53 protein-coding genes (2 of these 53 running past the window's edge) are annotated in these 56651 nt (G+C 70.6%); 34 read left to right on the plus strand and 19 right to left on the minus strand.

The window, feature by feature from the left end:
- Together F4553_RS36755 and F4553_RS36760 are read right to left on the minus strand one after the other, a co-directional pair.
- On the minus strand, positions 1-444 hold the 5' portion of the coding sequence (locus F4553_RS36755; RefSeq protein ID WP_312875532.1) for a GNAT family N-acetyltransferase. 126 nt of this gene lie to the left of the window's left edge; only the first 444 of its 570 coding nucleotides appear in the window; it begins with the start codon at positions 442-444; the stop codon falls past the left edge of the window.
- Between the two features lie 26 nt (positions 445-470).
- On the minus strand, positions 471-1697 hold the full coding sequence (locus F4553_RS36760) for a helix-turn-helix domain-containing protein (RefSeq protein ID WP_281395578.1): 1227 nt from the start codon (positions 1695-1697) through the stop codon (positions 471-473).
- A gap of 671 nt (positions 1698-2368) precedes the next feature.
- Here F4553_RS36760 and F4553_RS36765 point away from each other — a divergent pair.
- Entirely contained in the window at positions 2369-2650 is a 282-nt protein-coding gene (locus F4553_RS36765; protein WP_184845764.1) for a hypothetical protein, read from the plus strand.
- Between the two features lie 63 nt (positions 2651-2713).
- On the opposite strand, the gene F4553_RS36770 is transcribed toward F4553_RS36765, so the two are convergent.
- The 3 genes from F4553_RS36770 to F4553_RS42695 all read right to left on the minus strand — a co-directional run bounded on the left by F4553_RS36770 (position 2714) and on the right by F4553_RS42695 (position 5540).
- Positions 2714-3196 (minus strand): hypothetical protein, encoded by a 483-nt coding sequence (locus tag F4553_RS36770; protein WP_221470624.1) that lies wholly within the window; start codon positions 3194-3196, stop codon positions 2714-2716.
- A gap of 96 nt (positions 3197-3292) precedes the next feature.
- Positions 3293-3784 (minus strand): hypothetical protein, encoded by a 492-nt coding sequence (locus F4553_RS36775; protein WP_184845766.1) that lies wholly within the window; start codon positions 3782-3784, stop codon positions 3293-3295.
- Positions 3785-4079: 295 nt separating this feature from the next.
- Positions 4080-5540: a GGDEF domain-containing protein gene (locus tag F4553_RS42695; RefSeq protein WP_184845768.1), complete on the minus strand. Its 1461-nt coding sequence runs from the start codon at positions 5538-5540 to the stop codon at positions 4080-4082.
- Positions 5541-5730: 190 nt separating this feature from the next.
- Between F4553_RS42695 and F4553_RS36785 the strand changes: the two genes are divergently transcribed.
- Positions 5731-6849, plus strand: coding sequence for a glycoside hydrolase family 183 protein (locus F4553_RS36785; RefSeq protein WP_184845771.1), 1119 nt, complete (start codon positions 5731-5733; stop codon positions 6847-6849).
- Between the two features lie 173 nt (positions 6850-7022).
- Positions 7023-8969 carry a sensor domain-containing diguanylate cyclase gene (locus F4553_RS36790; RefSeq protein WP_184845782.1) on the plus strand — a complete coding sequence of 649 codons (1947 nt, stop codon included), beginning with the start codon at positions 7023-7025 and terminating at the stop codon, positions 8967-8969.
- Positions 8970-9103: 134 nt separating this feature from the next.
- Here the strand turns inward: F4553_RS36790 and F4553_RS36795 are convergent, their stop codons facing one another.
- The 3 genes from F4553_RS36795 to F4553_RS36805 all read right to left on the minus strand — a co-directional run bounded on the left by F4553_RS36795 (position 9104) and on the right by F4553_RS36805 (position 12485).
- Positions 9104-9634 carry a hypothetical protein gene (locus tag F4553_RS36795; RefSeq protein WP_184845785.1) on the minus strand — a complete coding sequence of 177 codons (531 nt, stop codon included), beginning with the start codon at positions 9632-9634 and terminating at the stop codon, positions 9104-9106.
- A gap of 68 nt (positions 9635-9702) precedes the next feature.
- A complete protein-coding gene (locus tag F4553_RS41525; RefSeq protein ID WP_246467585.1) occupies positions 9703-11190 on the minus strand; it encodes a hypothetical protein in 1488 nt (495 codons plus the stop codon).
- A gap of 269 nt (positions 11191-11459) precedes the next feature.
- The gene (locus F4553_RS36805; protein WP_184845787.1) at positions 11460-12485 is read right to left on the minus strand and encodes a LacI family DNA-binding transcriptional regulator; all 1026 of its coding nucleotides are present in this window, start codon (positions 12483-12485) and stop codon (positions 11460-11462) included.
- A gap of 203 nt (positions 12486-12688) precedes the next feature.
- Between F4553_RS36805 and F4553_RS36810 the strand changes: the two genes are divergently transcribed.
- The 6 genes from F4553_RS36810 (at position 12689) to F4553_RS36835 (ending at position 23748) form a co-directional block, all read left to right on the plus strand.
- On the plus strand, positions 12689-14599 hold the full coding sequence (locus F4553_RS36810) for a glycoside hydrolase family 127 protein (protein ID WP_184845789.1): 1911 nt from the start codon (positions 12689-12691) through the stop codon (positions 14597-14599).
- Positions 14600-14696: 97 nt separating this feature from the next.
- A complete protein-coding gene (locus F4553_RS36815; RefSeq protein WP_184845791.1) occupies positions 14697-15983 on the plus strand; it encodes an ABC transporter substrate-binding protein in 1287 nt (428 codons plus the stop codon).
- A 59-nt stretch (positions 15984-16042) separates the two neighbouring features.
- Positions 16043-16999: a carbohydrate ABC transporter permease gene (locus F4553_RS36820; protein ID WP_184845793.1), complete on the plus strand. Its 957-nt coding sequence runs from the start codon at positions 16043-16045 to the stop codon at positions 16997-16999.
- Between the two features lie 8 nt (positions 17000-17007).
- Entirely contained in the window at positions 17008-17817 is an 810-nt protein-coding gene (locus F4553_RS36825) for a carbohydrate ABC transporter permease (protein WP_184845795.1), read from the plus strand.
- Positions 17818-17896: 79 nt separating this feature from the next.
- Positions 17897-20380, plus strand: coding sequence for a glycoside hydrolase family 127 protein (locus F4553_RS36830; RefSeq protein ID WP_184845797.1), 2484 nt, complete (start codon positions 17897-17899; stop codon positions 20378-20380).
- Between the two features lie 77 nt (positions 20381-20457).
- Positions 20458-23748 (plus strand): discoidin domain-containing protein, encoded by a 3291-nt coding sequence (locus F4553_RS36835; RefSeq protein WP_184845799.1) that lies wholly within the window; start codon positions 20458-20460, stop codon positions 23746-23748.
- 69 nt (positions 23749-23817) lie between these two features.
- Here F4553_RS36835 and F4553_RS36840 read toward each other — a convergent pair whose 3' ends face one another.
- Both F4553_RS36840 and F4553_RS36845 read right to left on the minus strand, forming a co-directional pair.
- A complete protein-coding gene (locus F4553_RS36840) occupies positions 23818-24507 on the minus strand; it encodes a class I SAM-dependent methyltransferase (RefSeq protein WP_221470626.1) in 690 nt (229 codons plus the stop codon).
- Between the two features lie 213 nt (positions 24508-24720).
- Positions 24721-25941, minus strand: a complete 1221-nt coding sequence (locus F4553_RS36845) for a CynX/NimT family MFS transporter (RefSeq protein WP_376776361.1) — start codon at positions 25939-25941, stop codon at positions 24721-24723.
- An 89-nt stretch (positions 25942-26030) separates the two neighbouring features.
- On the opposite strand from F4553_RS36845, the gene F4553_RS36850 reads away from it, so the two are divergent.
- Positions 26031-26714 (plus strand): FadR/GntR family transcriptional regulator, encoded by a 684-nt coding sequence (locus F4553_RS36850; protein ID WP_184845806.1) that lies wholly within the window; start codon positions 26031-26033, stop codon positions 26712-26714.
- A gap of 81 nt (positions 26715-26795) precedes the next feature.
- Entirely contained in the window at positions 26796-27569 is a 774-nt protein-coding gene (locus tag F4553_RS36855; protein ID WP_246467589.1) for a hypothetical protein, read from the plus strand.
- Between the two features lie 45 nt (positions 27570-27614).
- Here the strand turns inward: F4553_RS36855 and F4553_RS36860 are convergent, their stop codons facing one another.
- The 3 genes from F4553_RS36860 to F4553_RS36870 all read right to left on the minus strand — a co-directional run bounded on the left by F4553_RS36860 (position 27615) and on the right by F4553_RS36870 (position 30107).
- Complete coding sequence (locus F4553_RS36860; protein WP_184845808.1) at positions 27615-28034, minus strand: ankyrin repeat domain-containing protein; 420 nt, start codon at positions 28032-28034, stop codon at positions 27615-27617.
- A 314-nt stretch (positions 28035-28348) separates the two neighbouring features.
- A complete protein-coding gene (locus F4553_RS36865) occupies positions 28349-29281 on the minus strand; it encodes a class I SAM-dependent methyltransferase (RefSeq protein WP_184845810.1) in 933 nt (310 codons plus the stop codon).
- 46 nt (positions 29282-29327) lie between these two features.
- On the minus strand, positions 29328-30107 hold the full coding sequence (locus F4553_RS36870) for a hypothetical protein (RefSeq protein ID WP_184845812.1): 780 nt from the start codon (positions 30105-30107) through the stop codon (positions 29328-29330).
- Positions 30108-30239: 132 nt separating this feature from the next.
- Between F4553_RS36870 and F4553_RS36875 the strand changes: the two genes are divergently transcribed.
- A complete protein-coding gene (locus F4553_RS36875; RefSeq protein WP_184845814.1) occupies positions 30240-30761 on the plus strand; it encodes a hypothetical protein in 522 nt (173 codons plus the stop codon).
- Positions 30748-31395 carry a class F sortase gene (locus F4553_RS36880; RefSeq protein WP_184845816.1) on the plus strand — a complete coding sequence of 216 codons (648 nt, stop codon included), beginning with the start codon at positions 30748-30750 and terminating at the stop codon, positions 31393-31395. The genes F4553_RS36875 and F4553_RS36880 overlap by 14 nt, the downstream gene beginning before the upstream one ends.
- A 101-nt stretch (positions 31396-31496) precedes the next feature.
- Here the strand turns inward: F4553_RS36880 and F4553_RS36885 are convergent, their stop codons facing one another.
- Both F4553_RS36885 and F4553_RS36890 read right to left on the minus strand, forming a co-directional pair.
- Positions 31497-32639: a hypothetical protein gene (locus tag F4553_RS36885; RefSeq protein ID WP_184845818.1), complete on the minus strand. Its 1143-nt coding sequence runs from the start codon at positions 32637-32639 to the stop codon at positions 31497-31499.
- Positions 32636-33184, minus strand: coding sequence for an RNA 2'-phosphotransferase (locus F4553_RS36890; protein WP_184845820.1), 549 nt, complete (start codon positions 33182-33184; stop codon positions 32636-32638). Before F4553_RS36890 ends, F4553_RS36885 begins: the two co-directional genes overlap by 4 nt.
- Positions 33185-33321: 137 nt before the next feature.
- Between F4553_RS36890 and F4553_RS36895 the strand changes: the two genes are divergently transcribed.
- The 12 genes from F4553_RS36895 to F4553_RS36950 all read left to right on the plus strand — a co-directional run bounded on the left by F4553_RS36895 (position 33322) and on the right by F4553_RS36950 (position 41372).
- Positions 33322-33981, plus strand: coding sequence for an HNH endonuclease family protein (locus tag F4553_RS36895; protein WP_184845822.1), 660 nt, complete (start codon positions 33322-33324; stop codon positions 33979-33981).
- 189 nt (positions 33982-34170) lie between these two features.
- Positions 34171-34596 (plus strand): hypothetical protein, encoded by a 426-nt coding sequence (locus F4553_RS36900; protein WP_184845824.1) that lies wholly within the window; start codon positions 34171-34173, stop codon positions 34594-34596.
- A gap of 76 nt (positions 34597-34672) precedes the next feature.
- Positions 34673-35254 carry a cardiolipin synthase ClsA gene (gene clsA / locus F4553_RS36905; protein WP_312875533.1) on the plus strand — a complete coding sequence of 194 codons (582 nt, stop codon included), beginning with the start codon at positions 34673-34675 and terminating at the stop codon, positions 35252-35254.
- Positions 35251-36135, plus strand: a complete 885-nt coding sequence (locus tag F4553_RS36910; RefSeq protein ID WP_184845826.1) for a DUF881 domain-containing protein — start codon at positions 35251-35253, stop codon at positions 36133-36135. The genes clsA and F4553_RS36910 overlap by 4 nt, the downstream gene beginning before the upstream one ends.
- Positions 36132-36464, plus strand: a complete 333-nt coding sequence (locus tag F4553_RS36915) for a small basic family protein (RefSeq protein ID WP_184845828.1) — start codon at positions 36132-36134, stop codon at positions 36462-36464. Before F4553_RS36910 ends, F4553_RS36915 begins: the two co-directional genes overlap by 4 nt.
- Positions 36465-36482: 18 nt before the next feature.
- Positions 36483-37367 (plus strand): DUF881 domain-containing protein, encoded by an 885-nt coding sequence (locus F4553_RS36920; protein ID WP_312875534.1) that lies wholly within the window; start codon positions 36483-36485, stop codon positions 37365-37367.
- A 66-nt stretch (positions 37368-37433) separates the two neighbouring features.
- Positions 37434-37811, plus strand: a complete 378-nt coding sequence (gene gcvH, locus F4553_RS36925; protein ID WP_184845829.1) for a glycine cleavage system protein GcvH — start codon at positions 37434-37436, stop codon at positions 37809-37811.
- Positions 37812-37980: 169 nt separating this feature from the next.
- A complete protein-coding gene (gene odhI / locus F4553_RS36930) occupies positions 37981-38421 on the plus strand; it encodes an oxoglutarate dehydrogenase inhibitor Odhl (protein WP_184845831.1) in 441 nt (146 codons plus the stop codon).
- Positions 38422-38486: 65 nt separating this feature from the next.
- Positions 38487-39188 carry a transcriptional regulator FtsR gene (ftsR, locus tag F4553_RS36935; RefSeq protein ID WP_184845833.1) on the plus strand — a complete coding sequence of 234 codons (702 nt, stop codon included), beginning with the start codon at positions 38487-38489 and terminating at the stop codon, positions 39186-39188.
- Positions 39189-39271: 83 nt separating this feature from the next.
- Positions 39272-39733 (plus strand): bifunctional nuclease family protein, encoded by a 462-nt coding sequence (locus F4553_RS36940; protein WP_184845835.1) that lies wholly within the window; start codon positions 39272-39274, stop codon positions 39731-39733.
- Between the two features lie 228 nt (positions 39734-39961).
- Complete coding sequence (locus F4553_RS36945; protein WP_184847409.1) at positions 39962-40552, plus strand: MerR family transcriptional regulator; 591 nt, start codon at positions 39962-39964, stop codon at positions 40550-40552.
- A gap of 154 nt (positions 40553-40706) precedes the next feature.
- Positions 40707-41372 (plus strand): SanA/YdcF family protein, encoded by a 666-nt coding sequence (locus tag F4553_RS36950; RefSeq protein ID WP_312875535.1) that lies wholly within the window; start codon positions 40707-40709, stop codon positions 41370-41372.
- On the opposite strand, the gene F4553_RS36955 is transcribed toward F4553_RS36950, so the two are convergent.
- Positions 41369-42373, minus strand: a complete 1005-nt coding sequence (locus F4553_RS36955; RefSeq protein WP_184845837.1) for a helix-turn-helix transcriptional regulator — start codon at positions 42371-42373, stop codon at positions 41369-41371. The genes F4553_RS36950 and F4553_RS36955 overlap by 4 nt on opposite strands.
- Before the next feature lie 236 nt (positions 42374-42609).
- On the opposite strand from F4553_RS36955, the gene F4553_RS36960 reads away from it, so the two are divergent.
- The 5 genes from F4553_RS36960 to F4553_RS36980 all read left to right on the plus strand — a co-directional run bounded on the left by F4553_RS36960 (position 42610) and on the right by F4553_RS36980 (position 47002).
- On the plus strand, positions 42610-42759 hold the full coding sequence (locus tag F4553_RS36960; RefSeq protein WP_184845839.1) for a hypothetical protein: 150 nt from the start codon (positions 42610-42612) through the stop codon (positions 42757-42759).
- A 1-nt stretch (position 42760) separates the two neighbouring features.
- Complete coding sequence (locus F4553_RS36965; protein ID WP_184845841.1) at positions 42761-43585, plus strand: class I SAM-dependent methyltransferase; 825 nt, start codon at positions 42761-42763, stop codon at positions 43583-43585.
- 77 nt (positions 43586-43662) lie between these two features.
- Positions 43663-44079, plus strand: coding sequence for a Fur family transcriptional regulator (locus F4553_RS36970; RefSeq protein ID WP_246467975.1), 417 nt, complete (start codon positions 43663-43665; stop codon positions 44077-44079).
- Between the two features lie 35 nt (positions 44080-44114).
- Entirely contained in the window at positions 44115-44507 is a 393-nt protein-coding gene (locus tag F4553_RS36975) for a hypothetical protein (RefSeq protein WP_184845845.1), read from the plus strand.
- A complete protein-coding gene (locus F4553_RS36980; RefSeq protein WP_184845846.1) occupies positions 44507-47002 on the plus strand; it encodes a DUF4132 domain-containing protein in 2496 nt (831 codons plus the stop codon). Before F4553_RS36975 ends, F4553_RS36980 begins: the two co-directional genes overlap by 1 nt.
- Here the strand turns inward: F4553_RS36980 and F4553_RS36985 are convergent.
- A complete protein-coding gene (locus tag F4553_RS36985) occupies positions 46989-48302 on the minus strand; it encodes a hypothetical protein (RefSeq protein ID WP_184845848.1) in 1314 nt (437 codons plus the stop codon). The two genes, F4553_RS36980 and F4553_RS36985, sit on opposite strands and share 14 nt — an antisense overlap.
- Positions 48299-49549, minus strand: a complete 1251-nt coding sequence (locus F4553_RS36990; RefSeq protein ID WP_184845850.1) for a TldD/PmbA family protein — start codon at positions 49547-49549, stop codon at positions 48299-48301. The genes F4553_RS36985 and F4553_RS36990 overlap by 4 nt, the downstream gene beginning before the upstream one ends.
- Positions 49550-49660: 111 nt before the next feature.
- Here F4553_RS36990 and F4553_RS36995 point away from each other — a divergent pair, with 111 nt between their 5' ends.
- Positions 49661-52036 carry an ATP-grasp domain-containing protein gene (locus tag F4553_RS36995; RefSeq protein WP_184845852.1) on the plus strand — a complete coding sequence of 792 codons (2376 nt, stop codon included), beginning with the start codon at positions 49661-49663 and terminating at the stop codon, positions 52034-52036.
- Positions 52037-52403: 367 nt separating this feature from the next.
- Here the strand turns inward: F4553_RS36995 and F4553_RS37000 are convergent, their stop codons facing one another.
- Positions 52404-52769, minus strand: a complete 366-nt coding sequence (locus tag F4553_RS37000) for an ArsR/SmtB family transcription factor (RefSeq protein WP_184845854.1) — start codon at positions 52767-52769, stop codon at positions 52404-52406.
- Between the two features lie 284 nt (positions 52770-53053).
- Here F4553_RS37000 and F4553_RS37005 point away from each other — a divergent pair, with 284 nt between their 5' ends.
- The 3 genes in view from F4553_RS37005 to F4553_RS37015 are tightly spaced (each overlapping or abutting the next) and all read left to right on the plus strand, a layout consistent with a single transcriptional unit that may run on beyond the window.
- The gene (locus F4553_RS37005) at positions 53054-54511 is read left to right on the plus strand and encodes a hypothetical protein (protein WP_184845856.1); all 1458 of its coding nucleotides are present in this window, start codon (positions 53054-53056) and stop codon (positions 54509-54511) included.
- The gene (locus F4553_RS37010; RefSeq protein WP_184845859.1) at positions 54498-56024 is read left to right on the plus strand and encodes a serine/threonine-protein kinase; all 1527 of its coding nucleotides are present in this window, start codon (positions 54498-54500) and stop codon (positions 56022-56024) included. The genes F4553_RS37005 and F4553_RS37010 overlap by 14 nt, the downstream gene beginning before the upstream one ends.
- On the plus strand, positions 56021-56651 hold the 5' portion of the coding sequence (locus tag F4553_RS37015; RefSeq protein WP_221470628.1) for a hypothetical protein. It continues 83 nt past the right edge of the window; only the first 631 of its 714 coding nucleotides appear in the window; the start codon lies at positions 56021-56023; the stop codon falls past the right edge of the window. The genes F4553_RS37010 and F4553_RS37015 overlap by 4 nt, the downstream gene beginning before the upstream one ends.

The following is a 56651-nucleotide window of genomic DNA, read 5'->3' on the forward strand; positions in this document are numbered from 1 at the left end:
GTTGTCGGCCTCCACCAGGAGGGTGGCACGTTCCTCAGTTCGATCAATGAGTAACGCATCGTGTAACTGCCTACCGATGCCTTGTCTGCGCCATGGTTCGCGAATCATGATCTCCGCGACGGCTACGGTTCTGCTGCCGGTCTCGGTCAGGAGAGTGGGATCAATCTCGTCGAGGAAACCGCGCCACCAGCGAGATGTCTCAGGAAGGGTGTAACCCAAGGCATAGCCGGTGATTTCGGAGTCCAGATGAGCTATGACGATCCTGAAGCCGGTTCGTGTGGCGTACGCCGTGAGCCGTTCCCAGTATCGAGGCAGCCCGGAGAACGGGTCATCGAGTTCGTCTGCGTAGACCTCGGCGTAGATGTCGAGCAACGGTTCGCGCAGCTCCTCCAGCTCTGAAGCGCCGTGGGTGGTGATGTGTAGGGCGTCGTTGGGGGTGGTCACGTAGAGCTCCTTAGTTCCTGTTCGTGCTAAGCCCTGACCGCGTGCCGTGCAAGGAACTCCGCTGCTGCGTGTTCACGCCTATGCGGCCTGAGCTGCGCAGCGGTGAGATCAAGCTCGCGACTCAGCCGCCAACTTGTGACGGTGCTGCCCATGTCGTCCAGAGCCTTCTGAGCTGCGTCGGCGGCCTGCTCTACGTCGCGCGTAGCGCCGAGGTGAGCGCGGGCGATGCGCGCGCGGTAGATCGCGCGAGTGCGGGTGTACCCGTCTCCATATCCGGCTATCGCGCGTGCGAGCAGATCGACGGCTCGCCGGTTATCCCCGAGATCCAGCGCGCACGTGCCCTCCATCCCGTCAAGCTCAGCGGGGGACACGAACAACGTCCAGGCGTCCGGCTCCCGCTCGGACTCGGCGTCGAAGATGTTCCGGGCGGCTGCCATGGCACGGTCGGAGTCGGCGGGCTCGCCCGCGAGCGCACCTGCTCGCGCGAGTCTGAGCTGAATGAGGATGCGCAACCGCGTGTAGCGGTCAGTGGCAGATGCCGCACGGTCGGCTGCTTCCGCCCACCGCCGAGCCTGGTGCGGATTGCCGGCCATGTTGGCCTGCAAGGCCAGGTCGGATAAGGCGTGATACTCGACCTCCGGATCATCTGCCTGACGCGCGATGCCGAGCGCCTCATGAAGGCAAGCGCGAGCGACATCAAGGTGCCCTGCGTCGGCGGCGAGCCAGCCGGCACACATCTGCATCCTGCTGACAGCTTCCATGAGGCGGTCACCGACCGTGCTGCTGTAGCTCATGTGATCGAGCCAGCCGTATGCCTCCTGCGCATATCCGATGGCAGCCTGCCAGAGACTCTCGCTCCCGTGCAGGTAGTCCATGGCGTAGAGCCGGTCCGCGCGTTGCGTGAGCCGCTCGACGTCGCTGATGCCGAGTCGGGTCCCCGGGGTGATGCCGGGGATCAGGCTGACGAGTGCTGAGCCTGCAGCGCCGGCAACCAACGTCCGTCGTTTCATGTTCTGGGACGCTACCTTCGTTTGCCGAGCCGCCGCTTCTCGTTTCATGATCGTGACAAGCTCGCCATTGGCATTGAGAGCCATGTCGATGGCTCGAATCATCGCCTCGGACGGCCGAGCCTTGCCATTCTCGATCTTGCTTAGCTGCCCGTAGTCCGCCGGTACAACTGTTCCTAGCTGCCGTAACGACATCGCTCGGTCCGTTCGAACGCGCCGAAGTGCCTCGCCAAGAGTCTCACTCATTCTGGCAATCCCGTCCGTCGTGAATGGTGTTGGGAACCCGATCGGGCCAACTGCCAACACTCCATGGATCTGTCGTGCGTCCTGCACGCTGAGTAATGGGACGGGCGGGGGATTGAGATGGCCTCTCTCCCGCTCGTTTCCAAGCCTACGAGGACGAGTAGAGGAGATCAATGACTGTCACCGTGTCGACTGTCGAATCCGTCGATTTGAAGGATCCGCCTGTTCCCCCACCTGCTGGCTGCTCCAACGTGACCATGTGGCGCCGGGCGCGGCGGGCGTACGAGCGGCACCTGCCAACCCAGGCTGGCGCCTGCCCCACATGTCCGCCGTGGCTGACGTGTACCGGCTTGGAACTCGCTCGTGCTGGCATGGCGACCGCGCTGGGTGCGGAGGTCTTGGGTTCAGCGTACTGGCGCAAGTACGAAGCAATGCACTACGCGGAGTCTTGGAGGATCGCGTGAATCGCGGCAAGTGGGCGAGTCTGTTCGGCACGAGTCGTGTCGGCCTCAACGAGGCAGCGGACGACCCGGCGCAGGCAGTCGGCAGTGATCACAACGTCAAGCTCTGGAGCGCAAGCAAAGAGGTCTCGTGGAACACGAGGACGACCACGCTGGTGATCATCGCGAGCGGACTTCGCAGAGGAAGATCTCGACCGAACAATGGGAAATCCGATGACCGATAATCTGACCAAGCCGCCCTTCGATCTGGCGAGTCCGCCGGAGGATCCGCCTGAGGCGTGCGTGGATCCGGTGATGTGGGCGACCGCCCGTGAGCTGCTCGCCGAGCACGAACCCGTCGACGGCTACTGCGAATCCTGCGAGACAACGGAATTCCCGTGCGCCGGTCGCAGCCTCGCCGACCAGGGACTCCAGACATCCTGCGGGGTACGGGCTCCGATGTGGGACTTCTGGACCCACCTGATGCAGGTCAAGGCGGAGCACGCCGAGCACTGACCGCAAAGTGCGGTCGGCGCTGCTTCCAGAGCTGCGCCGACCGCGCGGGGCCTCGCCTGACCTTCATGTGATCGAAGGCAGCAGCAGCGACAGGGTCAATACCCACAGCAGAATGGTCGATGTCAAGATGAACGCGATGATGTAGGTCTCGTGCCAGCGGATGAAATTCCGACGGTTCGGGGGCTTCCGGAACCCCGGATAGACCGCCTCATCGGTCAGCTCGCACTCTTCGCGGCGATAGTCCAGCCAGCTCAGCATCCCCACGAAGATGAGCATCGAACAGAACAGACCCACGAGTGTGAGCAGGCTGAGCAGGCCGATGATGCTCGCCTTCGCTGTGGCTGCCGTCAGCCCCCAGGACGTACGGCTGGCGAAGACGAGCAGCGCGCCGCCGCCGAGCGCAGTCGCCAGAGTCTGGTAGACGGTCAGGTATCGGTGGACATTCTCATTCACCGAGTTCAATTGCTGGAGAATGTAGCGATAGCGTTCGAGCTCGTACTCGCCGCTTCTCGCGGATGTCGACCGTTCCAGGGGCGGATGATTCACATGTCTCCGATCCAATGCCCATGCTGTGCGTATTGGATGATCGAGTGTGGACACTACCGCTTGACGTCCGGCGACGGGTGTGCCGACCACGCGGGATCAGCTGCTGGGCAGGCGGACCGACCCCTCAGGCCAGAGCACCGTCACCGGAAGACCGCGCTGCCGGGCCTGCTCGACGGCGGCACCCGTGCCGCCCCGGTCGGCGGACGGCTGCCCGTCCCACACCGCGATCATCAGGTCGCACGACGAGAGCAGCACCTCGTTGGCGGCCTCGTAGGCCGCCCTGCCCGCCCGGCGGTAAGGCATGGTCCGCACCCGGGATGCCCTGCTGACCAGCGAATCGAACTGAACCGCGTGCTCCGGCTTCACCTTGCGCTCGCGGTAGTCGGCGGACGGCAGGACCACCTCCAGCGCACCGCCCAGCTCCAGCACGATCTCGGCGAAGATCGAGTCGGCCCCGCCCGCGACGCAGCTCACGCCCACAAAATCACTTCCGGTGTACGCCATGAGCACCTCCCTGATCGCGGCCCTGACCAGCACGACCGTCTCCGGCGCCAGGCGTATGTGTCCGGTGATGCCGATGCGTGCCAAAACCTCTCCCAAGTCACGAAGTCAACGCCCGGAGACCGGAGCCGCGCCCATGATCCTCCGACCCTCTCATGATCGTGCTTGTTCCCGGAAGTAGTCCCCTCCGACGGTGTCGGTAGGGCTTGTTTCCGGGAAGAAGCACGATCAAGCACGTTGGTAGGGGCGGTTTCCGGGAATGTGCGCGATCACCGCCGCCCGCGCCGCGCCAGCCCGCGCCGCGCCCGCCCGCGCCTGAACCCGCGCTTAGGACCAACTCTTGAAGAGTTGCGGCGATCTTGGCTTGCGGCGGTCTTGGCGGTCAGGCGGACGCTCGACGGGGGCGGTCGGGGGTGGGGGCCTTCTCGGCGTACATGGCGGCGTCTGCCTGCTCTATCAGGTCTTCTGCCGTGAGCTCGGGGAGGTCGACCGGGCTGGTGACGATGCTGCCGATGCTGGCGCTGATCGTGACCTCGCCGGACGCGTGGCAGAACGGCGGCCGCAGGGCCTCGGTGATGCGGCGGCGTACCCCGGCGACATCGGCCGGCCCGGCGTCGCGGACGAGCATGACGAACTCGTCACCGCCCATCCGGCCCACGATGTCGTTCTGGCGCAGGGAGGAGCGCAGCCGCTCGGCGACGTCGGTGAGGAGGCGGTCGCCGACGGTGTGGCCGTACTCGTCGTTGACCCGCTTGAACGCGTCGAGGTCGCAGAAGACGAGCACGAATCCGTGCTGGCCGCGCAGCTCGGCGGAGAGGAGTTCGCTGAAGCCGCGCCGGTTGAGCACGCCGGTGAGCGGATCGTGCTGGGCGAGGTGGCGCAGCGCGGCCTGGGAGCGGTCCAGCTGCTTGCCGAGCAGGCCGATCCGGACGATCACCAGCCCGACCATGAGGACCGAGAAGAAGATCAGGAACACGCCGTCGACGGGGCGGTGCTGGATGAGCCGGACGCCCGCGACCAGCGGGGCCGCGAGCAGCGTGAACGCCATGAAGGTCAGCCGGCCGGGACCGAGCCGGTCCGGGCGCTCCGCACCGATGCGGGCCAGCTCCACGAGGCCGGCGGAGTCGATGCTCGCGAGCCCCAGCGTGGCGTAGGTGACGAGGAACAGCATCGCCCCGGCCGTCCCGGCGCCGCTGTCCGGCCAGCCGCCGGTGAGCACGGATCCGGCGAGGTTGCAGGCGACCGCGACGAGCAGCAGCCGCAGCACGGGATTGGCGGCCGGGTCGGTGTCGATCAGCCGCAGCAGTGCCCCGGCCGTCCCGGCGAGGACCATCACGACGACGGCCAGCGACGCCGCCTCGGCGCCGTCGCGGCCGATCGACTGCAGCTGCGGCAGCAGCACCATGTTCCACAGCAGCCCGCCCACGACCATCGCGGCGAGCGCCGCGTCGATCAGGCCGCCGATGTCGTTGCGCCCGCGGCGCATGACGACCGCGATCGCCGCGCTCAGCACCATCAGGCTCGCGACGGCGGAGGCCACGTTCAGGGCGACATCCACGACGGGTACGCGGGCAGCCGGCACCGCGAGCACCGTGGTCGTGATCGCGGCGAGCGTCATCGCGGCGACCAGCAGCCGCCATGGACTCCGCAGCCCCGCGGGGATGCCGCGCAGGGCCGCGGCCACCGGGAGGACCACCATCCAGGAGACCCCGACGAACAACCACTGGCGGACGGCGGACGGCAGAAACGGGTAGACCGCGAGGGAGGTGATCGTGACAGCGATGATCAATCCGGCGGCCAGGAGGCGCGGCCGCCGGATTCCCCGCACTTCCGGAGTCACCACATACCTACTTTAATCGGCACCATACGCATAAAAGGCCATGGGGTTGACGGCTGTGACCGAGCAGGCAGAACTGCGGTGAAGGAAACCTTCAGCTACGACATGATCGAGGGAATCTATTGACAATTGCCGGGCCGGGCAGCTTCACTACTCGCCAAGGGCTGACAGTCATCGATATGAGAGGCCGACCCCCATGACACTCAATCGCCGCTCCCTGCTGGGGCGGATCGCGGTCACCGGGGTGGCCGCGGCGGTCGTGCCCACGCTGGCCCTGCCCGGCTCCGCCCAGGCGGCCACCTGGAAGAAGCGCCTCACCGGTGCCGACCTCGACACCAACAGCCGCTGGCGGGTGGCGGGCACGGATCTGGGCATCCCGTACGTCCTGGAGAACGGGTCCATCGGCTACCTCTTCGGGGACACCTTCAACACGCCGTGGCCCGAGGGACCGCCGCTGCCCAACGACTGGCGCTCGCCGGTGATGCTGCGCTCCGCCGTCCACCCCGGCGCCGCCGGCGGGGTGGTCTTCGACAGCGCGGCCCGGGTCGCCGGGAACGGGCGGGCACCCGAACTCATGCACAACGGCCACAACGGGATCGGCATCGACGGGCTGTGGGAGGTGACCGTCATCCCGAACGACGGGATCAGCTTCCCGGAGACCGGACGCCAGCTCATCTCCTACATGAGCATCGAGAACTGGAACTCCGGCGGCCCCAACGGTCCGCAGTGGAAGTCCCGGTACGCCGGACTCGCCTACTCCGACAACGGCAACGACTTCACGCGTACCCCCCTGAAGTGGTGGAACAACGGCGGCAACAGCGACCCCTTCCAGATGTGGACGATGCAGCGCGAGGGCGACTGGGTCTATGTCTTCTCGGTGCGATCGGGGCGCCAGGACGGTCCGATGATGCTGCGCCGGGTCCGCTGGGACCGGCTCTTCGACCAGGCCGCCTATGAGGGCTGGGGCTGGAACGGCAGCAACTGGGGCTGGGGCCGCCCGTGCACGCCGATCCTGACCGGCCGCTTCGGCGAGCCGTCGGTGCGGCGGCTCAGCGACGGCACCTGGGTGATGGCCTACCTCAACTGCGTCACCGGCTGCATCGTCACCCGCACCGCCACCGGCCCGGACCGGGTCTGGACCGCCGAGAAGGTCCAGGTCACGCCGTGGCAGGAGCCGGCGCTCTACGGCGGCTTCATCCACCCCTGGTCCAGCAGCGCCGCCAACGGGCTGCACCTGATGGTCTCCAAGTGGACCCGGAACCCGGACGGCCGGAGCACCGCCTATCACGTCAGCCAGTTCGTCGGCTCCGCCTAACCCCGGCATCAGGCTCTCGCCTACCTGCGTGACGCTCCCGGGTGAGCCGGGATCTCCCGTGAATCCGGATGAGATGCACCAAGAGCCGCGTATTGTTGGCGGGCAGCGGCCTACGTGCTGCGGTGAGCGCGGGCCGTGAAGTGTCGACGGCCACCGGGTGGCGGAGGCGACCGATGGCCGTGACGTGGCGGGGTCACGTGGCCAGGATCGCGACCGACCGGCTGGTCATCGCGCTGGCACTGGGCGCGGCGCTGTCGATCGGGCTGATCGGCGCCGCCGAGGCCGCGACCGGAGCCTCGATCTCCTGGGCCGTGCAGGTCGCGCTCGACGTGGTCTTCGTCCTCCTGGCCCGGCAGGTCGCCGAGCGCTCGACCGGCGCGCCACCGGTGCGGCGGTTCTGGCGGTTGACCGCGATCGGCGGCACGCTCTTCACCGTCGGCGACCTGATCCAACTCCGGGTGTCCTGGGGCGATGCCGACGCCAGCGCCGCGGGCGGCGTCGCGCAAACGATCATGGTGGGCGCCGGTGCCGGCTGTGTCGCCTGGGCGCTGCTCACCTACCCGCTCCAGGTCCAGGGCAGAGAACAGCTGCGGGTACGCCTCGACGCCGCCACGGTGATGTGCGGTGTCGCGGTGCTGACCTGGTCGGCGACCGTCCGGGAGGCCTTCCTGCCCGTCACCTCGCCCGAGCTCGCCAGCACCGTGCTCGGCGCCTGCCTCATGCTCGCGTCGGCGTTCGCCGTGGTGCGCCTGATCCTCAGCGGCTCGGCCCCGTTCACCCTCGCGGCCGGGCTCACCGGCGGCCTCGGCGCCCTGCTGGTCGGCATCGGCACCGCGCTGAACACCGCCGTCGCCGAGGCGACCGAGATCAGGGCGCTGCTGGTGGCGCGCCTGCTGCCGAGCTTCCTCATCGCCGTCGCCCCGCGCATCCAGCTGCTTCAGATGCGTACCGGGGCGGCGGAGCAGCACCGCCGTCGGCCCGCCGCCTACAGCTGGCTGCCCTACGCGGCGATCGCCGGCACCGACCTGCTGCTCGTCGTCCAGCTGTTCCGCGAAGGGCTCACCGTACGCAGCGGTGGCACCCTGCTCGGCGTCGTGGCGACGACCGCGCTGGTGATCGCGCGCCAGCACGTGGCGTTCACCGACAACGCGCAGCTGCTCGCCGACGTCGACCGCAGCATGCTGGAGCTGCGCCACCAGGAGGAGCGGTTCCAGTCCCTGGTCCAGCACTCCTCGGACATCACCATGCTCATCGACCGTGCGGGCCGGGTCGTCTACGCCAGCCCGGCGCTGGAGCGTCAGCTCGGCATCGACCCCCGGCACGCCGTCGGGCGATCGGCGCTGGAGGTGCTGCGGCCCGAGGACCTGCAGGCGGCCAGGGACACCTTCCGCGATCTCGCGCGCGGCCTCACCGGCAACATGGCGCTCCAGCTGGAGGTCCAGCCCGCCGACGGCCCGCCGCGCTGGCTGGAACTGGTCATCACCAACCTCCTCGACGACGCCAGCGTGGCGGCGATCGTGGTCAACGGCCGCGACGTCACCGAGTCGCGGCAGCTCCAGGACCGGCTGCGCCACGAGGCCACCCACGACTACCTCACCGGCCTCGCCAACCGCGCGCTGCTCGACGCCCGGATGCGCGACACGCTGCGGCACGACGACACGGGCGGTCGGCTCGCCGTCCTGATCATCGATCTCGATCGGTTCAAGGCGGTCAACGACCGGCTCGGGCACCACGTCGGCGACCAGCTGCTCGTCATCGTCGGCGACCGGCTGCGCGAGTGCGTACGGGTGCGCGACACCGTGGCCCGGCTCGGCGGGGACGAGTTCGCGATCCTGCTGACCGACACCTCGACCGCCGGCGCCCAGGCGACCGCGACCCGGATCCTGGCGGCGCTCGCCACCCCGGTCCGGGTCGGCGACCACGAGCTGGAGGTCCGGGCCAGCATCGGCATCGCCGTCACCTGCACGCCCGAGCAGTCCGATGCCGGGCAGCCCGCCGACCGCTCGACCGACCAGGTCGACGAGCTGCTGCGCGCCGCCGACGCCGCCATGTACCAGGCCAAGAGCAACCCGTCGGGCACCCGGATGCACGTCAGCGATCACTGCCGACCGTCCACATAAGAGCCGGTCCGCCGGCCGTGTCACGGTTTGCAGCAAAGCGTGGCCTCATTGCGTGAAATGACCACGCTTTGCTGCAAACCGTGACACGGGATAGCACCAGCTCTTGGAGAGTTGCGGTGATGGGGGGTGGCGGATCATCGGCGGCGGCGGGACCGGGTGGTGACTGCCAGGGCGGTGATTGCCAGGGCGGCGAGGACCGTGGCGGTGGCGAGGACGGTCAGGGGGACCGCCGGGCCTGATGCCGCAACCGGGGGCGCCGCGGCGGGCGGGGGTGCGCAGTCGTGGGTCTGCGCGGGGGCGGCGGGGCCGACGGCGAGGGTGGCGGTGCAGAAGCCGACCCCGGGAGCGGCGATGTCGACCGTCACGCTCCACCGGCCCGACGGGAGGGTCGCGGCGTAGGCGAGGGTGGCCGGGTCGTGGGGGAGGGCACGCAGCGGGGCCACCGGAACGGCGTCGCCGGTGCCGCTCGTGGCACTCATCGTGGCGATCGAGGGTGCGTCGATCGGATGGCCGTCGTCCCAGGTCACGGTCACCCAGACGGAGCCGTGGCCGTCGTGGTGCAGCGTGGGGCGTACCCCCTGGTGGGCGTGCGCGGGCGGCGCGAGGGTGAGGACGGCGCAGGCGATCAGCGCGAGGGCGGCGAGCAGCCGGGGCAGGGCGGGCATGGCGGACTCCCGAGACGGGGCGGGGTGGGCAGCCGGGCCCGGTGGGAGCGGGCCCGGCTGCCGCCGGATCAGCTGGTGACCTTGACCTCGAGCAGGCCGACGGAGCCGGCACCGCTGGTGAGGGCGATCCGCAGCCTCGTGGTGCTGAGGCTGGTGAAGGTGACCCGGTTGTACTGGTTGGCCGCGATCGGGTAGCCGCTCGCACCGGTGACGGCGACGTATGCGCTGCCGTTCCAGGCCTGCAGCGTCCAGGACGCGGGCAACCGCACCCCGTTGGCGTCGTCGAAGAAGTAGACGTCGGCGACGCGGACGGTCTGCGCCGACGACCAGGTCAGCTCCGCCCACTGCTGCCCGGTGTTGGGCCAGGTTCCCCAGCGGCGGTTGACCGTGTCGTTGGAGGACGGCGGATCGATGCCGTCGTTGATGGCGGCGACGCTCTCCCACGACGAGGTGTAGGAAGCACTGGGCGTCGCGGTGAGGGCGAGGTTCGGCGACGGCGGGGTGGTGCCGCCGCCCTTGATCAGGAAGAGGTTGTCGGCGACGTTGTAGTAGGTCGCGAGGTAGCTCCCCGCCGGTGGATTGGTGTGGTAATAGTCGTCGTGGTTGCAGTCCAGCCGCTGGTCGAAGGACTGGCTGGGGCAGTTGTACTTCAGGACGACATCGGGTCCGTCCTTGTAGCACATGACGTCGTACTCGTCGACGCAGTGCGCGGCGCCCGAGGCGTTGGGCGCGTTGTTGTTGACCGCGCCCAGCGTGTGGCCGAGCTCGTGCGCGGCGACACCCGCGGTCCAGCAGCCGTTGTCCGCCCGCGCCCACTCGGGGCCGGTGTTGGAGCGGTTGTCGGCCGCCTTGCGGGTGTCACCGGCGAAGCCGCCGATGCCGCAGAAGACGTTGGCGTCGACGAACTGGAGGTACTTGCGGTCCGTGCGGTTGTAACCGGCCGCCTTGACCGCGTTGAGCAGCGGCGCCCAGTCGTTGGCGGTGAGCGCCGAGTCCGCGATCTGCACGTTGCGGACCACCGGACGGCAGGCACCCGCCACGGTCTCGGTGACGTAGCGGACGTGGCGCTCGCCGCCGGTGGCCTTGGCGCTCTCGTTGAAGATGACGTCCACGGCCTCGGCGAGCTGCCGGAACGTCTCCAGGTACTGCGCATAGCGGTTGGTGGTGCCGTGGATGTAGAGCACCTCGACGCGCTTGCCGGTGGTGCCGTCGCCCTCGCAGACGGGCAGCGCCGGGGCGGCCGCCGTCGTGCCGCTTCGCGTCGGCACGGCGGCGATCGAGCGCTTGACCGAGAGTCCGGCCGGTGGCGCGTCCGGCCCGTGGGTGCACATCGCGGGGGAGACGCCGGTGACGCGGAAGAGCCCGGCGCAGGGTCCGGTCCGCTCGACGGCGAGTCCGGTGTAGACCATGCCGTTGGCGGCGTCGTCCGCGGGCAGGGTGCGGATGGATGCCCGCCGGTCGGCGGCGGCCGCGGTCGTGGGAACGCCGACGACTAGGGCGATCAGGGTGGCCGCGGCGATGAGCCATCGTCGGCGGCCGTGATGGGAGGGGGTCATGTGTGTCGTGTCCTTTCGGCGAGCGCGCCGGGCGGCGCGCGTCCGTGGGTGAGCTACGACGGACAGGGATCACGGCAGCAGGCATCGACTCTCGCCGCCGTGGAGATGCCGGGTGGGGGTGGCCCGGAGGATGATCGATCAGTGCCTATCTCAAACGCTTTCGGTACATTGGGCCAGACGCCCCACGAAGTGTCAAGGGCACTTCTACAGGTACGCAGGCAGAAGCGCTCGATGCCGCATGGCATCGAGCGCCGAAAGATTTTCGGTGGTCAGGACCGGGGCAGCGGCCCGGTCGACTCGCGGACGACGAGGCGGCACGGCTGGCGGATGACACCGCTGGGCCGCTGGCCGTCGAGCGCGGCGAAGAGCTGCTGCACCGCGGTCGCGCCGAGCCGCTCCATGTTGAGATCCACGGTGGTGAGCGGGATCCGGCAGTCGGCGGCGAAGACCTCCCAGTTGTCATAGCCGACGATCGCGACATCCTGGGGGATGCGCCGCCCGAGGTCGAGCAGCGCCTCGACGACACCGGTGGCGATCTGGTCGTTGCCGCAGAAGATCGCGTCGACGGTCGGGTCGGCGGTCAGCAGCGTCCGCGCGGCGTGCCGCCCCCAGTGCTGGGACCACTCGCCGAACAGCGGCCGGTCCCCGGCGAGGGTGAGCCCGGCCTCGGCGAGCACCCCGGCGAGCCCGGTGGCCCGGTCGCGGGCGGCCCGGTAGCTCTGCGGCCCGGTGATGTGGCCGATGCGGCGGCGGTTGAGCGAGACGAGGTGCTCCCCGGCGAGCCGCCCGCCGCCCTCGTCGTCGGCGAGGACGGAGAGGTCGGCCGGGTCGGTGGACTCGCCGTAGACGTAGACGACCGGGACGGGGATGTCCTGGGTGAGCGACGGGCGCTGGTCGTTGCTGTCGCCGATGACGATGAAGCCGTCGACCTGGCGGGCGATCATGGTGCGGATGTAGTGCTGGCGCCGGATCGCGTCGCCGCGGGCGTCGCAGAGCAGCACGGACATCTGCTCGTTGCCGAGCGAATTCTCCACACCGAGCAGGATCGGGATGCTGAACCGGCCGCCGAGCTCGTCGGTGAGCAGGCCGATGGTGCGGGTGCGCCCGGAGATGAGCCCCTTGGCCAGCACGTTGGGCTGGAAGGAGAGCTCCGCGGCGGCCTGCAGCACCCGTTGGCGGGTAGCGGGTGCGACCTGGTCCCGGGCGTTGAGCGCCTTGGACGCGGTGGCGACCGAGACGCCGGCGAGCCCGGCGACGTCGGTGAGGGTGACCGCTGATGATCTGCGCCTGCCCACGGAAATCCTTTCGAATGTTTCTGCTGCTCCGAAATGATTGCGGAGCGGTCCGAGCGTATCGCGGCAGCAGAGTTCTTGAAATACCTGGTGAGTTACCGATCTGTAACACGATCGAACCCTTGCCGAAAACCTTTTCGTAATTCATCGTGTATTCCACGCTGGTAGTGACCCAGCTCACCCGTACCTTGGCGCCGGAGGAACGAATGCTAGTCCACACGCACCCCGCAGACCTGACCGGCGGCCGACCCGTCGTGCCGTCTCGGACCGCGCTCCGCCCGCTGGGCCTGGCCGAGGCGAGGATCACCGGTGGGTTCTGGGCGTCGCGGCAGCAGGTCAACGGCGCGGTCACCCTGGACCACCACCGGTCCTGGCTGGACAAGCTCGGCTGGACCGGCAATTTCGATCCCGCCACCGGCTCGACCGGCTCGCCCGAGCGGCGCGGGCGGGAGTTCACCGACTCCGAGGTCTACAAGCTCCTCGAGGCGATGGCCTGGGAGGTGGGCCGCACCGGCGACGCCGACCGGGACCGGGAGGTCGTCGAGCTGACCGCGCTCATCGCGCGGGGCCAGTCGCCCGACGGCTACCTCAACACCGCCTTCGGCCGGCCGGGCCAGCGTCCCCGCTACAGCGACCTGGCGTCGGGCCACGAGCTCTACTGCACCGGGCACCTGCTGCAGGCCGCCGTCGCCCGGGCCCGCACCAGCGGGCCCGACCAGCTCCTCGACGTGGCCCGCCGCGCCGCCGACCACGTCTGCGACACCTTCGGCGAGGGCGGGCACACCGGCCTGTGTGGACACCCGGAGATCGAGACGGCCCTCGTCGAGCTGGCCCGGGTCACCGGCGAGCAGCGCTACCTCGACCAGGCCGCCCTCTTCGTGGCGCGCCGGGGGCACCGGTCGCTGCCGCCGCACCACTTCGGCTGGTCCTACTACAGCGACGACATCCCGGTCCGCGACGCCACGGTGCTGCGCGGCCACGTCGTCCGCTCCCTCTACCTCGCCTGCGGCGCGGTCGACGTGGCGGTCGAGACCGGCGACGCGGAGCTGCTCGGCGCGGTCGTCGCGCAGTTCGACCAGACGCTGGCCCGGCGCACCTACCTGACCGGCGGGATGGGGTCGCGCCACACCGACGAGGCGTTCGGCGACGACTTCATGCTGCCGGCCGACCGCGCCTACTCCGAGACCTGCGCCGGGATCGCCGCGATCATGCTCGCCTGGCGGCTGCTGCTCGCCACCGGGGAGATCCGCTACAGCGACATCATCGAGCGCATCCTCTACAACGTGCTCGCCGCATCGATCAGCGACGACGGCCGGTCGTTCTTCTACGCGCACACGCTGCACCAGCGCACCCGGACCGAGCTGCTGCCGCCCGACCAGGAGCAGCTCGGCTTCGGCGGCGGGCCGCGGGCGCCGTGGTTCGAGGTCTCCTGCTGCCTGGCGAACATCGCCCGGACGCTGTCGACACTCGCGACCTACCTCGCCACGGCGGACGGCGACGGGGTGCAGATCCACCAGTACGCCGACGCGGTGATCCGCACACCGCTGGACGGGGGCCGGGCGGTCGGCCTGCGGATGCGCACCTCCTACCCCGATGACGGCGCGGTCGGCATCGTGGTCACCGAGACCGCGCCCGGGCCGTGGAGCATCACGCTGCGCGTACCGGAGTGGGCGACGGAGGCGACGCTCGTCGACGGGGGCGAGCGTCGCCCGGTGACGGGCCGCACCGCCGTCGTCCGCCGGGAGTTCGCCGTCGGCGACGAACTGCGGCTGGAGCTGCCGATGCGCCCGCGCTGGACGTCGCCGGACCCCCGGATCGACGCCGTCCGCGGCTGCGTGGCGGTCGAGCGGGGCCCGCTGGTGCTCTGTGCGGAGTCGCCCGACCAACCCACCGACGACCTCGACCGGCTGCGGATCGACACCTCCGCCGCGCCCGTCGATGCAAGCGGCACGGTGACCGTCCTCGGTCACTTCGCCGAGCCCGACGACGCGGGCTGGCCCTACGGCCGGACCGTGCCCGAGGAGGAGCCCGCATCGCACCCCGTTGTCCTGGTGCCTTACCACAGCTGGGCCCGGCGCGGGCCGTCCACCATGCGGGTCTGGTTGCCCACCTCGTGACCAGGCCGGAGTCCGGAGATCCCACGTCTTCGGATGATCACCACAACACCCATTCCCCTTGTATTTTCTCCAGGAAGTTCCTGACAAAGGAGTCGGAGTGAAACGTAATCTCGCAGGCCGGACGACGAGTCTGCTGGCCGCGGCGCTGCTCGTCGCGGGGCTTTCGGCGTGTGCCGACGACAAGGCTGCGGACGCCACCAGCGTGGCCGGGGTCGACGACGGCGCCACCCTGACGCTGTGGACCCGGGCGGCGACGGAGTCGGTCACCAAGGCCTACGCCGAGGCTTACAACAAGACGCACAAGAACCAGGTGCAGGTCACGGCCTATCCGGGTGAGGAGTACCCGGCGAAGCTGGCGTCCGCCGCCGGCGCGAAGGCGCTGCCGGACCTCTTCGCGTCCGATGTGGTCTTCTCCGCGCAGTTCGCCTCCGAAGGGCTCTGGCAGGACCTCACCGCTCGCTTCGACGCCTCCGGTTTCAAGGGCAAGGTCGCCCCGGCCCACGTCGCGGCCGGCACCTGGGAGGGCAAGACCTACGCCCTGCCGCACACCATCGACATGTCGGTGATGCTCTACAACAAGGACCTCTACACCAGGGCGGGTCTGGACCCGGAGAAGGGTCCGACGTCGCTGACCGAGTACGCCGAGCACGCCCGCAAGATCGACGCGCTGGGCGGCGACATCAACGGCACCTACTTCGGCGGCAACTGCGGCGGCTGCGTCGAGTTCACCTTCTGGCCCTCGGTCTGGGCCGCCGGTGGCAACGTCATCGATGACAAGGGTCGCAATGCGAAGGTCGACTCCAAGGAGATGGCCGACGTCTTCGCCCTCTACCGCAAGCTCTACGACGATGGCGTCGCCGCGCCGGGCTCGAAGGACGAGGCGGGTCCGACCTGGCTCGGCGCCCTGCAGAACGGCAAGATCGGCATCGCGCCCGGCCCGTCGGTCTGGCTCGGGATCATCGAGAAGGCCGGTGTGAAGATGGGCGTCGCCCCGATCACCGGGCTCACCGGCGGCGAGTCGACCTTCGTCGGCGGCGACGCGATCGGCATCAGCGCCACCACGGCCAAGGGCAACCAGGCCTGGGACTTCATCAAGTGGACGATGTCCGACGAGGCCCAGATCGAGATCATCGCCAAGAACACCGGCGTGCCGTTCCGCACCGACCTCGCCGAGAACAAGTACTCCTCGGCCGACCCCCGGATCGTCATGATCAACAAGTTGATGGCGAAGGGCAAGACCCCCTATGCCCGCAACTTCAACGCCTCCTTCAACGACCCGCAGAGCCCCTGGCTGGCGACGGTGCGCGGTGCCCTCTTCGGTGACGCCGGCAAGGCGCTGACCGACGGCAACATTGCCATCAGCAAGTCACTGCAACAGAGCTGACCAGCGGTGGCCCGGCGTCCCCTCACCGCCGGGCCACCACCGCAGACCGGAGAAATCACATGCCCGTGACGGCCGCCTCCCCCCGGCGCGACCTGCACAGCGACACCGCCGCACCACCGGCGCCGACACCCCGGCGCCGTCGGGCCGCCCGCCGCCGCGCCCTGCTCGGCGCGCTCTACGCCACGCCCAACACGGTGATGGTGGGGCTGTTCTTCCTGGTGCCGCTGGGCCTGGTCATCTGGATGTCGCTGAACCGGTGGCCGCTGCTCGGCGCACCCACCGTCAACGTGCCGGAGAACTTCACCGGTGCTGCCGACAACGCGCTGCTCGGCGGGGCGATCTGGTTCACGCTGAAGTACACGCTGATCATGACGGTCGCGCTCTTCGTGCTCTCGTTCGGGCTCGCGCTGCTGGTGCAGCAGCGGCGGCGGGGGACCGGGTTCCTGCGGACCGCCTTCTTCATGCCGATGGCCGTCGGTTTCGCCAGCGCCTCGCTGCTCTTCCTGGGACTGCTCAGCGACGAGATCGGCCCGGTCAACGACCTGCTCGCCAAGGTCGGCCTGATCGACGGCTACGTCTCCTGGACCAGCGGCAGCGCCGACTCCGCGCTCGGCTCGGCGATCGTGCTGGTGCTGTGGCGCTTCGCCGGATTCAACATGCTCATCCTGCTCACCGGCCTGCAGGCGATCCCGCTGGAGCTCTACGAGGCGGCGCGGATCGACGGCGCCACCCGGGTGCAGGCCTTCCGCTCGATCACGCTGCCGCTGATGCGCCCCACGATCGCGCTGGTCCTGACGATGATGACGACCGGCTCGCTGCTCGCCTTCGACCAGTTCTGGATCCTCACCCGGGGCGGCCCCGACAACTCGACCACCTCCCTGGTGATGGTGATCTACCGCGAGGCGTTCATCCGCTTCGACCTCGGGTCGGCGGCCGCGATCTCCGTGGCGCTGCTCGGCGTCCTGGTCGTCTTCAACGTCATCCAGCTCGGCGTACTGCGCCGGCGGTCCCAGTGAGAGGCACCATGTCCAGCATCAGCTCCGCGTCACGGTGGGGCCGCCACGTCACCGGCGCCGCGCTCGCGATCCTCTTCCTGTCGCCGCTGCTGTGGAGCGGCTGGGCGTCGCTGCGCACCGACACCGGCTTCGGCCTGGAGAACTACGACCGGCTCTTCACCTCCGACAACGGCATCCGGCTGCAGCACGTGCTCAACAGCGTCGCGGTCAGCGCACTCACCGTCGTGGGCACGCTGGTCGTCGCCACCCTCGGGGGGTACGCCTTCGGCCGCTTCACCTTCCCCGGGCGAGACCTGCTCTTCCTGGTGACCCTGGCGATCCTGATGGTGCCCTACGCGACCATCCTCATCGCCCTCTACGTCCTGCTCGGCTGGATCGGCCTGCAGGACTCGCTGATCGGGCTGAGCCTGGTGCTGATCATGTTCCAGCTGCCGTTCTCGATCTTCATGATGCGCAACTCGTTCGAGGCGATCCCCAAGGAGCTGGAGGAGTCGGCCTACGTCGACGGCTGCAACAGCTTCTCGGCGCTGCTGCGGATCCTGCTGCCCGCGGTGCGGCCGGGACTGATCACCGTCGGCCTCTTCGCCTTCCTCACCTCGTGGAGCGAGTTCTTCGCCCCGCTGATCCTGCTCAACTCCACCGACAGGTTCACCACCACCCTCGCCGTGGTCAACATGCGTACGGCGAGCCACGGCTCGATCGATTACGCCGCGCTGGAGGCCGGAGTGGTCTTCATGGCGGTGCCCTGCCTGCTGCTGTTCGCCTTCATGCAGCGCAGCTATGTCCGCGGCTTCATCTCCGGCGCGCTCAAGGGCTGAGGCGGGGCTTCCGGGGCGTGAGGGGCGAACCGTGCCCGCATTGATCGACATGGCTCGATATTTGGAAGGAGTCTTTCCCATGCCCCCGCTATTCCTGTCCCGCCGCGCGCTGCTACAGAGCAGTGCCGCCGTCGCCGCAGGTGCGGCCGTCGGCGGACTCGCGACGGGTGCCCCCGCCCAGGCGGCCCGGCCCGACATCGGCGTCTCGGCCTACCCGTTCCCGCTCGGCGCGGTCGCCCTGCTCCCCGGGCCCTTCGCCGACAACACCGCCCGCACCCACGCCTACCTGAAGTTCCTCGACGCCGACCGGCTGCTGCACATGTTCCGGGTCACCGTCGGCATCGCCTCCTCGGCGACCGCCTGCGGCGGCTGGGAGTCGCCCAGCACGGAGCTGCGCGGCCACTCGATGGGCCACGTGCTCTCGGCGCTGGCCCAGGCCTACGCGAGCACCGGCGACACCGCCTTCAAGGCGAAGTCCGACTACCTCGTCACCTCGCTCGCCGCCTGCCAGGACCGGGCCACCGCCGCCGGGTTCAACGCCGGTTACCTCTCCGCCTTCCCGGAGAGCTTCATCGACCGGGTCGAGGCGCGGCAGCAGGTGTGGGCGCCTTACTACACACTGCACAAGACGATCGCGGGACTGCTGGACGCGTACCGGCTGACCGGTAGTGCTCTTGCTCTTGCGGTCCTGCAGCGCAAAGCGGCGTGGGTCGCGCTGCGCAACAGCCGGCTCACCTATGCCCAGCGGCAGAACATGCTCGACACCGAGTTCGGCGGCATGGCGGAGACGCTCACCAACCTCTACCAGCTCACCGACAACCCGGCGCACCTCACCACCGCGCAGTACTTCGACCACGCGGAGATCTTCGACCCGCTCGCGGCGAACACCGACGCGCTCGCCAATTACCACGCCAACACCCAGATCCCGAAGGCCCTCGCGGCGATCCGGGAATACCACGCCACCGGCACCACCCGTTACCGCGACATCGCCGTCAACTTCTGGACCATGGTCGTCAACCGGCACAGCTACGCCATCGGCGCCAACTCCAACGGCGAATACTTCAAGGCACCCGGCCGCATCGCCGGCGAGCTGTCCGACACCACCGCCGAGTGCTGCAACAGCTACAACATGCTCAAGCTGACCCGGCAGCTCTTCTTCACCACGCCGGGGCGCGCCGACCTGTTCGACTTCCACGAGAAGGCGCTCTTCAACCACCTGCTCGGTGCGCAGAACCCGGCCAGCGCGCACGGCTTCCACAGCTACTACACGCCGCTGCGGGCCGGCGGGATCAAGGCCTACAGCAACGACTACGACGACTTCACCTGCTGCCACGGCACCGGCATGGAGACGAACACCAAGCACGGCGACAGCATCTACTTCGTCAACGGCGACACGCTCTGGGTCAACCTCTTCATCGCCTCCGTGCTCACCTGGCCCGGCCGGTCGATCACGGTGCGGCAGGACACGACCTTCCCCCAGGCGGGCACCACCCGGCTCACGGTCACCGGTTCCGGCACGATCGACCTGCGGGTACGCGTACCCGCCTGGGCCGCCGGCGCGACGATCCGCGTCAACGGCGCCCTGCAGCCCGCGCCCGCGCCCGGCGGCTACGCGGCGATCAGCCGGACCTGGACCTCCGGCGACACCGTCGACATCACCCTGCCGATGGCGCTGACCCGGGAGTCCACACCGGACAACAGCGCGGTGCAGGCGGTCAAGGTCGGCCCGATCGTGCTCGCGGGGCAGTACGGCACCAGCAACCTCAGCGGGCTGCCCACCCTCACCGCGAGCACCCTCACGGCGACGGCGGACCCGCTGCGGTACACGGCGACGGCGAGCACGGGGCAGGTCACCCTGCTGCCGTTCTACCAGACCCACGGGCAGCGCTACAGCGTCTACTGGACCGTCAACGACACGCCGCCGCCGGTGCCGTTCGTGGCGCACTACCCCTTCGACGAGGGCAGCGGTACGACCGCCGCCGACGCCACCGGCAACGGCCGGACAGCGACCCTCGCCGGTGGCGCCACGTGGACCACCGGGCGCACCGGCAACGCCGTCAACCTCACCGGCACCGGTGCGTATGTGCAGCTCCCGCCCGGACTGCTCGCCGGGGCCACCGCCTTCACGGCCGCCTGTTGGGTGCGGCTCGACGCCGTCACTGCCTGGACCCGGATCTTCGACTTCGGCTCCGGGACCGGCGTCAACATGTTCCTCACCCCGCGCAGCTCCAGCGGCTTCCCCCGTTACGCCATCACCACCGGCGGGGCGGGCGCCGAGCAGCGCATCGACGGCACCTCGGCCCTGACCGCCGGGGTCTGGACCCATCTCGCCGTCACCCAGACCGGCAACCTCGGCGTGCTCTACGTCAACGGCGCCGAGGTCGCCCGCAACACCAGCCTCACCACCCGGCCCGCCGCGCTCGGCGCCACGACGAGCAACCGGCTGGGCCGATCCCAGTACGCCGGCGACCCGACCCTGGACGCGGCTCTGGACGGCTTCCGGGTCTACGCCCGGGCGCTGACCGCGGCCGAGGTCGCCAGCCTGCACTCCACCGGCTCCTGACTCGGCATCGGAGGTGATCAGCCCGAGAGTTCCGTTCCGACCGTCCCTTCACCACCCCTCCCCTTGGAGTTGACCAGATGCGACTCTCGTCACTACCCCGCAGGTACCGACCGCTGACCCTGGCCGCCGCGGCCATGCTCACGGTCGGCTGCCTCAACGCGGTGACCCAGTCCCCGGCGCTCGCCGCGCAGACCATCGGTTTCCCGACCTTCTCCGGACCCGCGATCCCGGCGGCCCCGGTCGGCTACACCGCCGGCAACATGATGCAGACGATCTACAACGCGGAGGTCGGCGGCACCGACTTCTGGATGGACCGGCTCCTGGCCCGTCCCGGCAACGACCCGGCCGGCACCTGGCTGATGACCCGCGGCCGGGCGCTGTTCATGAAGGAGCACACCCCCGGCACGCTCGGCTTCGGCGGGAAGGCGGCCTACTGGGAGAGCATCAGCGACGCCAGCGCCTACACCGTCGCGGTGACCCCCGGCACCTTCACCGAGCAGGTCGGCTCCCGGTTGCAGACGCCGAGCTACTGGAAGAGCGTCCACACCTCGGGTTCGATCACGATCACCCAGAACAAGTTCATCACCGACAACAACGTCGCGGTGACGAACCTGTCGATCACCAACGGCGGCAGCGCCTCGACGACGCTGCAGCTGCGGGCCACCTCGCCCTACGCCACCTCGGGCAGCGGCAGCGAGCTGACCGGCTCGACCGGGGTGAAGAACAGCCTGACCACGCTGAGCACGAAGCTCACCGGTGACGGGTTCGCCGTCTCCAGCGGCGGGCTCAACCGGTCGGTGACGATCGCGGCGGGTGCCACGGTCACCGCCAAGGTCGTCATGGGCTTCATCGCCAACGAACTGCCGGCGTCGGCGACGGAGTACACCGCCTACGCCGGATACTCCAACGCGACCGCGTTCGCCACCCACGTGCGGGCATACAACCTGTGGTGGGCGCAGAACGTGCCCTACATCGACGTGCCCGAGGCGGCGATCAAGAAGAACATCTACTACCGCTGGTGGCTGATGCGCTTCAACAACCTCGACGCGGACATCCCCGGGCAGACCTTCCAGTTCCCGACCTCCACCGAGGGCGTGCTGGGCTACAACAACGCGATCGCGCTGACGCAGCCCATGCACATCGACGACCTGAAATACCTGCGCAACCCGATCTACTCCTACGGCGACTGGCTGAGCGTCGGCCAGACCTCCAAGGGCGCGCGCTTCCTCGACAACCCCGGCGACCCCGAGAACTGGTCCAACAGCTACACCCAGTACATCGCCGAGGCCGCGTGGAAGAGCTACCAGCTGCACGGCGGACAGCCCGCCATCGCCGCCAACCTGGCGAAATACGCCGAGGGTGACGTCAAGGGCCAGCTCGCCTTCTACGACACCAACAACAACGGCCTCATCGAGTACGACTGGGGCGCGCTGACGGGCAACGACGCCGACGCTGTGTCGTTCCACTACCGCGCGGGCCGGATGGACCGGGCCGAGTCGGCGTACCAGTACTCCGGTGCGCTCGCGGCAGCGCAGGCGTACGACGCGATCGGCAACACCGCGAAGGCCGCCGAGATGCGTACGCTCGCCACCCGGATCGGCAACGCGCTCACCAGCGTGCTGTGGAACCCGAGCCGGCAGCTGTTCGAGCACCGCTACCCGGACGGGACCTACAACCCGTGGAAGGAGATCAACAACTACTACCCGTTCGCGGTCGGCGCGATCCCCAACACCGACACCTACAAGCAGGCGCTGCGGCTCTACGACAGCCCGCAGCAGTACCCGGTCTTCCCGTTCTACACCGCCAACCAGGTCGACAAGGCAGCGGCGGCGGCGGCCGGGAACCCGGGTTCCAACAACTTCTCCACCATCAACTCCACCGTGCAGTTCCGGCTCTACTCCTCGGTGCTGCGCAACTACCCCAACGCGTGGATGAACGCGCAGGACTACAAGAAGCTGCTCTACTGGAACGCCTGGGCGCAGTACATCAACGGCAACACCCAGTACCCGGACGCCAACGAGTTCTGGGCGGACTGGAACGGGTCGTCGGTGACCTACCGCTCCTGGATCCACCACAACATCCTGGGCAGCAGCAACTGGACCGTCATCGAGGACGTGGCCGGCCTGCGCCCGCGCAACGACGCCAAGGTGGAGCTCTCGCCGATCAACATCGGCTGGACCCACTTCACCGTCAACAACCTGAAATACCGCAACGCCGACCTGACGATCGTCTGGGACGACCCGGCTGACGGCGTGGTCCGCTACCCCGGCATCCCCGAGGGCTACTCGATCTTCATCAACGGCAACCGCGTCGCCACGGTCAACTCCCTGGTCCCCTTCACCTGGGACCCGGCGACCGGCGCGGTCACCACCACGGGCACGGTCGCCTTCAACACGGCCGTCTCCGGTCTGCAGGCCCCCAACCAGGTCGTGCAGTCCGACGCGCGGGTCGTCGACATCCTCGCCAAGGCAGGCGTCGACCTCACCGCCAACCTCACCAACCTGGCCCAGGGCGCGACGGTCTCCGCCTCCTACACCGGATCGGGCTCCACCACGGCGGGTGCCGTGGACGGCTTCCCGATCAACGAGCCCTTCTGGGGCGCGGGCGGATCCCCGAACGCCCAGGACTGGTACGAGGTGAACTTCGGCAGCGCCAAGACCGTCAACGAGGTCCGCCTCTACTTCAAGGACAGCCGCCCGGCGTCGAGCACCTACCGGGCGCCGTCGGCCTACAACATCCAGTATTACAACGGGTCAGCCTGGGTCAACGTCGCCAACCAGGTGAAGAACCCGGCAGCGCCCCGGGCGAACTACAACGTCGCCCAGTTCACGGCGGTCAGCACCCAGCGCATCCGGGTGCTCGCCACCAACGCCTCCGGCGCGAAGACCGGCCTCACCGAGGTCAAGATCTTCAACCGGGGCGGGGTGCAGCCGCCGCCCAACACCAACCTGGCGCTGACCGCGACCCCGTCGGCGTCCTACACCTCCTCGTGGGAGTCGGTCGCCGCGATCAACGACGGGATCGACCCGCCGTCGTCCAACGACACGGTCAACCCGCGCTGGGGCTGCTGGCCGGAGACGAACCAGCAGTGGGCGGAGCTCACCTGGTCGTCGGCGCAGACGCTGAGCAAGGCCGAGGTCTACTTCTTCGACGACGACCAGGGCATCGACATGCCCTCGGCGTGGAAGCTGCAGTCCTGGAACGGCACCGCCTACGTCGACGTGCCCGGTGCCAGCGGCTATTCGCTGACGAAGAACGCCTACAACACGGTGACCTTCACGGCGACGAGCACGACGAGGCTGCGGGTGCTGCTCACCAGCACCGGCACCGCGTCGCTCGGCCTCCTGGAGGTCAAGGCCTACGCCTGACGGTGAGGAGGGAACGTCGGGGCGGGCACTCACCGGGTGCCCGCCCCGACTCCTCACCAGGTGCGGCGATCATGGAGCGGCCGGTGCCGGCAGCGCGCGGACCCAGGTCAGGTCCTCGGTGAGGTAGCCGTCGAAGGTGAGCCCGGCGCTTCGCAGCAGCTCATCCAGGTCCGCCTCGCTGAGCGGGCGGGACAGGAACGTGTGGGTCCAGCGGGCGTCGGGGAAGGCGTACTCCACGACGACCGATCGGACGCCGGGACCGACCTCGGTGGAGCTCGCCACCGTGACCTTCCCCCCGGTCGAATGCCGCACCCGGGGCAGGTTCTCGTGCCAGCTCGCGCCCTCGCGCTGGAGCAGCACGCAGCCTCCCGGCGCGACGTGCCGGGCGCAGGCGGACAGGAGCGCCAGAGCCTGCTCGCCGCTCGGTGCGTGGACCAGGAACGAGCCCAGCAGCACCACGTCGAAGCGCTCGCCGAGGTGCAGGTCCTCGATGGAGGAGTGGACCGTCCGGGCGCCGCGGACCTTCGCCAGCATCTCGGCGGACTCGTCGACCGCCGTGACCGCGAAACCCCGCTCTACCAGCGGGTGGGTGACCCGGCCCGCTCCGGAGCCGAGCTCCAGGATGCTCGCACCGGCCGGGGCGGCCTGCTCGATGACATCGGGCTCGGCGCCGACCGGCATCCGCTCGTAGACCTCGACCGCGCAGCCGTCCGGGGTGAACGCACCCGGTCCGCTGCCGCTGTATCCCTCGCGCACCATGACCTCATCGAAGCACGTCATCGCGAGGGGCGCAGCCCACGACGACGGGCGGGCCCGGCATCTCGACGAGATGCCGGGCCCGCGACCTGTCGGGAGGTGCGGTTACACCGACGGGTTGTGGCGGTAGGCGTTCGCCGTCCACCAGGAGACTGGCCACCTCCCCGGCAGCCGGGAGGCGCAGCGGCTGCTCGTCGAGTGCGGCCCCGGGCGGGGTCAGCCGGCCGCCTCGTCCTCGATGTAGCGGGGGCGGGCCGCGGCGAGCCCGGCGAAGGCCTGGAGCACGGCGGCGCCGAAGAGGAAGGCGAGCGGCATCGTCCAGGCGCCGGTCGTCTCGTAGAGGATGCCGACGAGCAGCGGCCCGAGCGCCGCGATGAGGTAGCCGACGCTCTGTGCGAAGGCCGACAGGGCCACGGTGCCCTCGCTGGTCCGGGCCCGCATGCCGATCATCGCGAGCGAGAGCGGGAAGGCGCCCTGCCCGAGCGCGAGCAGCGCCACCCAGAGCAGCGGCGCGGTGCTCGGTGCGAGCCACAGCCCGACATAGGAGACGGCCATCGCGGTGGACATGAGCAGGACCAGCGCGCGCAGGTTGACGCCGCGCCCGGCGATCGTGGGCATGAGCAACGCGATGGGTACGCCGACCAGCGCCACCCCCGCGAGCAGCAGCCCCGACGTGGTGGCCGGGTAGCCCGCGTCGCGGAAGATCTGCGACAGCCAGCCCATGGCGGCGTAGCCCGACAGTGCCTGGAGCCCGAAGAACAGGGCCATCGCCCAGCCGAGCCCGGTGCGGGCGGGCCGGATCCGGGCGAGTGCCGCGGCCGGGTCGGTGGGGCCGGTGGTGCGGGCGGGACGTGTGAACAGCCACGGGACCAGGGCGGCGACGGCGAGCAGGGCCCAGACGCCGAGCCCGGCCCGCCAGGACCCGAAGGCGTGCGCGATGGGCACCGACAGGGCGGCGGCCGTCGAGGTGCCCGCGATCAGGGTCATCGTGTAGACGCCGGTGAGCAGGCCGGTCCGGGTGGGGAAGTGCTGCTTGACCAGGACCGGGAGCAGCACGTTGCCGATGGCGATGCCGGCGAGCGCCAGGGCGCTGGTGAGCAGGAAGACGACGGTCGAGCCGGTGAGCGCGCGCAGGGCCTGGCCGACGGCGAGGACGCCCATCGCGGCGATGAGCAGCCGGGACGCTCCCAGGCGGCGGGCCAGCACGGGGGTGAGGCCGCCGAACGCGGCGAAGCTGAGCGCGGGGAGCGTGGTGATGATCCCGGCGGTGGTGCCGGAGAGGTGCAGGCCGGTGGTGACCTCGTCGAGGAGCGCGCCGAGGCTGGTGATCGCCGCCCGGAGGTTGATCGCCACGAGCAGGATGCCGACGACGATCAGGGCGCCGCCGGTCGCGGGTCGCGCGGCCAGCGCCGCCCGGGTGGGGAGCGCGGAGGGCAGCGGGGCTGCGATGCTGGAAGGCGGCGACATACTCCCATCGTAGAATGATGGGACGAATTTGAGAACGACCGAGAATGAAGGTGTAACCCATGCCACTGCGCTCCCCGTCGCGCCGCACGCTCGTCCCGCAGGTCGTGGAGGAGCTGCGGACCCAGGTCTGCTCCGGCGAGTGGCCGGTGGGCAGTCGCATCCCCACCGAGCCTGAGCTGGTCGAGGCGCTGGGAGTGGGCCGCAACACGGTCCGCGAGGCGGTCAACGCGCTGGTCCACGCCGGGCTGCTGGAGCGGCGCCAGGGGTCGGGCACCTATGTCATGGCGATCCGGGAGCTCGACGGTGCGGTCTCCCGCCGCCTCGCCGAGGGGGAGATCGACGAGGCGGTCGAGGTACGCCGGGCCTTCGAGGTGGAGGGGGCTCGGCTGGCGGCGGGTCGGCGTACCCCCGGGGATCTGGAATTGCTGGATGCCGCGCTCGCGGCGCGGGAGGCCGCGTGGCGGAAGGGTCGCGTTGCCGCATTCATCGAGGCTGACGTGGCGTTTCACGTGGCGGTGGTCGCCGCCGCCCACAACGGGATGCTTTCCGACCTCTATGCCTCTTTCGGCACCGCCCTTCGGGCGAGCCTGGCCGAGACGATCGGGGGAGAGTTGACCCAGGATCGATATGTCGACCATTCGGCCCTGGTGGAGGCCATCCGTTCGGGTGACTCCACACGGGCGGCGGCGGCAGCTGGGGCATTTCTGGAGCATGTACCCATGTCTGATAGACCCGAAGTGTGACCTTTGACCGGCTCGGATCATTGGGCATCGGCTATCTGAGCTGCCTAAGCTCGGCCAATGCGTGTTAGTCAACGAGGACACATGCGGCGTGAGGCCAAGGCCGACGGCGCATTCGAGGTCGGTGGAGATCACCGCATTACCCCGAACGGTCTCCCCGGTCCCTTCGGTCGACTGAACCTCTCCTTCCGCACCGGAAGGGTGGCTGTCGCCACGGGCCTGCTCGGATGTCTCGGGTTCGCCGCGCTCGGTGCCGTCCCCGCGGCCACCGCCGAGGTAGCAGCAGGCAAGACGACGGTCGTCACCTCCGCCGACCGGGCCCAGGCCGGAGCCGCGACCCGCTCCGTGGACCGGACCGGGCTGACCAAGTCGGCCGCCAAGCCGCAGCAGAAGGCAGCGGCCCAGGCCGCGCCCGTGGTGAAGAAGCAGGTCGCCGGGCTCACGGTCAAGCAGACCGCCAACGCCCGGGCGATCGTCGAGGCCGGCAAGGAGATGAACCTGCCCAAGAAGGCGATGGTCATCGCGCTGTCGACCGCGATGCAGGAGAGCAACCTCTACAACCTCGGCAGCACCGTCATCCCCGAGTCGCAGACGGTCCCCAACGAGGGCCTCGGCTCCGACCACGACTCCGTCGGACTCTTCCAGCAGCGGTCCAGCACGGGTTGGGGTCCGGTCAAGAAGCTGATGCAGCCGAAGTTCGCCGCGACGCAGTTCTACAAGGGACTCGTCAACGTGCCCGGCTGGCAGAACATGCCCGTGACCTACGCTGCCCAGGCCGTCCAGGTGTCCGCCTACCCCTACGCCTACGCCAAGCACGAGGGCAAGGCGACCGCGGTCGTCAACGAGCTGCTCAAGTAGCGCTCGCCGCAACGTTCAGGGCCGGTCCCCGCTGGGGGCCGGCCCTCAGTCCGTCTGCGGCAGGGCGCCCGCCGCCACGAGCAGCTTCGCCGCCTCCCGGTGCCCACCGCGGACGGCCCAACCCAGCGGTGTGGACCCGGTCCCGTGATCCTCGCGCAGGTTGGCGTCGGCTCCGTGGGCGAGAAGTTCCTGCACGGCGGCGGTGTGGCCCCAGCGGGCCGCGGCACAGAGCGGCGTGCCCTCGTGACCGCTCTCGATGTCCGGGTCGGCACCCGCGACGAGGAGCAGCCGCACGATCTCCGCGGAACCGTGCACGGACGCCTGGTAGAGGGGTGTCGTGCCGTGGCGGTCGGCCGCGTTGGCGCTCGCCCCGATCCGCAGGAGGGCGGTCACGCCGGCGGAGTCCTCATTCAGCACCGCATCCATCAGCCGTCTGGTGAGCTTCTTGCGCTGTCGGATGTTCACCGTGGCCATGGTATGCAGCTGCGGCCTGCGGGTGCACCCGTGTCGTGCGCCCTCGCTCGGGGCTTGCCGTCGGTGGGGCGGGCCCGGTTACCCACCGTGGCGGGGGCGGTTGTGGGTGTGCGCGACGCTTTGCTCTGCTTACACCCGCGCATCGGCGGGAATGTCCGGACTTAGTGGCCGGTGCGTCGGTGTAAGCAGAGCAAAGCGCCGCGCACACCACAGTGCCGGGGCGGCCGCTCGACGCCGAAACGCGAGCGAGCGACCCCCCGGCAATGACGGTCAGTGACGGAGCGCGGTGTGAGAGCGCGGTGCGGTCAGACGACGAAGTCCCAGTAGGGGCCGACCTTGTTGAACGCCACGGCACAGCCGGTGCAGGTCGCCGTCGTCTCGGTCCACTCCAGCGGGTCCTTGCAGGTGGGGCAGGACATGCGTGCCTCCAGGCCGGCGTCGGCGGGGACCGGGATGCCCGGCGGGCGGGCCGTGCCCCGGTCGGTGAGCAGGAACTGGCTCGGACCCCACCAGCCCCGGCCCAGGCGCTGGGTCGCCAGCTCCATCGAGTGCACGATCGGCCGGGCCAGCTTCACGGTGGGCTCGGGCAGCACGTAGTCCCAGCGCCGGAAGTTGTTGACGCTCGCGGCGAGGGTGACCTGCCAGCCCCGCTGTTCGAGCTGGCGGCGCACGGCGGGAAGGGAGAAGTTGACGTATTTCTCGTCGGAGGCGCCGGTGATCAGGGGTTTCTCGTCACGGACCTCCCGCCAGCGGCGAGCGCGAGCACCGCGGACGAGGCCGAGCACGTGGTGCTTGATCGGCACGTCGATCAGCCAGCGGTTGCTGACGGTGCGGCTCATCTCGGCGAGCGCGGGCTCGGAGTCGAGCAGGTGGTGCAGCACCCGGATCACCATGGCGGAGTCGAACGCGTTGTCCCGGAAGGGGATCGCGTTGAGGTCGCAGCGCACCAGCGAGAGGCGGCCGGTGGCGATCGCCTGGGCGTGCTGCTCGGCGGCGTTGGTGAGGTTGGTCGCCGAGTAGTCCATGATCACCGCGTGCTGCGCGAAGCGCAGGTAGTGCGGCGCGTTGCGGCCGTAGGCGCCGCCGAAGTCGACGAACCACCTCGCCGGTGCGAGCCGGGGGACGAGCCTGCTCAGGGCCTGGTCCTCGGCCCAGAACTCGTAGTCCCGGCCCTGCCAGTAGTCCCGGTAGTCGTAGCCGTTGGCGTCATAGTCGATGGTTTCCCTGCCGGCCTGCATGCCTGGGAGTTTAGTGGTCGATCACGTGTCAATCTGTGCAAAAGACTCAGTGTTCGGGCGGCGCGTCGTGGCTGCCCGCGATGAGGTCCTGAAACCACTTCTTCGCCTGGACCATCGGCCGGTGCCAGCGGTCGTCGCGGATCTCGGCGCGGCGCAGCTTGCGCTGCGCCCTGGCGGAGGGGCGGCGGTAGCGCCAGCGGGCCCACGGCGAGTGCGGCCGGGCCAGGCGGGACGCGCCGACGAAGAGCAGCACCGGGATGAAGAGCCCGAGCAGTCCGGTCCAGATCTTGCCCTTGAGCAGCGTGACCGCCGCCAGCGTGAGGGTGGTCAAGGTCAAGAGCCAGGCGACGATGGTACGCCCGACGCCCCGAGCGCCGTTGCCGAGCACGAAGTCGTCCAGGCCGATCGGCAGGATCCCGAGCACCAGCATCCCGCTGAAGGCGATCGCGACGAAGACCGCGTCGATCGAGGTGCGGCCCTGCTCGGACCAGTAGACGTCGCGCAGGTGCAGGATGAGCGCGAACTCGTCGAGCACGAGCGCCGTACCCACGCCGAACAGGCCCGCCGCCGCGACCCGCCAGCCGGTCTGCGCGAACGGCAGGGCCAGCCCGGCGATGCCGCCGAGCACCATGAAGACGACGCCGAAGACGACGTGGTGGATGTGCATGCCGCCGGGGGTGACGTTTCCGGGCCACCACCGCACCTGGGCCCGGATCATGCGGACCGAGAAGCGGATGAAGGCGAAACCGACGACCACGCCGACGAAGAAGGCGAAGATCGGGAGCCGGCCGGTGTCGACGATCGTGCGATGGAACCACTCGCTCATCGGGTCGACCTGCCTGCCTCCATGGAGCTCCAAGGTAACCCAAATATGCTGGTAAAGCGCGTTGTTTGCAGACTGCGCGGTCTTTGGCGGAATATCCGGGAAAGCAGCCGTAACGGAACTTAATCTCAGCCCATGACGACGACACGTTCTCTCCGCCGCCTCGCGCTGGGTGGCCTGCTCGTGACCGCCGCACTCGCCATCCCCACCGCTGCCAACGCCGGTGACGCGACCGTCTCCCCGGTCCCCATCCACCCCGGCGGGACCGTCGACATCGTGGCGCAGTGCAGCGTCAAGGCGACCAGCGCCTCCGTCTCCGCCACCACCCTCGGTGGCGCCTCCAACGTGCCGATGACCGCCTCCAGCCAGCAGCCCGGCGACTGGGTGGTCAGCCTGATCATCCCCGGCGACGCCGCACCGGGGAGCTATGACCTCGGCGGTACGTGCAGCGACGGCGACGGGTTCACGGCCGTCGTCGTGGTCTCCACCAGTACGGGACCCTCGGGCGGCGGAGGCTGGTCGATGGGCGGACCCAACGAGACGCTTCTCGTCACGGGCTCCAGCCTCCTCGCCGCGGCAGTGGTCGGCGGAGCGCTGCTGATGCGCCGGCCACGGCAGTCGATCCCCGCCCGGATCCGCCGGCATGGCCGCTCCTGAGGCCGCACCGAGACAGGGTCCCCGCAGGCAGGGCTTCGGGAAGGCGCTCGTCGCCGTCGGTGTCTTCGCCGGTGCCGGAATGCTCGCACTCGCGATGATCACCGCGCCGGATCCGCCACCGCAGCCCGACGGGGTCGTCGACGCCTATCACGACGGCTTCGGCCGGGTGCTCGCCCGATCGGTGCCGATCGCGATCACGATCCCGGCGATCGAGGTCAGGGCCGAGGTGATCGCGATGGGGGTGGCGGCGAACGGGGCGATCGACGTCCCGCCGCTGGAGATGCCCGGGTCGGCCGGCTGGTACCGCTACGGCCCCAGCCCCGGCGAACCCGGCAGCGCCGTGATCGTCGGGCACGTCGACTCCCGCAGCAGCGGCCCGGCGGTCTTCTACAGGCTCGGTGCGCTGCGCCATGGCGATCTCATCGAGGTACGCCGCGACGACGGCGCCACGGCGGTCTTCACCGTGGACGGCGCGACGACGGTGCCGAAGGACGCGTTCCCGGCGGCGGAGGTGCACACGCGTACCGGTCCGGCCCGGCTGACGGTGATCACGTGCGGCGGCCGTTTCGACCGCAAGAACGGCTCCTACCTCGACAACGTCATCGTCTACGCCACCCTGACCGCCCTGCGCTGAGGCCAAGATCGTCGCAACTCTTCAAGAGTTGTGGGTTCAGGCCGCCAGGCCTTAACCACAACTCTTGAAGAGTTGCGACGATCTTGGGGGTGGTCTGCGGATCAGCCCCCGATGCGGGGCCCGGCCGGCCAGAGGGCTGTGAGTTCGGCGGGGGACAGCGGCGCGCGATAGGCCTCCCGCAGCACCGTGCGGCCCAGCTCCGGCGCCTGATCGGCGAGCGCCACGAACCAGTCCACCCCGGCCGGATAGGACCACAGGTAGGAGCGCAGCAGCGGGTCCACGCTCCGGTCGGCGAGGTTGTCGCCGATCGCCTCGTCGTTCCAGAACGGCACCCGGGAGCGGGCGATCGCCGCGCACTCCGTGATCGGGGTGCCCGCGTTGACCGCCAGGTGCAGCTCCGCGCGGACGAGCTGGAGGTAGTGCGTCAGGCGTACCCGGGCGATCAGGGGTTTGTCCTCGGGGGTGAGGAAGAGCGGCAGCGCCTGCGCGAGACCCTCGAAGAGGGTCGACTGCGGCGCGTGGACCGACAGGATCCGGACCCACGGCACGTCCGCGCCGCCCGCGACATGCGACAGGCTCGCGCCCTGCAGCGCGTGGCCGAGAATCTCGTGCAGCGCGAACTGCCGGGCCATCACCTCGGTGAACCGGGCCTTGCGCAGGTTGAGCCGCAGCCGGGCCTCGCTGCGCACCCCGTCGAGCCAGTAGGCCCAGTAGGCGTCCACCTCGGTCGTCTCGACGGTCAGGTGGAACGGCGCGTCGGTGCCGACGAGCTCGCGCATCGCGGCCTCGTGCTCGGCCGCCGCGGCGCGGATCGCGTCGGGTGCGTCGTCGACGGGCAGCTGCCCCTCCTGGTGCTCCAGCAGGTCGATCGTGGCCGCGTCCCAGCCGATGCCGAGATCGGCGAGGTGCTCGCGAGCCGTGTTGCCCGCAGCCGCGATCTGCTCGTCGCTCCAGCCGTGACCGCCGCAGCCCTGCGTGTCGCGCAGGTAGCCGTCGAGCGGGGCGCGCTCGCCCAGCAGGGCCCGCAGATAGGCCAGGTCGGACGCGAGGCGCGAGGTCAGCACCGGGTCGTCGGTCCTCAGCTCACCGAGGCGGGTGTACGCCTCCAGTCGGCTGCCGATCGGGGCCACCTCGTCCGGGGTCGCCGGGGCGAAGTCGTAGTCGATGACGGGGGTAGTGCCGCGGGCCCGCTCGTAGGCGTCCCAGCCGCGCAGCACATCCTCGATCTGATCGCGGATGCTCATGCGGCCAATGATGGCCCACTGCCGCTGAGATAGGTCGGCGGGACGGTCTCGGTCAGCCAGACGCCGTTGGCGCTGACATAAAACGTGTGACCTGCGGCAACCATCGCGGCGGCATCGACGACGAGCACCGCGGGCGTGCCGTGGCGGGAACCGACCTTCGTCGCGGTGCTGGTCTCGGCGCTGAGGTGCACGTGATGCCGGCGACCCTTGATCAGCCCTTGCTGATAGATCGTTCCCAGATTCCGGGTCGCGGTGCCGTGAAAGAGCACGTCCGGCGGCTGCGCGGGCTCGTAGCCGAGGTCGACCTCGACCGAATGGCCCTGGTTGGCCCGGATCCTGTCGCCGTCGATGGTGAAGCGCTGCTTGTCGTTGTCGGCGACCACCTGCTCCAGGGTCGCCCGGTTGATCCGGGTCCCGTGCGCGTTGAGCGCCGTGAGGAGGGTGTCGATGGCGACCCAGCCGTCGTCGGTCAGCGTGATCCCGATGGCGTCGGGGCGGTGCCGCAGCACGTAGGAGAGGCGTTTGCTCGTCTTGACGATATCCATGTGCTGTGACGGTAGCGGGGCACATACCGTGCCGTCGCCTGGGTTTCACGGGCCGTTCGCCGGTGAGCTCTTGGTAATACATTGATAACTCGATATGAATAGGGTCGCCTGTCACCCCCTGACGTCAGGAGACCCCCATGTCAACCCGCGCTCTGCGCTGGGTCCTCGGCATCACCGTCGCCGCCACCGCGGCCTCGCTGCTCGCCGCCCCCGCGTACGCCGAGACCTACAGCGCCCCACTGCGTACGGCGGTGGCCGCCCTGCCCGTCGCCACCGAGGTACGCACCGGCTACAACCGCGACCTCTTTCCACACTGGATCGACGCTGACTCCGACGGCTGCAACACCCGTTACGAGGTGCTGATCGCCGAGGCCGTAACCGCGCCGTCGGTCGGGTCGGGGTGCACGCTGACCGGCGGGCGGTGGTACTCCTACTACGACAACCTCTACTGGACGCTCCCCGCGGACCTGGACATCGACCACTTCGTACCGCTGGCGGAGGCGTGGGACTCCGGAGCCCGGTCGTGGACCACGGCGCGGCGGCAGCTCTACGCCAACGACCTGGGGGATTCCCGGTCGCTGATCGCGGTGACGGACAACGCGAACCAGTCGAAGGGTGACCAGGATCCGGCGGAGTGGATGCCGACGTATACGTCGGCGCGGTGCCGCTACATCAACGAGTGGGTGGCGACGAAGATCCGGTGGCGGCTGACGGTCGACACGGCGGAGAAGTCGACGCTGACGAATTACGCCAACTCCTGCAGCAACGTGACGATCACGACGGTCCGCGCGTTCTGACCCGCCGCCGGGTCGAGCCCCGGATATCGCGCATGATCATGCTTTTCCCGGAAACGATTTCTACCGATCCTCTCCGAGGGGACTGTTTCCGGGAAAAAGCGCGATCATGCGCGGTCCAGCGCGCGGATCGTGGAGTGCCGACGCGCGTGAACCTGCGGTGGGGGAGCGGCGTGGGGCATGATCGGGGGTATGAGTGAGGCTTGGCGCACCGTCGAGGAGCTCGACGCGGCACGGGACCGGTTCGAGGCGGAGCTGGGCTGGGAGCGGCCGGCCGCCTTCGGCATCGCCTCCGGCCCGGCGGAGGACGTCACGGTGCGGCGGGTCAACGTCGGCGGCGGGTTCCTGCCGGGGGTGGTGCTCGCGACCGTGCTGGGACACAGGGGCGGCACCTCGGCGTACCAGCTGGCGGTTGACGGGCTGGACCGGGCGATCGAGCTGCTCGCGCCCGCGGAGGCCTGCACTGCGGTGCCGCATCCGAACCTCGCCGCGCTGCGCGAGCTGCGCGCGGAGCTGGGGCCCGACGGGTCGGCGACAGTGATCTTCGTCGCCGATCTGGGTGAGCAGACCGACAACCTCTACGTTCGGGCGCTGCTCGACGCGGCCGGCGCAGCCTGATGGCCGCCGTCCAGCCGTCACCGCCGGTGCCGGTAGGCTGACTGCGGTCATAGCGTCAGGTCGAAGGGAGGCAACCGTGGAGCGCGATCGGATCGTCACGATCCCGAATGCCATCAGCTTCCTGCGGCTGCTCGGCGTGCCGCTGTTCCTCTACCTCTTCCTCGTCTCCGACGAGCTGGGCTGGGCCGTCGTGGTGCTCGCGGTCGGCGGCACCACCGACTGGGTGGACGGGTTCCTCGCCCGGCGCCTCGGCCAGGTCAGCCGGCTCGGCGAGCTGATGGACCCGCTCGCGGACCGGCTCTACACGCTCGCCACGCTGCTCGCCTTCACCATCGGCGGTGTCGTGCCGTGGATCTTCACGGCCGCCCTGCTCGCCCGCGACGTGGTGATGATCGGCTGCGTCGCCGTGGTCAAGCGCAAGGGTTTCGGCACGCTGCCGGTGCACTACCTGGGCAAGGCCGCGACCGCGCAGCTGCTGCTCGCCTTCCCGGTGCTGCTGCTCTCCGCCGCCGCCGAGGGCTCGGTCGCCGCCTGGGCCCACGCGATCGGCTGGGGCCTGGCCTGGTGGGGCCTCGTCTTCTACTGGATCTCCGCGATCTTCTACCTCGCCCAGGCGGCGGGGTTGATCCGCGCGTCCCGGCGGGTGGCCGCCGCGTGACGACACCCACACCACCGCCGACCGAGCCGCGCTACCAGGCCGACTTCCTCACCGAACTCTTCCGCGACCCCCTCGATCCCGGGTACGCCGACGCGGCCGCCGCGACGAAGGCACGCGGTTACCGGCGCCGGCCGCTGTGGCTGCGGATCGTCGCCGGTGCCACGATGCTCTCGATCGGGTTCCTGCTCGCCGTCGCCTACCAGCACACCCAGGCCGAGCAGCCGGGCCGGGCCAAGGTCCGCGAGGGTCTGATCGACCAGATCAACGCCCGCCGGACCAGCGTGCAGACCCTCGCCGACCGCGAGGAGAAGCTGGGCGACGAGGTGACCCGCCTGCGCGACGCCGCGATCCCGGGGCCGGAGGCGGCCCGGCTGCGCACGGCGGAGGCGGCGGCGGGCTACCGCAAGGTCACCGGCGACGGCATCGTGGTGACGATCGGCGACGGCCCGGAGAAGGTCGACCCCGTCACCGGCAAGGTCGACCTCACCACCCACGTGCTCGACCTCGACCTGCGCCTCATCGTCAACCAGCTCTGGGCCAACGGTGCCGAGGCGATCTCGATCAACGGCAACCGGCTCACCTCGACCTCGACGATCCGGCTCGCGGGCGAGGCGATCCAGGTCGACTTCCAGCCGATGATCGGGCCCTACGAGGTCTCCGCGATCGGCCCCGGCGACCTCGCCGACGACTTCGACGAGTCGCGGACCGCCGACTCCTACCGCGGCCTGGTCAAGGAGAAGGGCCTCACCTTCTCGATCTCCGAGCGCGACGACCTCGTGCTGCCGTCGGCACCCGACCCGGTGCTGCGGTACGCCACCCCGCTAGTCTCAAAGTCCCCATCGCCGAGCCCGTCCACGTCGCCTTCGGGAGGCCGTAAGTGATTGCCGTCCTCGCGCTCATCGTCGGGGTGGTGCTCGGGATCGTGCTGGACCCGACGGTCCCGGTCGCGCTGCAGCCCTACCTGCCGATCGCCGTGGTCGCCGCCCTCGACGCCGTCTTCGGCGGGGTCCGGGCCAAGCTCGACGGGGTCTTCGACGACAAGCAGTTTGTGATCTCTTTCATCTCCAACGTGCTGGTCGCGGGTCTGATCGTCTACCTTGGTGATCAACTCGGGGTCGGCGGGCAGCTCTCGACCGGTGTCGTCGTCGTGCTCGGCGTCCGGATCTTCGGCAACGTCGCGGCGATCCGCCGCCATCTGTTCCGAGCCTGAGCGCAGAGGGGACGACCAGTGGCAGAACGCGACGAGGAGAAGGCGGAACCCGCCGTCTCCGCCGACGTGCCCGAGGAGCCCGCCACCGAGGCCGTCGAGCTTCCCGGCGACGATGACGCACCCGAGCGGGACGCGGCACCCGGGGACGACGCCGACGAGGATGACGACGGGCCGCCGCCCGCCGCCGTCGCAGCCGCGGCGGCGGCGACGCCGAAGCGCACCGTCGCCGGGGCGATGATCGGCGTCCTGGTCGGCCTGCTCGGCTTCGCGCTCGTCGTGCAGGTCCAGAACAACACCACCGACCCGACGCTCGCCTCCGCCCGCCAGGCCGACCTGCTGCAGATCCTCGCCGATCTCGAATCGCGCAGCCAGCGGCTGCAGGGCGACATCGGCGACCTGGAGACGCTCAAGCGCGAGCTCACCTCCGACGCGCAGGGCACCGCGGCCGCCCTGGAGCAGGCGCGGAAGCGGGCCGACCAGCTCGGCATCCTCGCCGGCACGCTGCCCGCCCAGGGGCCCGGCCTCACCTTCACCGTGCAGGCGAAGACCGAGCCGATCCGGGCCATCGACATCGTCGACGTCATCCAGGAGCTCCGCAACGCCGGCGCCGAGGCGATGCAGATCAGCGGCTCCAACGGATCGAGCGTTCGGATCATCGTCTCGACCTACTTCGCCGACGCCAGTGGATCTCTCAATGTGGATGGTCAGACCCTGACCGGCCCATATGTGATCACGGCGATCGGCGATCCGTCGACGATGGACAAGGCCCTGCGGATACCGGGCGGGCCAGTGGCGTTGGTGACCAGTCATGGCGGTAACGTGATCGTGGGAGAACCGGGGACGGTCACGGTGACGACGCTGCACGCGCCCGCCACCCTGGAGTACGCCGAACCGGTCTCCTGACGCAAGTGGATCCACCCGTCGGCCACAACGAAGCGGCTCGACGGACCGAGAAGACGAGGAGTCGATGTGATCCCTGAGGACCTGCGGTACACGGCCGAGCACGAGTGGGTCACCCCCCAGGCCGGGCCGGTGCGAGTGGGCATCACCCACTTCGCCCAGGATGCCCTCGGCGACATCGTCTATGTGCAGCTCCCGGAGACCGGCAGCACCGTGGCGGCCGGCGAGTCCTTCGGTGAGGTCGAGTCGACCAAGAGCGTCTCGGAGATCTACGCGCCGATCAGCGGGGTCGTCTCGGCCCGCAACGACGCCCTGGTCGACCAGCCGGATCTGATCAACACCGATCCCTACGGTGCGGGCTGGCTCGTCGAGATCGAGCCTGCCGACCCGGAGTCGGTGGCGGCCCTGCTGGACGCGGCAGGCTACCGTTCACTCACCGAAGGCTGATCCGATCGCCCGGCCCGGTCCGGGCACAGGATATCCACAGCGCGTCCGGTTGACCCTTTGTTTCTCTGCTGGCTAGGCTCGCACAACTGCCGTTGTCGCAACCTTGTTGTCACAAGACGGTGGCGCAGCCTCATCAGCAGTTACCGCTAACGATTCGTGAGGTGGTTCCATGACCCGCCCCGGCGACGAGTTCCCCCCGCTCGACGTGACGTCGACCCTGCACCTCGGCTCGCTTGACGAGGTGCTGGAGGGTCCTGACTCCGACGTGGTCCCCAGCCGCGTCGCCGGCCATCTGCCCCCCGGCATGGCCTTGCTGGTGGTGCGGCGCGGCCCCAACGCGGGGGCCCGGTTCCTGCTCGACCACGACGTGACCACGAGTGGCCGGCACCCGGACAGCGACATCTTCCTCGACGATGTGACGGTGTCGCGCCGGCACGCGGAGTTCCACCGCGAGGCCGCGACCTTCACGGTCCGCGACGTGGGCAGCCTCAACGGCACCTATGTCAACCGCGAGCGGGTCGAGTCGGCCACCCTGAACAACGGTGACGAGGTCCAGATCGGCAAGTTCCGGCTGGTGTATATTGCCGGACCGGCGCCTGCGGAGTCGTGACGAACACGGCCCGGCGCCCCGAGCCGGTGGGGGCGTCGGCCCCGATATCGGACCCTGATGCTCTGATGAGCATCGGGGAGGTTCTCGCCGAGCTGCGTGCGGAGTTCCCCGACACGACGATCTCCAAGCTGCGCTTCCTGGAGTCGGAGGGTCTGGTGGAGCCCCGCCGCACCGCTGCGGGCTACCGGAAATACACGCGCACGGATGTCCTGCGGCTGCGCTATGTGCTCACGGCACAACGTGATCACTACCTGCCGCTGCGGGTCATCCGTGAGCAGCTCGCCGCCGGTGCCGCCGAGGAGGGCGATGACGAGCCGCCCGCGGCGGTGGTGTCGAGCATCCGCCCGGCGCTCGTGGCGCTCGGTCCGCACGACGATCCGCCGGTCATCCCGGCGGAGAAGACGGCGCGCCTGAGCGCGGTCGAGTTGTGCGCCCGGGCGGGCATCACCGAGGCGCTCCTGCGCGACCTGCAGACGCACGGGCTGATCCGGGTCACCCCGGGGGAGTGGTTCGACGCCGAGGCGCTGGCGATCGCCGAGGTCGCCGGGCAGTTCGCGGCTTATGGCGTACAACCTAGGCATTTGCGGGCATGGCGTGCCGCCGCGGACCGCGAGGTGGGCGTTGTGGCGCAGCTGGTGGCCCCGATCCTGCGCCAGCAGGACCCGTCCGCGCAGGCCAGGGCCGATGAGGCGGTGCGGGAGCTGACCGCGCTGTCGCAGCGCCTGCATTCCGCGCTCGTGCGCATTGGGCTGCGCGAGAGCCGATGACCGGCGCGTCAATGATCTCGCCTGCGAGCCTCGCCGAGGCAGCCGTGTACCGTGCAAGCTAAGGGGATGGAACGGAGGCGGCGGTGCGTGAGCTGAACGTGGTCGGAGTCAGGGTTGAACTCCCCACGAACCAACCGATCGTGCTGCTGCGCGAGGTCGACGGGGATCGTTACCTGCCGATCTGGATCGGCGCGGTGGAGGCGACGGCGATCGCCTATGAGCAGCAGGGCGTCAAGCCTGCCCGGCCGCTCACCCATGACCTGATGCGCGACGTCCTGGCGGCGCTGGAGACCCCGCTGACCGGGGTCGAGATCACCGATCTGCGCGACAGCATCTTCTTCGCCGACCTGCTCTTCGGAGAGGTCCGCGTCTCCGGGCGCCCCAGCGACGCCATCGCGCTCGCGCTGCGGGTCGGCGCGCCCATCCACTGCTCCGAGGCGGTCCTCGACGAGGCCGGGATCATCATCCCGGACGAGCAGGAGGACGAGGTGGAGAAGTTCCGGGAGTTCCTGGAGCAGGTCAGCCCGGAGGACTTCGCCTCCTGAGAGTTCTGGGGGCTTTCTGAGCTTGTGCGTGGACACGCCGACGGGCAGTCGGCGGGGACACGCACGGGTCGGCGTGTCGCGGTGTCACACCTTAGCGGCGTGTCCCGCGATTGCCTCCCCGATCGGACCCGCCCTGCGCTATAGGGTGACCCAGACTGGTCCGAATCGTGGCACCGCGTCAGCGCTGCCCGGCCGGAGTGGTCGCCTGAGAGGCGGAGGTTGAGCATGATGCACGAGCCGCAGACTGTCGAGCCGAGCGCTGTCGATCCTGGTGCCGAGGAAGACGGCGCCGTCGGCTACCGCGGGGTGACCGCCTGCCACGCGGTCGGCATCAGTTACCGCCAGATCGACTACTGGGCGCGCACCGGGCTGGTGGTGCCGAGTGTGCGGGACGCGACCGGCTCCGGGACGGCCCGCCTCTACTCCTTCCGCGACCTGGTGGTCCTCAAGGTCGTCAAGCGCCTGCTCGACGCCGGGGTCTCCCTGCAGAACATCCGCAAGGCGATCGAGACCCTGCGCTCGCACGGCGTGGACGACCTCGCCGGGATCACCCTCATCTCCGACGGGACCACCGTTTACGAGTGCCGCTCCGCCGAGGAGGTCGTCGACCTGCTCCAGGGCGGTCAGGGCGTCTTCGGCATCGCCATCGGCGGCGCCTTCAAGGAGATCCAGGGCTCGCTGTCGCACCTGCCCGGGGAGCGTGCGGGCGACGCCGTCGACCAGGCACCGCCGTCGGTCTTCGAGCCGGTCGGCGCCGCCTCGGCGGCCGGCATGGTCGACGAGCTCGCCGAGCGCCGCGCCCGGCGCCGAGCGGTCTGACCTCAACGCAGCGTTTTCCCGCATGATCGCGTTATTTCGCTGAAAGCCGCCCTTCCGCTCCTATCGGAGGGCGCTGTTCCGGGGAGATGACGCGATCATCCAGCCGGTGTTAGGCGGGGCGCCCGATAACGCGCTCATCGGGCATGATGGGCGGGTGCGACGCCTTCTGCGAATATTCACGCTGCGCCGGCTCCTGATGGTCGTGATCCTCGTCGTCTCGGTGGGGTTCGTGAGCGGCCTGTGGGTCCGGGTCAACGCGATCGGGCACGTCTACAGCGAGCAGGACGTGCCGTCCGCCCCCGTCGCCCTGGTCCTCGGTGCGAAGGTCGAGCCGAGCGGCGAGCCGTCGGGGTTCCTGCTGGCCCGGCTCGAGATCGCGCAGCGGCTGCTCGCGGCGGGCAGGGTGCGGGTGGTCCTCGTCTCCGGTGATCACGGTGCCTACGTCTATGACGAGAGCGGCACGATGCGCCGCTGGCTGATCGATCGGGGCGCGCCGGCGCAGCAGGTCGTCGCCGACCATGCCGGGTTCGACACCTACGACTCGTGCCAGCGCGCGAAGCGGATCTTCGGGGTCGACCACGCGATCGTGATCACCCAGAGCTACCACATCAAGCGGGCCGTCTCGGTCTGCCGGGCGGCCGGGATCGAGACCGACGGGGTGGGCGACGACACCGCCCGGGTCTTCACGCCGTACTGGCGGCACGCCTTCATCCGCGAGCAGGGCGCCGACGTGAAGGCGCTGTGGGATGTGCTCTCCCACCGCGATCCGGTCTTCCTGGGGCGTCACGAGACCGATGTCGAGGACGCCCTGAAGGGCTAGTCGATCCAGCCGAGCTTCACCGCGCGGATCCCGGCCTGGAAGCGGCTCTCCGCACCCGACCGCTGCATCAGGTCGCTGATGGTGCGGCTGATGGTGCGCAGCGAGACGCCGAGGGTGCGGGCGATCTTCTCGTCCTTCAGCCCGGCCGCGAGCATCCGCAGGATGACGAGTTCCTGCTGGGTGGGGGCCTGGTCCTCGGCATCGAGCGGGATCGTGTCGTGGCTCTCCGCGTTCTGCCAGCAGAAGTCGAAGACCGAGAGCAGGCTGCGGACGAAGACCTCGCCATCGATCATGATGGCTCCGGCGCGGCCGTTGTCCGGGTCGATCGGGATCACCGCCCGGCGGCCATCGAAGATCAACATCCGCAGGGGTACGACGTGGGCGACCCGGATGTCGTAGCCGAGCGAGTGCAGCCCCCGCAGGTGCTCGGCCATGTAGGGCAGCACCGCGACCCGCCGCTGGTAGAGCGTGCGCAGCCGCAGCCCCCGTTCGGCGAGCTGCCGGTTGCGTTCCTGCCCCTCGACGAGCAGGTGCGGCGAGGGCGCCGGGCCCGGGTGCATCGAGACGAGTTCGGTGCGGGTCAGGTCGGTGGCGCTGTCGAGGTAGGCGGCGACGCGGCGCAGATCGGTCATCACCTCGACCTCCAGCTCGTGCCGGGCACCGACGCCGAGCGGCAGATACTGGGCGACGATCTGCTCCAGGTGCTCGTGCATCCCGGCGATCCGGTCGCGGTAGAGGTCCAGCTCGTGCCGCCCGGTGGTGAGGGCGCGCACGATCGCGACCTCCGGGCTGACGTGGATCGTCGCGTCCGGGTCCAGCTCGGCGGCGGTGACCAGACCCAGCCGTTGCAGGTGCTTCTCGGCGAGGCGGGTCTCCTCGGGGGTGAGGCCGAGCTCGATCGCGGCGAGGGCGAGGGTGTGCGTACCCGGCTGGCGCATCTGGCGATAGAGAGCCACGGCGAGGTCGCCGGTGAGCCGGTCCTCGCCTCGCGTCATCCCCATTGATTCCCCCCTCGCGCGGGCTCAAGAATAGGGGTGTCACGGCCATGACCTGCAACTACTGTGGTTAAACGGACATTGGGGCGCACCACGCGGGCCGGCTCCTGTCCGGTTCACGCCATGGCGCGTTCGCGCAGCTCCACAGGCATGTCAATGCCTGTCTGAGCCCCTCATGATTCAAGCGATCGTCTGATAGCCGCAACGGGGGCTGGCGATCCGGGCAGTAGAGGGAGCTAAACATGTCTCGATTCACGGTGAAGGCCATCCGGGCGCTGTGTGCCGCGTTGTTCCTGGTGGCGCTAGGTTCCGGAGCCGCCGCGGGCACGGGGACCACCGCCCACACGGCGGGCGGCGGCCAGGCCACCACCAACGACGTGTGGTGCTGCTGACATGTCCGCCGTCATGACGCCGCCGCTCGCGGCCGAGACCGCCTGGCTGCCGGGGCTCGAATCGGTGGAGCCGCACGGCGAACCCGACCAGGCCCTCGCCGAGCGGCTGCTCGGCCCGCACAGCGCGGACGTCGTGGCATTTCTGCGGTTGGCGCGGGCGGCCGGCGGGCCGGTTCTGGACCTGGGGTCCGGCGACGGCCGCCTCGCCCTGCCGCTGGCCCGCCTCGGCTTCGACGTGACCGCCGTCGACCGGTGCGAGGCGAGCGTCGAGCGGCTGCGGCTGCGCTTCGACCGGGCTCGGCGCCGCCGCGCGGCCTTCGGTGACGTCACGGCCGTCGCCGCCGAGATGACAACCACCCCGGGGGTACGCCGACCGGGGCTGATCATGCTCGCCGGCGGTGTGATCGCGGCACTCGACGACGCCGGGCGCGCCCGGTTGCTCGCCGAGGCGGCGCAGTGGCTGCGGCCGGGCGGGCTGATCGCGTTCGACCACACCCGGCACGACCCGTGTGCGGTCGAGGCGGACCCGGTCCGGTGGTGGAGCTTCACGGTGCCCCGGTACGACGGGGTGGTGCAGAGCGTCCTGGCCCGGCAGGAGATCGACCCGGGTGCGCGGACGGAGACGATCCACTACGACAGCCACGAGTCCGACGGGCACGGGCTCACCCGGCGGGCGGGGTGGCGTACCACCAAGCATCTCATCGACCCCGCGACCCTCGCCGCGGACCTGCGCCGCGCGGGGTTGCGCGCGGTCCGGCGCCGCGCGGTGACCGTGGGCACCGGCTGCCGCAGCGTCCTCGTCGTCTGCGAGCGCCGCGCGGATTGACCCCACGATCGCCGCAACTCTTCAAGAGTTGGTCCTAAGGGCTATGCTCGTGGTCATGTCAAAGAATTGGCGTGACCATGTCTAGTGCCACCGAGAGTGCGACGGCGACGAGCCCGGTGGAGCTGCTGCGCGAGGCGGGCCTGCGGGTCACCTCGCAGCGCCTCGCCGTGCTCGCGGCGCTCGCCGAGGGGCACGTCGACGTGGAGACGCTGACGGCGCGGGCCCGCGAGCGGCTCGGCACCCTCAGCAGCCAGGCCGTCTACGAGATGCTGCAGCGCTTCGTCGAGGTGGAGCTGGTCCGCCGGTTCCACCCGCCGACCGGGCCGATCGTCTTCGAGCTCGACATGGACGCCCACGACCACGCCGTCTGCACCGCCTGCGGCCGGATCGAGAACGTGCCGGCCACCTCCCGGCGGCCGCCGACCCCGCCCGGCTGGTCGGTGCGGGAGACGGTCCACATCGGCACCTGTCCGGCCTGCCACCTGCACGTCTGAGATGTTGTCGGTGGGCACCCCTAAGCTTCGCGGCCATGGCCATGGTGACGTTTGTCGACGAGACGACATCGGGTGATCGCGCCGAGGCGTGGCACCTGGAGATCTTCGAGGAGCAGCTCGCGCTGCGGGAGGTGATCCGGCGGCGGGTCTTCCAGGAGGTCGCCGAGCACAACGCCGGGTCCGCCCTGGTCTTCCGCGGCCTGGTGCAGCCCACCGCCACCGAGCGCACCCGCAACGGGTTCCAGCTGCGCGAGCCGCGCCGGGTCGACGCCGAGAAGCAGGTCGCGCGGGCGCTGGAGGCATTCTCCCGCAACGGGTTCGTCGTCCTCGTCGACGACCGCCAGGTCGAGGAGCTCGACGCGGTGCTGGACCTGCGGCTCGGCACCGAGATCACCTTCCTCAAGCTCGTCCCCCTGGTGGGTGGCTGATGACCATGACCTACATCGAGCGGCGGGCGGAGATCAAGTCGCTGATCCGCGAGGGTGACCTGAAGCTGCTCGCCGACCGGTTGGTCGCCCTGGCCGCTGTCACCCCGGGCCACTGGGGCGGCCGCACCGACAACATCGCCAAGGAGCTCGGCGTTTTGGCGGAGGCCGACCGCTGCGAGCTCCTCCTGGATGTCGTCGCGCGGGTCCAGGCGATCGACGACCACGACAGCCAGGACGGGCTGGGCCAGCTCATCGACGCCATCGGCGGCACCTTCAGCTCGGCCATGTCGCCGGACGCGGCCGAGGCCCTGCTCGCCATGATCGCCCGGCACGCCGGGCACTACCCCGGCGGTCAGCTCGTTCAGTACGCGGGAGTGCTGCGGCGAGCCGGGCGCCCGCTGACCGACGAGGCGATCGCGGTCATCCGGCGGACCGCCCACGGCCATTACAGCCAGGGCGCCGACCTCGGCAAGCTCGCCGCTTCGCTGACCTCGCCGCCGCTCAACTGCGGCGAGCCCTGGGCCGACCGGGTCAACGCCGACCTGCCGGGGCTCGATGTGGCCTGGATCGGACTGCTCGCCCACGCCGCGACCGCCACCAGCGCGAAGCCGTCGGCCAAGTGGGAGCGGCAGGGGCGGGACCTGCTCGCCATCGTCGGCGAGGAGACCGCGGCGGAGAAGCTGCTGGAGTGGCTCGCCCTGGTCGGCCGCCCGCGCACGCTGCGGTTGATCCGCCGGGAATACGAGGCGGAGATCAATGACGCCTTCGACGCGTTCAACGCCACCGCGCTGCGCGGGCTGATCTGGCTGACCGCCTTCCTGCCGCCGCAGCCGGAGATCGCCCGGACCCTCGGCGGACTCGTCGAGACCTCGCTGCGCAAGGTCGCCGGGCTCGGGCCGCGCAACCCCAAGACCGCCAACGCCGCCGTTCTCGCCCTGTCCCGCATCGAGTCCGACGCGGCGCTCGCCCAGATCGCGCGGCTCGCGTCGCGGGTGACCTACAAGGGCACGCTCAAGGAGCTCAACGCGGCTCTCGACAAGCGTGCGGTGCAGCTCGGCCTCACCCGCGACGAGGTGGAGGAGCTGGCGGTGCCGACCTACGGACTGACCGAGGTGGGGCGCCGGGTCGAGGTGTTCGGCGACGCGAGCGCGGAGGTGATCATCGACGGCGGCGGGGTGGCCGTCGTCTGGCGGTCGGCGGCGGGCAAGACCGTGAAGTCGCCGCCCGCCTCGGTGAAGGCCGACCACGCCGACGAGCTGCGCGAGCTCAAGGCCGCGGTGAAGGACATCGAGAAGATGCTCTCCGCCCAGTCCGACCGGCTGGACCGGCAGTTCCTGGCCCGGCGGGTCTGGGAGCTGCCCGCCTGGCGCGAGCGCTACCTCGACCACCCCCTGCTCGGCACCCTGGCCCGCCGCCTCATCTGGATCGTCGGCGAGGTGCCGTGCGCCTACGCCGACGGTGCGCTGCGCGGCGTGGACGACGCCCCGATCGAGGCGCCCGACGACGCGACGGTGCGGCTGTGGCACCCGATCGGCCGCGAGGTCGACGAGGTGGTCGCCTGGCGGTCGTGGCTGGAGCGGCACGGCATCACCCAGCCCTTCAAGCAGGCCCACCGCGAGGTCTACCTGCTCACCGCCGCCGAGGAGCGCACCGGCGTCTACTCCAACCGCTACGCCGCGCACGTGCTGCGCCAGCACCAGTTCCACGCGCTCACCGCCGCGCGGGGCTGGCGCAACCGGCTGCGGCTGATGGTCGACGACACCTACCCGCCGGCGACGCGGGAGCTGCCCGAGTGGGGGCTGCGGGCCGAGTTCTGGGTGGAGGGGATCGGCGACGACTACGGCACCGACACCACCGAATCGGGCAGCTACCTGCGGATCGCCACCGACCAGGTGCGGTTCTATCCCGTCGCCGCGCCGGAGAACCACGCGCACGCGAGCGGCGGCGGCTACGAGCAGTGGGTGCACCAGGACGCCGAGCCCACCGACCCGCTGCCGCTCGACCGGATCCCGCCGCTCGTCCTCAGCGAGGTGCTGCGCGACGTCGACCTCTTCGTCGGCGTCGCCAGCGTCGGCAACGATCCGACCTGGCAGGACGGCGGCCCCGAGGGACGGTTCCGGGAGTACTGGACGAGCTACAGCTTCGGCGACCTCAGCGCGACCGCCGAGACCCGCCGGGACCTGCTCACCCGGCTGGTGCCCCGGCTCGCCATCGCGGACCGGGCCACCGTGGACGGCCGCTTCCTCGTGGTCCGCGGCGACCTGCGCTCCTACAAGATCCACCTGGGTTCGGGGAACATCCTGATGACCCCCAACGACCAGTATCTGTGCATCGTGCCGAAGCAGTCCGCCGACGCGGGCGCGGGCGGGCTCTTCCTGCCGTTCGAGGGGGACCGGGTGCTCGCGGTGATCCTCAGCAAGGCGATGCTGCTGGCGAAGGACACGGCGATCACCGATCCGACCATCACCCGGCAGCTGCGGATCACCCCAGCCTGAGCCGCAGCCGGGCGCCGGGAGCGGTGAGCAGCGTGGCGGCGTCGGCCCCGGCCAGGTCCAGCAGGAACCTGGCCGGGCCGGCCACCCCGTGCACGCCGGCCAGCAGGTCGGTGACGGTGATGGCGAGCAGCCCGCGTACGGGATGGGTGCGGCCGCCGGTGATCCGGCCGCCGGTGAAGCCCGCGTGGATCGTGTCGCGGTCGGCACCGCCGAGGGCGGCGTCGTGCAGCTCGTCGATGCGCAGGCAGTCGCCGGGCGGTGCCTGATCGCCGTGGCGGGCGAGCATGAGGTTCGTCGCCGGGCCGGTCCTGCCGCGCGGCGGCTGGTGACGGCCCCGGTCGATGAGCAGACGCCGCGCGGTGCGGAAGCCGTCGGTGTCGAATGTGGACGACAGCGGTCCGGTCCGGTGCCACGGGTCGTCCACCAGGGTGACCGCGCTCGCCGGGGCGGGGCGCGAGTGCCCGGCGCCCGGCGCGTCCTCGATCGGCGCGACGCTCGCGGCTGCCTTCTGCTGCTCCCCCGATAGGACCAACTCTTGAAGAGTTGCGGCGATCTTGGGGCCGGGGCCGGGACCGGAAGTTGGAGCGGGACCGGGGGTTGGAGTGGGGGAGAGCAGGCGTGGGGTCAGCAGGGTGAGGAGGCGGGCCGTGGCGGCGGGGGACCAGGTGACGAGGTCCGGCTGAAGGGGACTCGACCAGGGTTTGCCGGTCGCGAGGGCGGCGAGGGCCGCGGCGGCGATCTCGGCGGGATCGAGATCGGCGGGGTGGCGGGCGAAGCCGCCGGTGATCGTGACCGCGCCGGCCGGGGTGGTGAGGCGGGCGTGCAGCCAGGCCCTCGTCGTCTCCTCGACCACCGCCATGCCCGCCGTGTCGGTGCGGCGGGACGTCTCGCGGGCCGTGTGCGCCCGGACCGTCCAGCGCAGATCCGGCACGGTCGCGGCCGCCAGCAGCGAGGCGAGCGCGGTGACCTGGTCCGCGACCTCGGCCGGGGTGAAGGGGCGGGGGTCGGCGAAGTCGTGCGACTCGGCGGTCTCCGGCGGTGCCGGCGGCCGCACCCGGCCGGGCACCACCGCGGCGGCGGCCCGGGTGACGGCGAGGCGCAGCGCGTCGGCACCGGCGTCGGTGGTGGTGGCCCGGCCGGTCCCGCCGGTCGTGGCGACGCCGGCCTCGGCCCGGTGCCGGTGCCGGGTGGTGCTGGTCCGGTGGCCGCCGGAGGTCGCCGTGACCTCGACGATCTCGCCGGTGACGAGCCGGAGCCAGCCGTGGGCGTCCTTCGGTACGCGAGCGAGCGGGGCGGTCATCCGAGCACCCGGCGGCCCAGGACGAGGGTGGGTGCGCCCATCGAGACCCGGGCGGCCTGGCCGTGCTTCACGCAGATCGCCGGGGTCATCGTCAGGTCGTCGCCGATCGCGGTGATCCCGGCGAGCAGGTTGGCCGGGGCACCGCTGAACTGCACGGGCGCGATCGGTCCCAGTGCGACACCGTCGCGGGCATAGGCGACCAGGGACGCCGTGAAGGTCAGCTTCCCGGAGACCGGGTCGGGCTGACCGCCGCTGAGGCTGGTGCAGATGAGCGCCTCCGGCATCCCGGCCAGCAGTTCGCTGGTGGAGTGCTGCCCGGCCATCGCGTAGGTGGTGGTCATCCGGGCCAGCGGGATCGAGCCGAAATCGGCGCAGCGGCCGTTGCCCCGGGGCTCCTCCGCCAGGGCGGCGGCGGTGGCCCGGGTGTGCAGCAGTCCGGTGAGCTCCCCCGCGCGGACCAGGGTCGTGGGCTCCGATGCCACGCCCTCGTCGTCATGGCGCTGACCGGCCCAGCTGCTGGTGGCGGAGGGGTCGTCGACGAAGGTGAGGTCCTCGGGTCCGATCCGGTGCCCGCGCAGCGCGCCGAGGGTGTCGTCGTGGCCGAGCACGTTGTCGGCCTCCAGCCCGTGGCCGAGCGTCTCGTGCAGGAAGAAGCCCGAGGCCATGCCGCCCAGCACGATCGGCACCGGGCTGTCGGGGAGCGGACCGGGGCGCAGGTGCCAGGCGGCTCGGGCGGCGGTACGCGTGATCGCGGTGAGCAGGCGGGTCCGGTCGGGTTCGGTGCCGCTCGGGCGGGCCACGGCACAGGAGGCGGTCGCCGTCGCCGAGCCCTCGGTCGCCTCGACCGCCATCGTGACCCGGAGGCGCCGGCGCAGCTCGCGGATGGCGGGGGCACCGGCGGGGGTGATGACGACGTGCTGCGTCTGGCGGCGTACCCAGATGGTGGTCCTGGAGATGCGCGGGTCGGCGGCGCGGGCGGCTTCGGTGAGCGCCGCGGCGGTCGCGCGCCAGCGGGTGATGAGGGCGGCGAGATCGGGGCCCGCGCGCTGCGGGACCACGTCGGGCGGGAGCCCGGCGGCGTCGGCGCAGGCGAGCGTGATGTTGCCGGCGCCGTCGATCTGGCGCAGTCCGGCGCCGCTGACCAGGTCGGATCCGGCCTCGACGAGCGTGCCGTCGCGGAAGGCGACCGCGTCGTAGTAGGTGTGCTCGGCGAACCTGGTCCCGAGTATGCCGGTGGTGTTGGTCATCGTCTTGCCCCTCTGCCGGCTCTATCTCCCTGCCCACCAGCGGTGTTAGGTTAGACCAAAGATTTGGTGATGCCAAAACAATGTGTCGTCCCCACCCCCGGGAGCCCCGCGATGTACCTCGACCACCTCGACGGCGCGCACCTCGTCGTCCTCCACCGGCACGGTGGTGACCAGGCGCGCTACGACGACTACGTCGACCACCGGCGCGCCCGGCTCACCTACGTCACCACCGCGTCGGCGCTGCCGGGAGTGGGCGCAGGCGCCGCGCGGACCGTCGTCGTGGCCGAGACCGCCGGGGTGGAGCAGGTGCGCGCGGCGCTCGCCGAGCCCATCGCCGCGCTCGGCCGGCCGAGCGCCGTCATCGCCCTGCACGAGCTGGACCTGCTCACCGCCGCCGAGCTGCGGGCCGACCACGCCCTGCCCGGCCTGCGCGCGGGCGACCTCGCACCCTTCCTGGACCCGTCGCGCCTGCTCGCCGCCGTCGAGGCGCTCGGGCTGCGGGTGCCCTTCCACCGGCTCGCCGGCTCCACCGAGGAGATCGAGGAGCTCGCCGCCGCGACCGGCTGGCCCGTCGTGGTGCAGCCCATCCGCCCCGGCTCCCCGTCCGTCCGCCTCGACGACCCCGACGCCCTCGGCGACATCGAGGTCGGTGCGGAGCGGCCGTTGCTCGTCCGGGAGCACCTCGACCAGCCGATCTACCACGCGGACGGGATCTTCGACGGCGTCCGGCTCGGACCGTGGCGGCTCTCCGCCTATGTCAGCCTCCCCGGGACCGGCCCCGTCGGCTCGGTCGAGATCGACGACCCCGACCTGATCGGCGCCGCCGGTGACTACCTCCAGCAGCTCGTGCCGGGGCTGTCCAAGCAGCCCTGGGTCTTCCACGTCGAGTTCTTCCGCCGGGGCGGGCAGATCACCTTCCGCACCGCGAACCACGGCTGCGGCGACGGCGAGATCCCGGCCGTCTGGCGCGAGGTCCACGGCGTGGACCCGCTGGAGCTCGCCTTCGCCCTGCAGTGCGCCGCCGTCCCCGAGCTGCCCGCGCTCGGCGACCTCGTCGGCGGGTCGCTCCTCGTCCCCGCGCCGGGACCGCGGCCGTGCCGGGTGACCAGGACCCGGTCGATGATCTACCGCGCCGACGGCCCCTACGCCGAGGCGCTGCCGCCCGAGGGCACCGTGATCACCGGCGCGGAGAGCCCCGGCGGGCGGTTCCGGTTCTTCGGCACCGGCACCGCCGAGGTCGTCCGCCGCATCCGAGCCACCGCCGAGGCATACGCGGTCGAGACCGAGTACGCACCCCGCGTCGCCATCCTCGGCGGCCCGCCCCGGCTCGTCGAGGCGGCGCTGGAGCTCGGCGCCCGCGTCGTGCACGTGCCCGACGGTGCGGGGACCCCCGGCGGGACGGCGCTCCCCGTCGACCTGCGCGACACCGCCGCCGTCGTCGCCGCGATCGAGGCCGAGCACCGTCGGGATCCGTTCCAGGCGGTGCTCTCCGGGACCGAGGACGGCCTCGTCGCCGCCGCGCTCGCCACCCAGCGGCTCGGCCTGCCCGGGACGTCCCCGGCGGCGGTGTGGCTGCTCAAGGACAAGAGCCTGCTGCGCGGGGTGCTCGCGCTCGCCGGGCTCAGCCCGGTGCGTACCGCCACCGTCACCAGCGCCGACGAGCTCGCCGCCTTCGCCCGCTTCATCGATGGACCCGTCATCGTCAAGCTGGTCGACGGGCGGGGTGGCCGAGGCGTGCGGCGGCTCGACACCGAGGCCGGCGCCGCGGATGCCTGGGCCGAGGCGTCCCGGGGCGCCGGGGACCGGATGCTCGCCGAGGAGTTCCTCGTCGGACCGGAGCTCGCCGTGGAGACGTTCAGCGCCGGCGGGCGGCACACCGTGGTGGCAGTCGCCGAGAAGCTGGTCGGGCCGGACTTCACCGACAGGGGATATGCGCTGCCGGCTCGGCTCGATCCGGAGGTGCGCGAGCGGGTCGTCGAGCTGACCGTACGCCTGCTGAACCTGGTCGGGCTCGCGGACGGGCCCAGCCATACCGAGATCAAGGTGACACCGCAGGGGTTGCGGATCATCGAGTCGCACAACCGGACCTGCGGACCGGCGATGGCGGAGCTGGTGCGGCGGGTCTACGGGGTGGACCTGCTGGAGCTGGCGGTGGGGTGGCCGCTGGGGCTCGTCGAGTGGGGGCACTCGATGCCGGCGGGGCTGGGAGCGGCCGCGGTGCGGACGGTGGTCCCGTCGGTGGAGGCGCCCACGGCAGGTGCGGCTTCGGCGGGTGCGGCTTCGGCTGGAGTGGTGCGGTCGGTGCGGGCGCCGGGGGAGCTGCCGGGGGTGGAGGTGCGGATCCCTGCCTCGGTCGGAGAGGTCGTGCGGCGGGCTACGGATCGGGGCTGCGGCGAAGTATGGGCGGTCGGGGCTGACACCGCGCAGGCCGTCGAGCGGGTGGAGTCCGCGTTGGCGCAGGTGGAGGTCGTGGTCGAGCCGCAGTAGGCGGGTTCGGAGCGCTGCTTGCGAGCGCGACGCCCGGCGTGCCCCCTTCCGTCACGCTTCCCCCGTCACGCTTCCCCCTCACGCTTTGCAGCAAAGCGTGCCCATTCCTGCGACGAGGCAACGGTTTGCTGCACAACGCGGCCGACAAACGCGGCAGCGCCGTGCACTGCCGCACAGCGTGGCCGATAAACGCGGCAGCGCCGTGCATTGCTGCACCTCGTGACGAGGGCCCGCCCGTTAGCACCAACTCTTGAAGAGTTGGTGCTAAATGGCGGGCTTGATCACGCACGTTCCGGGAAGTAGGCCCTTCGGCGGCGCTGGGAGGGGCCAGCTTCCGGGAAATAACGCGATCAAGCGCCGACGAGGGCTACGGAGCCGCGGCCAGGACGGTGGAGAGAGCGGCCAGGCGCGTCCGGTTTGCCCGGTAATAGACCCAGGTGCCGCGGCGCTCGCTGTCGACCAGGCCCGCCTCGCGCAGCACCTTCAGGTGGTGGGAGATGGTGGGTCCGGAGAGGTCGAACGCCGGGGTGAGGTCGCACACACAGATCTCCCCGGCCTCCTCGGACGCGATCATGGAGAGGAGCTGCAGCCGGACCGGGTCGCCGAGGGCCTTGAAAGCCGGTGCCAGCTCGGCCGCGGCCGCGGGTGCCACGGCGGAGGTCGCCAACGGCGCGCAGCACGGCTCGGCGGCCGCGCGGGCGGGGGCTTCCATGGTCAGGGACTGCTTCGACATGCCTCTAGCTTGACAGGTCTCGAAACAGGCAGCAAGGCGGGTGGGCGTACCGGCTGATTCTTTGGATCTTGACCTGCATTTATGACCTTTGGGTGCAGTCTTGTGCTCTTCGGGCCAATGACGTTCTGGCACAGTGGATGTAACGTGTCGTCCCGGCGGGGGGAACCCGCCCGTTGATCGGCGTCTCGGGCTGAGACTGTCGACTGTGGAGTGGACGGCTGAGGTTGGCTGAGATAACGACCTACTCGGGGCACGGCTGTACGGGGCTGGTGGGTCAGCAAGTGGTGGCACTGGTGCGATGCGACCCGTTGGACGACCTGGTCACGGCGATGTGGCCGTGCGTGGCGCAGGGCGATCTGCCGACGCTCCTCATCGCACTGATGGGGCGGTTGGCGAATCTGCCGGACTTCGCGCTGGTCCAGATTCACGACCGCCGGGCCGTGGTGCTCGCCCGCGGCGCGATGCAGGTGCAGGTCCTCGTCGGCGACCAGCTCGTGCAGACGATCGCGGCCGGTGCGGTGACGACGTGGCACGAGGATTCGTTCGAGCGGGCCGACCGGGTGCGCATCGTCGGGCCGGTGTCCGGCGCAGCACCGGCGCTGCCGCTGGTCGGCGGGGTGGTCGCGGCGAGCCAGCTCGACCATCCGATCGTCTGGGGTGCGACGGCCGCACTGGTTGCGGCACAACCGAGCGCGGCACAACCGAGCGCGGCACAGCCGAGCGCAGCGTCGGCGGGGTGGCCCGGCCAGCTGTCCGCAGCGGAGGCGCCTGCCGTGCAGCCTGCGCCGCAACCCCTCTGGCCCGTGGTGGCCCCGCCGGTGGAGCCGCAGCGGCCGCCGGCGCCCGCACAGGCCGCACAGGCCGCCCAGTCGGCGCCGGTCGCGCGACCCCTGTCGGCGACGCCGCCCCCGCCCCTCGCACCGCCGGTGCCGGCGACGCCGTCCGTGCCCGTGGGGTCGGCCCCGCCGGCCGCGTCGCTGACCACGGGCACCTGGGACGACCGGGTGGACGTGGAGTTCTCCTCGCCAGGTCAGGCCGCGGACCCGTCCGGCCTGACCGCCGATCCCGCGGTCGCCGGGTGGCAGCCGGAGCTGCGGGGCATCCTGCCCGACCGGCCCGCCCTCGCCGACTGGCCCTCCGCCACACCGAGCCCGCCGGTCGCGCCGCCGGTCGCGCCGGTGCCCGCGCTGCACGTGCCGCTGCTCCCGGATGAGCTGCGGCGCAGCGCCACCCGGGGCGGCGACACCGACATGGCGATCCGCGTACCCGTCAAGGGCCGGTCCTTCGCCGCGGTGCGCTGCCCGAAGCTGCACCTGAACCCGCCCGCGACGCCCTCGTGCCGGATCTGCCACCTGCCGCTGGACCCCGACGACGAGCCGATCGGCGTGGCGCAGCCGTCCGTGGGGCACCTGCGCCGCTTCGACACCGGCGAGCGCTGGGAGCTCAACCGCCCCGTCATCATCCTGGGGCGCGACCCGGGCAGCGGCAGCAGCCTGGAGCGGCTGGTGGTGAAGCTGTCCGGGGTGAGTTCCCGGGTGGCGGGGCTGCACGCCGAGATCCGGCTCGACGGGTGGCGGGTCGAGGTCGTCGACCTGTCCGGCCAGAGCACCCAGATCATCAACCCGGACGGCCGCACGCTGCGCCTGGAGCCCAATTCCCCCATGCGTTTGCTGGAGAAGGGCCGGATCGTGCTCGCCGGCGAAGTGACTCTGACGTTCGAGGTGGCCAATGACAACGCCTGAGAGCCAGCCGCCGGCGATCGACGGCTATCGCCACGTGGGCTACCTGGGGTCGGGTGGCTTCGGCGAGGTGCACCACTACCAGCACGTCGGCACCGACGCGGCGGTCGCGATCAAGATCCTCCGCGATGGTGCGCTCGCGGCCGGCGGAGCGCAGCAGCTGCTGCAGGAGGCGCGGGCGCTGGGCCGCCTCTCGGCCTCGGGGCCGCACCCCAACATCGTCGCCGTGCAGGACGTCGGCGTGGTCCGGGGGCGCCCCTACCTGGTGATGGAGCTGTGCGCGGGCGGGAGCTGGGCGACGCAAATCACCGACCACGGCCGGATCTACCCCTCGGTGGTGCTCAGCGTCGGCATCCAGATCGCCGGTGCGCTGCACCTCGCGCACGAGGCGGGCATCGTGCACCGCGACATCAAGCCGGGCAACATCCTGCTCGGCGCCAGGGTCGGCGGCCACGGCATCCCCAAGCTCGCCGACTTCGGCATCGCCGCGCAGACCGCCGAGGAGGTCAGCCGCGGGTCGGTCTGGCTGTCGCGCGACTACGCGGCGCCCGAGGTGGTGCTGTCGCGCGGCGCCGACCGCATGTCGGACATCTTCTCGCTCGCGGCCACGCTCTACCACGCGCTTTCCGGCAATTCGTGGGTACGCCGACCCGGCGGCGACAACTCCGTCGAGGCCCTGGAGGAGCGGATCATCGCGGGCCGGGTGCCGCCGATCGCGGGCAACGACGTGCCGGAGGAGCTGCAGTGGCTGATCCGCTCCGCGATGCACGCCGACCCGAAGGTGCGGGCCCGCAACGTCGCCACCGCCCGGGACTTCGCGCTGCGGTTGCAGGACATCCAGATCCGCGAGGGCTACGACCGGACGCTGGTGCCGATCGGCGACGCCGTGACGCTCGTACCGGATCTCCCCGACTTCACCGCCCCGCCCGTGGTGGCCGCCGTCCGGGAGACGCCGCCGCCGATCGTCATCCCCGACTACGACTCGGTCCCGTTCGACTCCATCGCGATGGAGTCCGCCCCGCCGAAACCGCCGCGCGACGACCGGGCCGACACCGAGCGGGCCCGGCCCATCCCGGCTGCCCCGGCCGAGGAGCCGACCCGCGACCAGCCCCGGCGGCGCGGCCTGCGCCGGGTGGCGCTGATCGCCGCGGCGGTGCTGGTCGTCGGCGGTGGCGTGGTCGCCGCCAACCTGCTGGGGGAGCCCGATACCGGCCCGTCGACGACGGTGACCCGGCCACCCGCCGACGGCGGTGCGGTGCCCAACGCCGATGTGCTGCCGGTCCCGGTGGTCGCCGCCCGCAACGACGCCGCGGGTGTTCCCACCTTCACCTGGACCTACTCGCCGACCGACCCGGGTGACCGGTTCAACCTCCAGCAGGAGGGCCAGGCCAAGGCCCAGATCCTGACCGAGGCGAAGTGGACGCCGAGCGCCGATGCGGGCAAGGGCGTCTGCATCCGGGTGAGCGTGATCCGCAACGGCCGGCTGGGCACCCCGAGCGAGCGGTTCTGCGCGTGAGCTCCGCGACCGTGCTCTTCTGCGGTGAGCAGTACGACGTGGACCCGCCCGCGTCGCTGGTGATCGGCCGGGACGCCGACATCAGCGTCGACGACAACCGGTTCCTGCACCGGCGGTTCCTGGAGGTGCTCAGCGTCGAGGGGATCTGGCTGCTGCGCAACATCGGCACCCAGCTCACCGCGACCGTCTCGGACCCGCACGGGCTGATCCAGGCCTGGCTGGCGCCGGGTGCGCAGGTGCCGCTCGTCGGCGTGCGGACCATCGTGTATTTCACGGCCGGATCCACCACCTACGACCTTGAGATCGTGCTGGAGGAGCCGCCGTTTACGCTCACCCCGGCGGTGTCGCAGGACGAGGGCGCCGCTCCGGGCTTCACCACGGTCGGCGGGATGACCCTGTCGGCGAAGCAGAAGCTGGTGATCCTGTCCCTGACCGAACGAGCACTGCGGCGCGGTGATCGCAGCGCCACCTCGATCCCCAGCTCGAAGCTGGCGGCGCAGCGGCTCGGCTGGACGCTGGTGGCGTTCAACCGCCAGCTCGACAACCTGTGCCAGAAGCTCTCGGCGATGGGCGTGCGCGGACTGCACGGCGACGCGGAGAATCTGGCGGCCAACCGGCGGGCCCGGC

Source organism: Allocatelliglobosispora scoriae, from assembly GCF_014204945.1.
Taxonomy (GTDB): domain Bacteria; phylum Actinomycetota; class Actinomycetes; order Mycobacteriales; family Micromonosporaceae; genus Allocatelliglobosispora; species Allocatelliglobosispora scoriae.

What these genes read in the sequence shown, in the direction of transcription:
- F4553_RS36820 (WP_184845793.1), top strand. Translation starts at nt 16,043, where the DNA reads ATGCCCGTGACGGCCGCCTCCCCCCGGCGCGACCTGCACAGCGACACC.
- F4553_RS36865 (WP_184845810.1), bottom strand. Translation starts at nt 29,281, where the DNA reads ATGCAGGCCGGCAGGGAAACCATCGACTATGACGCCAACGGCTACGAC.
- ftsR (WP_184845833.1), top strand. Translation starts at nt 38,487, where the DNA reads ATGAGCATCGGGGAGGTTCTCGCCGAGCTGCGTGCGGAGTTCCCCGAC.
- F4553_RS36855 (WP_246467589.1), top strand. Translation starts at nt 26,796, where the DNA reads ATGCGGCGTGAGGCCAAGGCCGACGGCGCATTCGAGGTCGGTGGAGAT.
- F4553_RS36965 (WP_184845841.1), top strand. Translation starts at nt 42,761, where the DNA reads ATGTCCGCCGTCATGACGCCGCCGCTCGCGGCCGAGACCGCCTGGCTG.
- F4553_RS36785 (WP_184845771.1), top strand. Translation starts at nt 5,731, where the DNA reads ATGACACTCAATCGCCGCTCCCTGCTGGGGCGGATCGCGGTCACCGGG.
- F4553_RS37000 (WP_184845854.1), bottom strand. Translation starts at nt 52,769, where the DNA reads ATGTCGAAGCAGTCCCTGACCATGGAAGCCCCCGCCCGCGCGGCCGCC.
- F4553_RS36810 (WP_184845789.1), top strand. Translation starts at nt 12,689, where the DNA reads ATGCTAGTCCACACGCACCCCGCAGACCTGACCGGCGGCCGACCCGTC.
- F4553_RS36765 (WP_184845764.1), top strand. Translation starts at nt 2,369, where the DNA reads ATGACCGATAATCTGACCAAGCCGCCCTTCGATCTGGCGAGTCCGCCG.
- odhI (WP_184845831.1), top strand. Translation starts at nt 37,981, where the DNA reads ATGACCCGCCCCGGCGACGAGTTCCCCCCGCTCGACGTGACGTCGACC.
- F4553_RS36760 (WP_281395578.1), bottom strand. Translation starts at nt 1,697, where the DNA reads ATGAGTGAGACTCTTGGCGAGGCACTTCGGCGCGTTCGAACGGACCGA.
- F4553_RS36885 (WP_184845818.1), bottom strand. Translation starts at nt 32,639, where the DNA reads ATGAGCATCCGCGATCAGATCGAGGATGTGCTGCGCGGCTGGGACGCC.
- F4553_RS36795 (WP_184845785.1), bottom strand. Translation starts at nt 9,634, where the DNA reads ATGCCCGCCCTGCCCCGGCTGCTCGCCGCCCTCGCGCTGATCGCCTGC.
- F4553_RS36870 (WP_184845812.1), bottom strand. Translation starts at nt 30,107, where the DNA reads ATGAGCGAGTGGTTCCATCGCACGATCGTCGACACCGGCCGGCTCCCG.
- F4553_RS36955 (WP_184845837.1), bottom strand. Translation starts at nt 42,373, where the DNA reads ATGGGGATGACGCGAGGCGAGGACCGGCTCACCGGCGACCTCGCCGTG.
- F4553_RS36890 (WP_184845820.1), bottom strand. Translation starts at nt 33,184, where the DNA reads ATGGATATCGTCAAGACGAGCAAACGCCTCTCCTACGTGCTGCGGCAC.
- F4553_RS36945 (WP_184847409.1), top strand. Translation starts at nt 39,962, where the DNA reads ATGCACGAGCCGCAGACTGTCGAGCCGAGCGCTGTCGATCCTGGTGCC.
- F4553_RS36895 (WP_184845822.1), top strand. Translation starts at nt 33,322, where the DNA reads ATGTCAACCCGCGCTCTGCGCTGGGTCCTCGGCATCACCGTCGCCGCC.
- F4553_RS36995 (WP_184845852.1), top strand. Translation starts at nt 49,661, where the DNA reads ATGTACCTCGACCACCTCGACGGCGCGCACCTCGTCGTCCTCCACCGG.
- F4553_RS36790 (WP_184845782.1), top strand. Translation starts at nt 7,023, where the DNA reads ATGGCCGTGACGTGGCGGGGTCACGTGGCCAGGATCGCGACCGACCGG.
- F4553_RS36835 (WP_184845799.1), top strand. Translation starts at nt 20,458, where the DNA reads ATGCGACTCTCGTCACTACCCCGCAGGTACCGACCGCTGACCCTGGCC.
- F4553_RS41525 (WP_246467585.1), bottom strand. Translation starts at nt 11,190, where the DNA reads ATGACCCCCTCCCATCACGGCCGCCGACGATGGCTCATCGCCGCGGCC.
- F4553_RS36970 (WP_246467975.1), top strand. Translation starts at nt 43,663, where the DNA reads ATGTCTAGTGCCACCGAGAGTGCGACGGCGACGAGCCCGGTGGAGCTG.
- F4553_RS36840 (WP_221470626.1), bottom strand. Translation starts at nt 24,507, where the DNA reads ATGGTGCGCGAGGGATACAGCGGCAGCGGACCGGGTGCGTTCACCCCG.
- F4553_RS37010 (WP_184845859.1), top strand. Translation starts at nt 54,498, where the DNA reads ATGACAACGCCTGAGAGCCAGCCGCCGGCGATCGACGGCTATCGCCAC.
- F4553_RS36975 (WP_184845845.1), top strand. Translation starts at nt 44,115, where the DNA reads ATGGCCATGGTGACGTTTGTCGACGAGACGACATCGGGTGATCGCGCC.
- F4553_RS36980 (WP_184845846.1), top strand. Translation starts at nt 44,507, where the DNA reads ATGACCATGACCTACATCGAGCGGCGGGCGGAGATCAAGTCGCTGATC.
- F4553_RS36830 (WP_184845797.1), top strand. Translation starts at nt 17,897, where the DNA reads ATGCCCCCGCTATTCCTGTCCCGCCGCGCGCTGCTACAGAGCAGTGCC.
- F4553_RS36850 (WP_184845806.1), top strand. Translation starts at nt 26,031, where the DNA reads ATGCCACTGCGCTCCCCGTCGCGCCGCACGCTCGTCCCGCAGGTCGTG.
- F4553_RS36960 (WP_184845839.1), top strand. Translation starts at nt 42,610, where the DNA reads ATGTCTCGATTCACGGTGAAGGCCATCCGGGCGCTGTGTGCCGCGTTG.
- F4553_RS36825 (WP_184845795.1), top strand. Translation starts at nt 17,008, where the DNA reads ATGTCCAGCATCAGCTCCGCGTCACGGTGGGGCCGCCACGTCACCGGC.
- F4553_RS36900 (WP_184845824.1), top strand. Translation starts at nt 34,171, where the DNA reads ATGAGTGAGGCTTGGCGCACCGTCGAGGAGCTCGACGCGGCACGGGAC.
- F4553_RS36880 (WP_184845816.1), top strand. Translation starts at nt 30,748, where the DNA reads ATGGCCGCTCCTGAGGCCGCACCGAGACAGGGTCCCCGCAGGCAGGGC.
- F4553_RS36990 (WP_184845850.1), bottom strand. Translation starts at nt 49,549, where the DNA reads ATGACCAACACCACCGGCATACTCGGGACCAGGTTCGCCGAGCACACC.
- F4553_RS36985 (WP_184845848.1), bottom strand. Translation starts at nt 48,302, where the DNA reads ATGACCGCCCCGCTCGCTCGCGTACCGAAGGACGCCCACGGCTGGCTC.
- F4553_RS36875 (WP_184845814.1), top strand. Translation starts at nt 30,240, where the DNA reads ATGACGACGACACGTTCTCTCCGCCGCCTCGCGCTGGGTGGCCTGCTC.